At 65.7% G+C, this 55,661-nt stretch carries 56 protein-coding genes, 1 tRNA gene and 1 pseudogene (2 of these 58 only partly in view); 28 read left to right on the top strand and 30 right to left on the bottom strand.

The window, feature by feature from the left end:
* On the bottom strand, window positions 1-694 hold the 5' portion of the coding sequence (locus F8237_RS29845) for a GNAT family N-acetyltransferase (protein WP_151649717.1). It extends 149 nt beyond the left edge of the window; only the first 694 of its 843 coding nucleotides appear in the window; the start codon lies at window positions 692-694; the stop codon falls past the left edge of the window.
* 114 nt (window positions 695-808) lie between these two features.
* Here F8237_RS29845 and F8237_RS29850 point away from each other — a divergent pair, with 114 nt between their 5' ends.
* The 4 genes from F8237_RS29850 to F8237_RS29865 all read left to right on the top strand — a co-directional run bounded on the left by F8237_RS29850 (window position 809) and on the right by F8237_RS29865 (window position 3,667).
* Window positions 809-1,513: an SDR family oxidoreductase gene (locus F8237_RS29850; RefSeq protein ID WP_151649718.1), complete on the top strand. Its 705-nt coding sequence runs from the start codon at window positions 809-811 to the stop codon at window positions 1,511-1,513.
* Between the two features lie 271 nt (window positions 1,514-1,784).
* Window positions 1,785-2,603 carry an outer membrane protein gene (locus tag F8237_RS29855; RefSeq protein WP_151649719.1) on the top strand — a complete coding sequence of 273 codons (819 nt, stop codon included), beginning with the start codon at window positions 1,785-1,787 and terminating at the stop codon, window positions 2,601-2,603.
* 189 nt (window positions 2,604-2,792) lie between these two features.
* Entirely contained in the window at window positions 2,793-3,176 is a 384-nt protein-coding gene (locus F8237_RS29860; RefSeq protein WP_151649720.1) for an ArsR/SmtB family transcription factor, read from the top strand.
* Window positions 3,176-3,667, top strand: coding sequence for an SRPBCC family protein (locus F8237_RS29865; RefSeq protein WP_162006274.1), 492 nt, complete (start codon window positions 3,176-3,178; stop codon window positions 3,665-3,667). Before F8237_RS29860 ends, F8237_RS29865 begins: the two co-directional genes overlap by 1 nt.
* Window positions 3,668-3,737: 70 nt before the next feature.
* Here F8237_RS29865 and F8237_RS29870 read toward each other — a convergent pair whose 3' ends face one another.
* The 4 genes from F8237_RS29870 to F8237_RS29885 are packed head-to-tail and all read right to left on the bottom strand — an operon-like array spanning window position 3,738 to window position 8,093.
* A complete protein-coding gene (locus F8237_RS29870; RefSeq protein ID WP_151649722.1) occupies window positions 3,738-4,958 on the bottom strand; it encodes an ABC transporter substrate-binding protein in 1,221 nt (406 codons plus the stop codon).
* A gap of 22 nt (window positions 4,959-4,980) precedes the next feature.
* Window positions 4,981-5,967, bottom strand: a complete 987-nt coding sequence (locus tag F8237_RS29875) for a Bug family tripartite tricarboxylate transporter substrate binding protein (protein ID WP_151649723.1) — start codon at window positions 5,965-5,967, stop codon at window positions 4,981-4,983.
* A 39-nt stretch (window positions 5,968-6,006) separates the two neighbouring features.
* Window positions 6,007-7,203 carry a CaiB/BaiF CoA transferase family protein gene (locus tag F8237_RS29880; protein ID WP_151649724.1) on the bottom strand — a complete coding sequence of 399 codons (1,197 nt, stop codon included), beginning with the start codon at window positions 7,201-7,203 and terminating at the stop codon, window positions 6,007-6,009.
* Between the two features lie 17 nt (window positions 7,204-7,220).
* On the bottom strand, window positions 7,221-8,093 hold the full coding sequence (locus F8237_RS29885; RefSeq protein ID WP_151649725.1) for an IclR family transcriptional regulator: 873 nt from the start codon (window positions 8,091-8,093) through the stop codon (window positions 7,221-7,223).
* A gap of 209 nt (window positions 8,094-8,302) precedes the next feature.
* Between F8237_RS29885 and F8237_RS29890 the strand changes: the two genes are divergently transcribed.
* Entirely contained in the window at window positions 8,303-9,145 is an 843-nt protein-coding gene (locus F8237_RS29890; RefSeq protein WP_151649726.1) for a hypothetical protein, read from the top strand.
* A gap of 3 nt (window positions 9,146-9,148) precedes the next feature.
* Here the strand turns inward: F8237_RS29890 and F8237_RS29895 are convergent, their stop codons facing one another.
* From F8237_RS29895 to F8237_RS29910, 4 genes are all read right to left on the bottom strand, one after another.
* Window positions 9,149-10,360, bottom strand: a complete 1,212-nt coding sequence (locus F8237_RS29895) for an ABC transporter substrate-binding protein (protein WP_151649727.1) — start codon at window positions 10,358-10,360, stop codon at window positions 9,149-9,151.
* A 46-nt stretch (window positions 10,361-10,406) separates the two neighbouring features.
* Window positions 10,407-11,258: a fumarylacetoacetate hydrolase family protein gene (locus tag F8237_RS29900; protein WP_151649728.1), complete on the bottom strand. Its 852-nt coding sequence runs from the start codon at window positions 11,256-11,258 to the stop codon at window positions 10,407-10,409.
* Between the two features lie 19 nt (window positions 11,259-11,277).
* On the bottom strand, window positions 11,278-12,789 hold the full coding sequence (mhpA, locus tag F8237_RS29905; RefSeq protein WP_151649729.1) for a bifunctional 3-(3-hydroxy-phenyl)propionate/3-hydroxycinnamic acid hydroxylase MhpA: 1,512 nt from the start codon (window positions 12,787-12,789) through the stop codon (window positions 11,278-11,280).
* A 143-nt stretch (window positions 12,790-12,932) separates the two neighbouring features.
* Window positions 12,933-13,724, bottom strand: a complete 792-nt coding sequence (locus F8237_RS29910; RefSeq protein WP_151649730.1) for a DNA-binding transcriptional regulator — start codon at window positions 13,722-13,724, stop codon at window positions 12,933-12,935.
* 158 nt (window positions 13,725-13,882) lie between these two features.
* Between F8237_RS29910 and F8237_RS29915 the strand changes: the two genes are divergently transcribed.
* On the top strand, window positions 13,883-14,866 hold the full coding sequence (locus F8237_RS29915; protein ID WP_162006275.1) for a VOC family protein: 984 nt from the start codon (window positions 13,883-13,885) through the stop codon (window positions 14,864-14,866).
* A gap of 18 nt (window positions 14,867-14,884) precedes the next feature.
* On the opposite strand, the gene F8237_RS29920 is transcribed toward F8237_RS29915, so the two are convergent.
* Window positions 14,885-15,547, bottom strand: coding sequence for a response regulator (locus F8237_RS29920; protein WP_015685512.1), 663 nt, complete (start codon window positions 15,545-15,547; stop codon window positions 14,885-14,887).
* Window positions 15,544-16,929, bottom strand: coding sequence for a sensor histidine kinase (locus F8237_RS29925; protein WP_151649731.1), 1,386 nt, complete (start codon window positions 16,927-16,929; stop codon window positions 15,544-15,546). Before F8237_RS29925 ends, F8237_RS29920 begins: the two co-directional genes overlap by 4 nt.
* A gap of 192 nt (window positions 16,930-17,121) precedes the next feature.
* Here F8237_RS29925 and F8237_RS29930 point away from each other — a divergent pair, with 192 nt between their 5' ends.
* Window positions 17,122-17,988, top strand: coding sequence for a DUF3280 domain-containing protein (locus F8237_RS29930; RefSeq protein WP_151649732.1), 867 nt, complete (start codon window positions 17,122-17,124; stop codon window positions 17,986-17,988).
* A gap of 12 nt (window positions 17,989-18,000) precedes the next feature.
* Here F8237_RS29930 and F8237_RS29935 read toward each other — a convergent pair whose 3' ends face one another.
* The 3 genes from F8237_RS29935 to F8237_RS29945 are packed head-to-tail and all read right to left on the bottom strand — an operon-like array spanning window position 18,001 to window position 21,032.
* Entirely contained in the window at window positions 18,001-19,032 is a 1,032-nt protein-coding gene (locus F8237_RS29935; RefSeq protein WP_151649733.1) for an L-idonate 5-dehydrogenase, read from the bottom strand.
* Window positions 19,033-19,052: 20 nt separating this feature from the next.
* Window positions 19,053-19,820, bottom strand: a complete 768-nt coding sequence (locus F8237_RS29940) for an SDR family oxidoreductase (RefSeq protein ID WP_151649734.1) — start codon at window positions 19,818-19,820, stop codon at window positions 19,053-19,055.
* A 12-nt stretch (window positions 19,821-19,832) separates the two neighbouring features.
* The gene (locus tag F8237_RS29945) at window positions 19,833-21,032 is read right to left on the bottom strand and encodes a mandelate racemase/muconate lactonizing enzyme family protein (protein ID WP_162006276.1); all 1,200 of its coding nucleotides are present in this window, start codon (window positions 21,030-21,032) and stop codon (window positions 19,833-19,835) included.
* 177 nt (window positions 21,033-21,209) lie between these two features.
* On the opposite strand from F8237_RS29945, the gene F8237_RS29950 reads away from it, so the two are divergent.
* A complete protein-coding gene (locus F8237_RS29950) occupies window positions 21,210-21,977 on the top strand; it encodes a GntR family transcriptional regulator (RefSeq protein WP_151649736.1) in 768 nt (255 codons plus the stop codon).
* Between the two features lie 27 nt (window positions 21,978-22,004).
* Window positions 22,005-23,369 (top strand): MFS transporter, encoded by a 1,365-nt coding sequence (locus F8237_RS29955; protein ID WP_151649737.1) that lies wholly within the window; start codon window positions 22,005-22,007, stop codon window positions 23,367-23,369.
* A gap of 51 nt (window positions 23,370-23,420) precedes the next feature.
* Here the strand turns inward: F8237_RS29955 and F8237_RS29960 are convergent, their stop codons facing one another.
* The 6 genes and pseudogenes from F8237_RS29960 to F8237_RS29980 form a co-directional block, all read right to left on the bottom strand.
* On the bottom strand, window positions 23,421-23,657 hold the full coding sequence (locus tag F8237_RS29960; RefSeq protein ID WP_151649738.1) for a hypothetical protein: 237 nt from the start codon (window positions 23,655-23,657) through the stop codon (window positions 23,421-23,423).
* 95 nt (window positions 23,658-23,752) lie between these two features.
* Complete coding sequence (locus tag F8237_RS29965) at window positions 23,753-25,003, bottom strand: arsenic transporter (RefSeq protein WP_162006420.1); 1,251 nt, start codon at window positions 25,001-25,003, stop codon at window positions 23,753-23,755.
* Between the two features lie 156 nt (window positions 25,004-25,159).
* Window positions 25,160-25,423 (bottom strand): annotated as a pseudogene (locus tag F8237_RS36710) (response regulator); the annotation flags it as partial.
* Window positions 25,408-26,862: a sensor histidine kinase gene (locus tag F8237_RS29970; protein WP_151649740.1), complete on the bottom strand. Its 1,455-nt coding sequence runs from the start codon at window positions 26,860-26,862 to the stop codon at window positions 25,408-25,410. The pseudogene F8237_RS36710 and the gene F8237_RS29970, both read right to left, overlap by 16 nt.
* 33 nt (window positions 26,863-26,895) lie before the next feature.
* Window positions 26,896-27,336, bottom strand: coding sequence for an EamA family transporter (locus tag F8237_RS29975; protein ID WP_151649741.1), 441 nt, complete (start codon window positions 27,334-27,336; stop codon window positions 26,896-26,898).
* Window positions 27,337-27,542: 206 nt separating this feature from the next.
* Window positions 27,543-30,020, bottom strand: a complete 2,478-nt coding sequence (locus F8237_RS29980) for a PAS domain-containing hybrid sensor histidine kinase/response regulator (RefSeq protein ID WP_151649742.1) — start codon at window positions 30,018-30,020, stop codon at window positions 27,543-27,545.
* 222 nt (window positions 30,021-30,242) lie between these two features.
* On the opposite strand from F8237_RS29980, the gene F8237_RS29985 reads away from it, so the two are divergent.
* From F8237_RS29985 to F8237_RS30000, 4 genes are all read left to right on the top strand, one after another.
* Entirely contained in the window at window positions 30,243-31,373 is a 1,131-nt protein-coding gene (locus F8237_RS29985) for a zinc-binding metallopeptidase family protein (RefSeq protein WP_151649743.1), read from the top strand.
* A gap of 173 nt (window positions 31,374-31,546) precedes the next feature.
* On the top strand, window positions 31,547-33,562 hold the full coding sequence (locus F8237_RS29990; protein ID WP_151649744.1) for an acetyl-CoA carboxylase biotin carboxylase subunit: 2,016 nt from the start codon (window positions 31,547-31,549) through the stop codon (window positions 33,560-33,562).
* Window positions 33,563-33,649: 87 nt separating this feature from the next.
* A complete protein-coding gene (locus F8237_RS29995) occupies window positions 33,650-34,516 on the top strand; it encodes an isocitrate lyase/PEP mutase family protein (RefSeq protein WP_151649745.1) in 867 nt (288 codons plus the stop codon).
* Window positions 34,513-34,812: an acylphosphatase gene (locus F8237_RS30000; protein WP_151649746.1), complete on the top strand. Its 300-nt coding sequence runs from the start codon at window positions 34,513-34,515 to the stop codon at window positions 34,810-34,812. Before F8237_RS29995 ends, F8237_RS30000 begins: the two co-directional genes overlap by 4 nt.
* 142 nt (window positions 34,813-34,954) lie before the next feature.
* On the opposite strand, the gene F8237_RS30005 is transcribed toward F8237_RS30000, so the two are convergent.
* Entirely contained in the window at window positions 34,955-36,475 is a 1,521-nt protein-coding gene (locus tag F8237_RS30005; protein ID WP_151649747.1) for a PAS domain-containing sensor histidine kinase, read from the bottom strand.
* Window positions 36,476-36,625: 150 nt separating this feature from the next.
* Window positions 36,626-37,477, bottom strand: a complete 852-nt coding sequence (locus tag F8237_RS30010; protein WP_151649748.1) for a LysR family transcriptional regulator — start codon at window positions 37,475-37,477, stop codon at window positions 36,626-36,628.
* Between the two features lie 113 nt (window positions 37,478-37,590).
* On the opposite strand from F8237_RS30010, the gene F8237_RS30015 reads away from it, so the two are divergent.
* The gene (locus F8237_RS30015) at window positions 37,591-38,013 is read left to right on the top strand and encodes a tautomerase family protein (RefSeq protein WP_151649749.1); all 423 of its coding nucleotides are present in this window, start codon (window positions 37,591-37,593) and stop codon (window positions 38,011-38,013) included.
* Between the two features lie 44 nt (window positions 38,014-38,057).
* Here the strand turns inward: F8237_RS30015 and F8237_RS30020 are convergent, their stop codons facing one another.
* Both F8237_RS30020 and lipB read right to left on the bottom strand, forming a co-directional pair.
* Window positions 38,058-38,771 (bottom strand): DNA helicase, encoded by a 714-nt coding sequence (locus F8237_RS30020; protein ID WP_162006277.1) that lies wholly within the window; start codon window positions 38,769-38,771, stop codon window positions 38,058-38,060.
* Between the two features lie 199 nt (window positions 38,772-38,970).
* Window positions 38,971-39,732: a lipoyl(octanoyl) transferase LipB gene (gene lipB, locus F8237_RS30025; protein ID WP_151649750.1), complete on the bottom strand. Its 762-nt coding sequence runs from the start codon at window positions 39,730-39,732 to the stop codon at window positions 38,971-38,973.
* Between the two features lie 67 nt (window positions 39,733-39,799).
* On the opposite strand from lipB, the gene F8237_RS30030 reads away from it, so the two are divergent.
* Both F8237_RS30030 and F8237_RS30035 read left to right on the top strand, forming a co-directional pair.
* Window positions 39,800-40,042 carry a FliM/FliN family flagellar motor switch protein gene (locus F8237_RS30030; RefSeq protein WP_015685538.1) on the top strand — a complete coding sequence of 81 codons (243 nt, stop codon included), beginning with the start codon at window positions 39,800-39,802 and terminating at the stop codon, window positions 40,040-40,042.
* 212 nt (window positions 40,043-40,254) lie between these two features.
* Window positions 40,255-40,339, top strand: a tRNA-Leu gene (locus F8237_RS30035).
* 168 nt (window positions 40,340-40,507) lie between these two features.
* Here F8237_RS30035 and F8237_RS30040 read toward each other — a convergent pair.
* Window positions 40,508-41,446, bottom strand: coding sequence for a GlxA family transcriptional regulator (locus F8237_RS30040; RefSeq protein WP_151649751.1), 939 nt, complete (start codon window positions 41,444-41,446; stop codon window positions 40,508-40,510).
* 77 nt (window positions 41,447-41,523) lie between these two features.
* Here F8237_RS30040 and F8237_RS30045 point away from each other — a divergent pair, with 77 nt between their 5' ends.
* Both F8237_RS30045 and F8237_RS30050 read left to right on the top strand, forming a co-directional pair.
* A complete protein-coding gene (locus F8237_RS30045) occupies window positions 41,524-42,087 on the top strand; it encodes a DJ-1/PfpI family protein (protein WP_244626012.1) in 564 nt (187 codons plus the stop codon).
* Window positions 41,969-43,198, top strand: coding sequence for an ABC transporter substrate-binding protein (locus tag F8237_RS30050; protein ID WP_151649752.1), 1,230 nt, complete (start codon window positions 41,969-41,971; stop codon window positions 43,196-43,198). The genes F8237_RS30045 and F8237_RS30050 overlap by 119 nt, the downstream gene beginning before the upstream one ends.
* Before the next feature lie 32 nt (window positions 43,199-43,230).
* Here the strand turns inward: F8237_RS30050 and F8237_RS36150 are convergent, their stop codons facing one another.
* Window positions 43,231-43,488, bottom strand: a complete 258-nt coding sequence (locus F8237_RS36150; protein WP_244626013.1) for a hypothetical protein — start codon at window positions 43,486-43,488, stop codon at window positions 43,231-43,233.
* Window positions 43,489-43,776: 288 nt separating this feature from the next.
* On the opposite strand from F8237_RS36150, the gene F8237_RS30060 reads away from it, so the two are divergent.
* Window positions 43,777-44,151, top strand: coding sequence for a hypothetical protein (locus tag F8237_RS30060; protein WP_151649753.1), 375 nt, complete (start codon window positions 43,777-43,779; stop codon window positions 44,149-44,151).
* A 3-nt stretch (window positions 44,152-44,154) separates the two neighbouring features.
* On the opposite strand, the gene F8237_RS30065 is transcribed toward F8237_RS30060, so the two are convergent.
* The gene (locus F8237_RS30065) at window positions 44,155-45,456 is read right to left on the bottom strand and encodes a polysaccharide deacetylase family protein (RefSeq protein ID WP_151649754.1); all 1,302 of its coding nucleotides are present in this window, start codon (window positions 45,454-45,456) and stop codon (window positions 44,155-44,157) included.
* Between the two features lie 162 nt (window positions 45,457-45,618).
* The gene (locus tag F8237_RS30070) at window positions 45,619-46,425 is read right to left on the bottom strand and encodes a polysaccharide deacetylase family protein (protein ID WP_151649755.1); all 807 of its coding nucleotides are present in this window, start codon (window positions 46,423-46,425) and stop codon (window positions 45,619-45,621) included.
* Between the two features lie 83 nt (window positions 46,426-46,508).
* On the opposite strand from F8237_RS30070, the gene mgtE reads away from it, so the two are divergent.
* From mgtE to F8237_RS30090, 4 genes are all read left to right on the top strand, one after another.
* The gene (gene mgtE, locus F8237_RS30075; RefSeq protein ID WP_151649756.1) at window positions 46,509-47,930 is read left to right on the top strand and encodes a magnesium transporter; all 1,422 of its coding nucleotides are present in this window, start codon (window positions 46,509-46,511) and stop codon (window positions 47,928-47,930) included.
* A 224-nt stretch (window positions 47,931-48,154) separates the two neighbouring features.
* Window positions 48,155-48,457, top strand: a complete 303-nt coding sequence (locus tag F8237_RS30080) for a helix-turn-helix domain-containing protein (protein ID WP_151649757.1) — start codon at window positions 48,155-48,157, stop codon at window positions 48,455-48,457.
* A gap of 148 nt (window positions 48,458-48,605) precedes the next feature.
* A complete protein-coding gene (locus F8237_RS30085; protein ID WP_151649758.1) occupies window positions 48,606-49,424 on the top strand; it encodes an aldo/keto reductase in 819 nt (272 codons plus the stop codon).
* A gap of 49 nt (window positions 49,425-49,473) precedes the next feature.
* Entirely contained in the window at window positions 49,474-50,448 is a 975-nt protein-coding gene (locus tag F8237_RS30090; RefSeq protein ID WP_151649759.1) for a hypothetical protein, read from the top strand.
* A gap of 6 nt (window positions 50,449-50,454) precedes the next feature.
* Here F8237_RS30090 and F8237_RS30095 read toward each other — a convergent pair whose 3' ends face one another.
* Window positions 50,455-51,180 carry a DUF599 domain-containing protein gene (locus F8237_RS30095; RefSeq protein WP_151649760.1) on the bottom strand — a complete coding sequence of 242 codons (726 nt, stop codon included), beginning with the start codon at window positions 51,178-51,180 and terminating at the stop codon, window positions 50,455-50,457.
* A gap of 122 nt (window positions 51,181-51,302) precedes the next feature.
* On the opposite strand from F8237_RS30095, the gene F8237_RS30100 reads away from it, so the two are divergent.
* From F8237_RS30100 to F8237_RS30115, 4 genes are all read left to right on the top strand, one after another.
* Window positions 51,303-51,965 (top strand): glutathione S-transferase family protein, encoded by a 663-nt coding sequence (locus tag F8237_RS30100; RefSeq protein WP_151649761.1) that lies wholly within the window; start codon window positions 51,303-51,305, stop codon window positions 51,963-51,965.
* A gap of 286 nt (window positions 51,966-52,251) precedes the next feature.
* Complete coding sequence (locus tag F8237_RS30105; RefSeq protein ID WP_014494643.1) at window positions 52,252-52,443, top strand: hypothetical protein; 192 nt, start codon at window positions 52,252-52,254, stop codon at window positions 52,441-52,443.
* A gap of 155 nt (window positions 52,444-52,598) precedes the next feature.
* A complete protein-coding gene (locus tag F8237_RS30110) occupies window positions 52,599-53,579 on the top strand; it encodes a hypothetical protein (RefSeq protein WP_151649762.1) in 981 nt (326 codons plus the stop codon).
* 42 nt (window positions 53,580-53,621) lie between these two features.
* Window positions 53,622-54,062, top strand: a complete 441-nt coding sequence (locus F8237_RS30115) for a DUF1489 family protein (protein ID WP_151649763.1) — start codon at window positions 53,622-53,624, stop codon at window positions 54,060-54,062.
* A gap of 57 nt (window positions 54,063-54,119) precedes the next feature.
* Here the strand turns inward: F8237_RS30115 and panC are convergent, their stop codons facing one another.
* On the bottom strand, window positions 54,120-54,971 hold the full coding sequence (gene panC, locus F8237_RS30120; RefSeq protein ID WP_151649764.1) for a pantoate--beta-alanine ligase: 852 nt from the start codon (window positions 54,969-54,971) through the stop codon (window positions 54,120-54,122).
* A 284-nt stretch (window positions 54,972-55,255) separates the two neighbouring features.
* Here panC and F8237_RS30125 point away from each other — a divergent pair, with 284 nt between their 5' ends.
* Window positions 55,256-55,661: the 5' portion of a division plane positioning ATPase MipZ gene (locus F8237_RS30125; protein ID WP_151649765.1), read on the top strand. 518 nt of this gene lie beyond the right edge of the window; the window shows 406 of its 924 coding nt (coding positions 1-406); it begins with the start codon at window positions 55,256-55,258; the stop codon falls past the right edge of the window.

Genomic DNA, 55,661 nt, shown 5'->3' on the forward strand with positions numbered 1-55,661 from the left:
CGAGGAAGACTTCGCCGCCACCTGTGCTCGCGAGCAGGGCCTGCACGACGGCCTCTGCCGACGCGCGGTCGTCGGCGACGAGCGGGCCGATCTTGTGGCCGCTCCGGCATGGCCGGATCACGCCCCACGCGGCAAGCCTGCCATCGCGCATCAGCGCGCGGCCGACATGACCCGATGTCTTGATCCAGGCGCGCAGGAACGCACTGCGCCGGGCCGGGAAAACCGTGGAATCATCGGCTTTCACGAGCGCGAACGGGATCGTATCCAGCGCGACGAGGTCGGCGGGCGGCTTCGCCGAGGCGGTGACGATGCCGCCGTAGCGGATGTTGGCGTAAGCAAGCCGGAAGCCGGATTTTCTGTAATCGTCCTGCTGTGCCACGACGCCGTCGAGCCCGATCACCCGCGCGCCCGCATGCGCGATCGCTGCGTTCCAGATGCGCAGGCCATGGCCCGCGCCTCGCAAGCCTGAGCGCACGATGTAGAAGCCGAGGAAGGCGAAGCGATCGTCGTAGTTGACGCAGGAGACGGTCGCGACCGGCTCCCCGTCGATCTCGCCGACGAAGAAGGCTGCCGCATCCGGAATCGCGAAGCAGGCGGCGTCTGAGCGGCCCGGATTCCAGCCCTCGGCCGCGGCCCAGTCGACGGCGAGGGCGATCTCCTCGGGACGCAAATTGCGGATCTGCAAATCGCTCATGACGCATGTCCTCGGCGGTGGACCTGCCGGCAGGTCCGGCGGTAGAAGGCCTGATGATAGGCCGGGCCATAACAGACTGAAACCGGGCCCGCCTCAACACTGGGATGATCGGTCATGGCAGCAGAGAAGGTCGCACTCGTCACCGCCGGCGGCAGCGGCATGGGAGCAGGGGCCGCGCGGCGGCTCGCGGCCGATGGTTTTCGTGTCGCGATCCTGTCGTCCTCCGGCAAGGGCGAGGCGCTGGCGGCCGAGCTCGGCGGGCTTGGCATCACAGGCTCCAACAAGTCGAACGACGATCTGAAACGCCTCGTCGACGGCGCGATGGCGAAGTGGGGACGCATCGACGTGCTCGTCAACAGCGCCGGTCACGGTCCGCGCGCGGCGATCACCGAGATCACCGACGAGCAGTGGCACACCGGCCTCGACACCTATCTGCTCAACGTGATCCGTCCGACCCGGCTGGTGACGCCGCTGATGCAGGCGCAAAAGGGCGGCGCCATCATCAACATCTCGACCGCCTGGGCGTTCGAGCCGAGCGCGATGTTTCCGACCTCGGCGGTGTTCCGGGCGGGCCTTGCCGCCTTCACGAAGATCTTCACCGATACCCATGCCGCCGACAACATCCGCATGAACAACGTGCTGCCGGGTTGGATCGACAGCCTGCCGCAGCAGGACGCGCGCCGCGACAGCGTGCCGATGAAGCGCTACGGCAAGGTCGAGGAGATCGCGGCGACGATCGCGTTTTTGGCGTCAGATGGTGCGGCCTACATCACCGGCCAGAACATCCGCGTCGACGGCGGACTGACGCGCTCGGTCTGAGACGAGCGGGTTCGAATCGCGCTGGCGCGGCCTTGTCATGACGCGACACGGACGTTTGTTGCGCGTCGCTGCTGACGGGGGATGCGTGGCTCCCGGGTCACACCCGTCATCCGTTCGCACGACATGGAGCGCACACTACGTCACAGTCCCTATGAACTTCGCCGCAGCCCAAGACGGTGAGGGGTCTGCGGCCTATGCCCAACCTGCGCTGGATGGCTCCACCGCGCATACTCGAAACGCGAGGTCAATCGCGTGGGGCAAGGAGACTGGAATGAAGAAGTTTTTGCTGGCGGTCGCTTCAATGATGTTGGGCACCGCGTCCGTGCAGGCGGCCGACCTCGCGGCGCAGTACACCAAGGCGCCGATGATGGCGCCGGCCTATAACTGGACGGGGTTCTACGTCGGCGCCAATGTCGGCGGGCAGTGGGGCAGTGCGGGTCCGAACACCTCGACCATCTGGACGCCGGCCGGCTATTTCGACATCACCAGCGTTCCCGCCATCAACACGGTCGGCGCCCAGAGCGTCAACAGCTCCAGCGTGACCGGTGGTTTCACTGCGGGCTACAACTGGCAGGTCAACCACGCCGTTTTCGGCCTTGAAGGCGACATCAACTATTTCGGCTTCAAGGGCAGCGCGACCGGGACGGCCCTATATCCCTGCTGCGCGCCGGATACTTTCACCGTCAATTCATCCGTCTCGGCCGACTGGCTTGCGACCATTCGCGGCCGCATCGGTTTCCTTGCGGCTCCAGCCTGGCTGGTCTACGGCACGGGCGGTGCCGCGATCTCCGAAGTGAAGGGTAATTTCAACTTCACCGACACGTTCCTCGGCGGCGCCTCCGAATCCGGAACGATCCGCGATACGCGTCTGGGCTGGACCGCGGGCGTCGGCACCGAATATGGGTTCGGCGGCGGCTGGTCGCTCAAGGCCGAATATCTCTATGTCGATCTCGGTCGCGCCACGACCACCAGCACAAATCTCGCGACGTTCGGCGGAGGCGGGACGTCTCCGAGCAACGTCTACACCCACTCGGTCGACATCAAGTCGAACATCGTGCGCGTCGGCGTGAACTACAAGTTCGGCGGCTAGCGCGTCGCCGGATACGGATCGTTCTCCCGTTTTCGTGGAAAGCCCCGGCTCAGCCGGGGCTTTTTCATTTCCGAGGGCGACTTCAATGCGAAGCCGCGAGTGTCGGCTACGAAGGGCGCGTCCGAATTTAACATAGCCAGTTAGCTAACTATTATTGACGCCCGTGGTTCATCATGTATAGTTAGCTCTATGGCTAACCAATTGTCCCGCCTCGACCAGGTCTTCGCCGCCCTTGCCGATCCCACAAGGCGGGCGATCGTGATGCGGCTCTGCGCCGGCGAGGCGTCGGTCGGCGAGCTTGCCGATCCCTTCGACATGGCGCTGCCGAGCCTGATGAAACACATCCATGTGCTGGAGACGAGCGGGCTCGTTAAGTCGGAGAAGTCCGGCCGCGTGCGCACCTGCCGGCTCAGTCCCGACGCGCTCCTTGGTGCGGAAGACTGGTTCCAGCAACAGCGCGCGATCTGGGAGGCGCGGCTCGACCGGTTCGAGGCTTACGTGATGAAGCTCAAGAAGGAGAGGGAGCCGGCTGGAAAGCCGTCCCCAACACGCAAACGGAAAGGTGCCAAGTGATGACGAATTCTGCCAATCCCGCCCTGTCGCAATGGTCGCTCGACCGCGAGATCGTGATGTCGCGCGTGATCGACGCGCCGCGCGAACTGGTGTTCGAGGCGTGGTCCGACCCGAAGCATCTGCCGCAATGGTTCGGCCCGAAGGGTTTCGAGATCGAGACCTTCGAGATCGACGTTCGCGTCGGCGGCGTCTGGCGCTTCAACATGATCGGCCCCGACGGCACGGTCTATCCGAACCGGATGCGCTTTCGCCGCATCGAGCGGCCGTCCCTGATGGAGATGGACCATGGTGTCGACCAGGACGAGGATCCCGGCATGTTCCGCTTCACCCTCACGTTCGCCGAGCAAAGCAACGGCAAGACCGTGCTGATGATGCGGCAGCTGGCCTCGAGCACCGAGCAGCGCGACGGCATGATCGGCTTCGGCGCCGTCGAATACGGCTATCAGACGCTGGACAAGCTGGCGGCGTATGTCGGTGGGATGAAGAGGTAGCCCCGCCGTCTCGGTCGTCAAGCCCGGCCATGACGGATGAGACGGCAGGAGCACGCATCACTCGCAGCCTTCACTCCTTCGCCTCATCCGCGACGATACCGCCGAGCTTCTGCCAGCGTTGTCCGTCGAACTGCACCATCTGGAACTGCTTGTTGACGCGGTAGTCGGTCGGCGTCGTCGTCACCGAGATGCCCGGGAGCGTCAGGTCGAGCTCGATGTTCCTGAGATTGGCGGCCTGACGCATCACGTTCTCGCGGGTGAGGTCGTCGCCGCATTGCTTCAGCACCTGTACCAGGAGCTGTGCGGTGATGTAGCCGTAGACGTTCAGGTTCGAATCCTTGTCGCCATCCGGATAATATTTCGACATGAAGGCGAGATAGCGCTTCATGCCCGGATCGTCCTTCCACTCGGGATCGGCGGAATCCTTGACATAGCCGACGCTGACGACCCCTTTGGCGTTGTCGAGCCCGGCGGGCTTCAGCACCGCGCTGACCGAGGAGGCGTTGATGTCGATGATGTGCAGCGGCTTCCAGCCGATCTCGGCGACCTTCTTGATCGCCTGCGCCGCCTGTTTCGGCGTCGTCGCGCTGAACAGCACGTCCGCACCGGCGTCCTTCAGGCGCAGGATCTGGGAGTCGATCGTCGGCTCGGTGATCTCGTACGAGGTCTCGGCCACGACCATCTTCGCCTTGTCGCCGAGACCGGCCTTGAGGCCAGCGAGGTAATCCTTGCCGAGATCGTCGTTCTGGTAGAGCACGCCGATTTTCGCGTTCGGATGGTTCTTCAGGAGATATTGCGCGTAGATCCGGCCTTCGACGAGGTAGGAGGGGTTGAAGCCCATGGTCCAGGGAAAGTTCTTCGGATCGGTGAAGCGCGCCGCGCCCGTCGCCGCGAAGAGTTGCGGGACCTTCTTGGCGTTGAGATATTTCTGCACGGCGACGTTTGGCGCCGTGCCGATGATCTGAAAGGTCAGCAGCACCTCGTCGCTCTCGACCAGCCTGCGGGTCTGCTCCACGGTCTTCGGCGGCGAATAGGCGTCGTCATACTGGATCAGCTCGATCTTGCGGCCGTTCACGCCGCCCTCGTCGTTGATCATCTTCATGTAGGCAGCCTGGGTCTTGCCGATCACGGCATAGGCCGATGCCGGACCGCTGAGCGGCACGGTCTGGCCGACCTTGATCTGGGCGTCGGAGGCGCCAGGATCGTATTTCTTCTGGGCCTGGGCGGCCGGGATCGACAGCGCGAGAACCAGCGCGGAGGCCGCAGCGCATTTGAGAAGTGCTTTTTTCATATCCATTTCCTGCTCGTTACGGTCATTCGCCCTTGAGGCCGGCCTCGCGGATCAGCCCGGCCCATTTCTGCGTCTCGCTGTCGATGAACTGGCCGAATTCGGCGGCGCTGCCGGCGCGTACCTCGAGGCCCTGGGCGGTCAGCCTGTCCTTGATCGCGGGCACGGCGAGCGCGCGCAGAATCTCGTCCTGCAGCTTGTCGACGGTCGCGCGCGGCGTCGTCGATGGCACCATGAAGCCGTACCAGCCGGCGGCAGCCACATTGGGAAAGCCCTGCTCGCGCAGGGTTGGCGCCTGCGGGTAGAGCGCGCTGCGCTCGGGTGAGGCGACGCCAAGCACGATGAACTTGCCGCTCTGGATATAGGGCAGCGCGGTCGGCAGCGCCGTCAGCGTGGCGTCGACGCGCCCGGCGAGCAGCTCGGTGTAGGAGGCCGCGTCGCCGCGGAAGGGGATGTTGAGGCCCTTGACGCCGGCATCCCGGAACAGGAGCTCGCCGGCGAGATGCGGCTGCGAGCCGGCGCCGGGCGAGGCGAAGGTGAGGCCGTCCGTTTTCGATTTGCCGTAGGCGATCAGCTCCGGCAATGTCTTGAACGGCGCATCGGCGCTGATGATCAGGAACAGCGGCGCGATCACGGCCATCGCGACCGGCTGGAGATCCTTGCGGTCGTATGTCAGCTTGCCAAACAGAGCTTCCGCAGTGGCATAGGGCGCGGCGACGTAGAGGATCGTATAACCATCGCCAGGCGCATGCGCGACGAGATCGTTCGCAATGCGCGTGCCCGCGCCCGGCTTGTTTTCGACGATGAACTGCTGATGAAGGCTGCGGCCGAACTCTTCAGCCAGCAGGCGGAGCGAGATGTCATTGGAGCCGCCGGGCCCGTAGGGCGAGATCAGCCGCACCATGCGCGACGGCCAGGCGTCCTCGGCGCGCGCCGTCAGGCCCGGGCCGGCGGCAAGCCCGCCTGCGAGTGTGCCCAGCAGGGTTCGGCGTGTGACCTTGAATGATGCCACTGTTCTCTTCCTCCCTTTTGTTATTGTCTTGTTTCGACGTCAGATCACCTTTCGCTCGGTGAGCTGTTCGATCTCCCGGTCCGAGAGGCCCAGCCAATCCCGGAAGACCTCGCGATTGTCCTGGCCGATGTCGCCGGCGGCGTGACGTAGTCGCGCGGGGTCGACGGCGAAGCGCGGAACGACGTTGGTCATGGCGACGGTGCCGAAATCCTTGTCCGCGACGCGCGTGATGACCTTGCGCGTCACCACTTGCGGATCGCTCGCGATCTGGTCGATCGCATAGATCGGTGCGAGCGTGCCCTGCGCGGCATTGAATTTGGCGAGGACCTCGTCGAGGGGATGCGCCGCACACCAGGCGGCGAAGACGTCGTTGAGCTCGCCGGCGTGCGCGACGCGCTGGTCGTTGGTGGCGAAGCGCGGATCGTCGATGAGATCGGGCCGTCCGATCGCCCGGCAGTTCGCCGCATAGAGTGCGTTGGTCGATCCTGCGAGCGTCACCCAGTGATTGTCGCTGGTCCGAAACACGGCGGCCGGGGCCGAATAGCCGTTGGCGTTGCCGATGCGGCCGCGAACGGAGCCGAGCTGGTCGTGCTCGATGGCGAGGACGTCGAGCAGCCGGAAGACGGCTTCGGTCAGCGCGAGGTCGATCTCCTCGCCGGGCGCATCCGGGTCACGTGCCCGCTTCCACAGCGCCGCGAGCACGCCGACGGCGCCGAACAGGCCGCCGATCGAATCCCCGATCGGGTAACCGGGGTGGGTCGGTTCGCCGTCGCTCTCACCGGTGATGTAGGTGAGCCCGCCCATGGCCTCGAAAATGCGGGCGAAGCCGGGTCGGTCGCGGTAAGGCCCATCCTGCCCGAAGGCGGTGGCGCGCAGAATCACGAGGCGCGGCTGGATCGACCACAGCACCTCTTTGGAAAGGCCCCAGCGATCGAGCGTTCCCGGACGGAAATTCTCGACCAGCACGTCGAAACGCGGGAGCAGCTGCTTGAAGAGCGCAAGTCCGTCCGGTGTGCGCAGATCGAGGGTGGCAAACTTCTTGTTGCGGTTGGCGGCTTTCCACCACAGCGGCTTGCCGTCCTTGAACGGCGGAAACGATCGCACGCCGTCGCCATGTCCGGGCATCTCGATCTTGAGCACCTCGGCGCCGTAGTCGGCCAGCAATGTTGCGGCAAACGGCGCGGCGATGATCGTCGCGATGTCGAGAACCTTCAATCCGTCGAGCGGACCAGCCATGGCATTTCCTTGGATCCCTATGATTTTCTTTGTTGTTTACGCAGTGGCATCGCGGGTGCCGCTTGCTTGACGACGGCGCGGATGCTGTCGGCCAGCGCCACGATGCGCGGGCCGATCTCGCTCTCCAACTGGCCCGGCTGGAGCCGGAACGCGGGGATGCCGCAATTGATGGAGAACGACCGCTTCGTCTCGCTGGTGTGAAACAGCGGCGCGGCGACTGCGTGGATCGAGGCCATGTACTCGCCCCAGCAGGTGCAGAAGCCGCGGCTCGTGGATTGCACGATCCCCGCGCGGAATCTGTCGCGGAACGCCGACCATAGTTCGGCGTCGTCGGCCTCGATGCGCCTTTCGAGCAAGGCGGAATCGGCCGGCGGCAGGGTTGCGGCCGCGGCACGGCCCATCGCGGTCATCACCACGGGGATGGGCATGCCGATATCGGGGACGTGCGGGCCGACGTCGCCGGAGCGCGCGGTCTCGACATAAATCATCGATGTGCCGTCGAGCAGGCCGATCGAGACCGTGCCGCGCACGCTCTGCGCCAGTTCCTGCATCATCGGGCGCGCGACCTGTCGGAAGGGCATGTCGGCGAGCAGCGGATGGGCCATGCGTAGCGCATGGGCGCCGACGCGATATTTCGCGCGCTCGGATTCGTAAGTGAGGTAGCCGAGCTCGGCCAGCGTATGCGTCAGTCGCGCCACCGTCGGTCGCGGAATCCCCGTGAGCGTCGACAGCTCCATGTTGCCGAGCAGCGTCGTCCCGGCTTTGAAGGCTTCGAGCACCACGAGGCCTTTTGCGAGTGTCGATGCGAAGGCGGCGTCATCGGCGCTCGACGCCAGCACCGTGGCGGCGGAGGAGGAGGCATGGGGCGGTTTGGACGCGGTCTGAGCCATCCACGATTAATGGACCGGCAGGCACCGTCTGTCCAATAGATTCAGGAAATGCGCTTGTATCGTCCAATATGTGGACAAAGCCGCGTATCTCCGGCGCAGACAAAAGATGCGCGCAGAGCGCCCCGCACACAGAATTTTGTCGTGATTGCATGGCCTGTTGTGACAGGATTATTACGAAGACGTGTCACATCGATTACACGGAGCGATTCATGTTGCAGTGGCAGGCGCGATCCAATCCCCTCGCATGGTGGTGGGGGTCGCTGACGCTTGTCAGCAACGTCAACATCCTGGTCTGGTTCATGCTGTACCGGGAGTTCTACCAGCCGGTCGGCGGCAACTTCGCCGTGCCGTCGGGGATGGGCGTGATGCTGGTGCTCTGCGCAGGTTACGTCTTCGGCTGCGCCTTCCGTTCGTTCCTGCCGCGTGCTGACGTGCAGCGCATCTGCCTGTTCGACACCTGGCTCTCCAGCGTGTTCGTCGGTCGCACCGTGGCGACCGTCGCCGAAGTCTGTTTCGCCGCGCAATGGGCCATCATCCTGTATCAGCTCGGCAGCATGGCCGGTGCCGAGACCACGGTGAATATCGCGCTCGTGATCGTGCCCGTGATCATCATCGCGGAGTGCTTCTCCTGGTACGCGGTCGTGACCACCAACTATCTCTACAACGCGATCGAGAATTCGCTGTGGGCGGTGACCTTCTTCCTCGTCGGGATCGCGCTGTGCCGCCTGATGCCGGAATTCCAGGGGCCGGTGCGCTGGGCGCTGATCGCGGGGATCTTCGGCATCGCCTGCTTCCTCGCCTTCCTCGTCACCGTCGACGTGCCGATGTATCTGAGCCGCTGGCGGGCAGGGCATGCCGAGGGCGGTAGATTTTTGGGCTTCCTCGAAGGCCTGCATGACGTCTCGACGCGCTGGGTGGTGACCCACGACATCGCGCACTGGAAGGGCGAGTTGACCTGGATGTTCCTGTATTTCAGCGCCGCGGTGTGGTCGAGCCTTGCGCTTTGCGCGCTCTACGCCATGGAAGGCTATCTCACGCGTTACTTGGCCTAACCATCATTTGCCGATCAGGCTGCACTTGCTGCGGTCGAGCGGACGGAACGCCTGGTCGGGCGGGATGGTCGCGACCAGCTTGACGAAATCCCAGGGACCTCTGGACTCTTCCGGCGTCTTGACCTGCACCAGATAGAGATCGTGCACCATGCGCTGGTCCTCGCGGATGCGGCCGTTGGTGGTGTAGGCATCCGACACCGGCGTCGCCTTCATCTTCGCCATCACGGCCGCGCTGTCGTCCGAGTCGGTGTCCTTGACGGCCTGCAGATAGTGGCGCACGGCGGAATAGACGCCGGCCTGGATCTGCGACGGCATCGCCTTGCGTCGGGCATAGAATGCGTCGGAGAATTTCCGAGCCGCCGGCGAGACGTCCTCGAAGAACGAGGTGACGATGAGATCGCCGCGCGTGGCCTTCAGCCCGACCGCCTCGACATCGACATTCTGGAACGACATCGGCACGATCTTCATGCCCTGCGCGGCGAGACCGAATTCCTCAGCCTGCTTGATCGCGGTGGCGTTGTCACCGGCGACATTGATCGCGAGGATCTTGGCGCCCGAGGACTGCGCCTGGAGCAGGAACGAGCTGTAGTCGGGCGTACCGAGCTGCGCCTTGACGCCGCCCGCGACCTTGCCGCCGAGTTCAGTGATACGGGCGCGCGCGGTTGCCTCGATCGAATGGCCGAAGGCATAGTCGCCGGTGATGAAGAACCACGGTTCCTTGCTGGTCTGCATGATGCCGGAGACGACCGCGGTCGCGGTGGAATAGGCGTCCTGGGTCCATTGCACGCTGGTCGGCGCGCAGGCTTCGTCGGTGAGCTGGTTGGCGCCGGCACCGGAGACGAGGAAGACCTTGCCGTTGCCGCGCACCAGTTCCTGCACCGCGAGCGCCGCGCCGGAACTGCCGCCGTCCGCGATCGCCTGCACGCCGTCGCTGAACCATTTGCGGGCGAGCGATGCGGCGAGGTCCGGCTTGTTCTGGTGATCGGCCTGCAGGATCTCGATCGGCTTGCCGTTGATCTTGCCGCCGAACTCCTCCGCCGCCATCCGCGCCGCCTCGAACGAGCCCGGGCCCATGGCGGTCGCGAAAATGCCGTTCATGTCGGTGAGGACGCCGATGCGGATGGCATCGCCCTTGATCTCGGCGCGCGCGGCGGTGCTGGCGAGCGCCAGCGTGACCAGCAGGATGGCGGTCGATGCAGTGCGGAGTGTGGCCATGGCGTTTCCCGATTTTGTTGTCGTTGCGATTGATCGGCGTCGAAGGTCAGGCCGTCTCGGCGATGACCTTGTTGCGCAGGATTCCGATGCCGGAGATTTCGACCTCGACGGTGTCGCCGGGGCGCATCCACAGCGGCGGCGTGCGCTTGGCGCCGACCCCGCCCGGCGTCCCTGTCACGATGACGTCGCCGGGGACGAGCGGGCAGATCGTCGAGATGTAGGCGATCAGCTCGGGGATGGCGGTGATCAGGAGGTCCGTGGTGGTGTCCTGCACCACGGTGCCGTTGAGCCGCGTCTGCAAGGTGAGCTTTGACGGATCGGGGATCTCGTCCGCCGTTACCAGCCATGGACCGAAGCTGCCGCTCTCCGCAAAAGTCTTGCCGGAGAGGAACTGGCTGGTGTGGCGCTGCCAGTCGCGGATGCTGCCTTCATTGTAGCAGGAATAGCCGGCGATATGCTCAAGCGCACGGCCTGCCGGGATGTGGCGGCCTTCCTTGCCGATGACGAGCGCCAGCTCGCCTTCATAATCGAAATCGTCGCTCACTTTCGGCTTCACGATCGGCTGGAGGTGGCCGACCTGGCTGCAGGGAAAGCGGACGAACAGCGCCGGCTTCTCGGTGACGGTGCGTCCGGTTTCGGCGACGTGGTCGCGATAGTTGAGGCCAACGCAGATGATCTTGCCGGGATCGGGGATGACAGGTGCGAAGGCGATCTTGTCGAGTGCGTGATCCGGGGCCGTGGACGCGACTAGCCTGGCCGCCTCGGCAACGCGGCCAGATTCGAGCAACTGCCGCAGTGTGGTGCAGGGCGCCATGCGCGTGCCGAGATCGACTACGCCGTCGTCCTTGACGGCTCCGAAGGAGGCGCGTCCGCCGGCGATGAAAGAGAGCAGCTTCATGAGATGTCCTGGTGTTCGGTCAGGCCGCGGACGGCGCTTGGTTTGAAGAAATCTGGGTTGGAGGCGAGATGGCGGCGATGAGCCGGTCGAGATCGGTGTCATCGTGCGCGGTGCCGCGGACATAACGGTCGGGGCGAACCAGCGCGGCGATGATGCCGTGCGCGCGCAGCCAGGGTCCGACGCCGTCGGCGTCGTCGGCGGCCAGGATCTTGATTCCTGCCCGCGGAACAGCGTGACGCGCGGCGCTGTCGATGAGCAGCACGTGGTCGTAGCCGATCGCGTCGTCGCCGCGGCGGCCGTCCTTCATGTCGAATTGCGGCGCGAGATGGCCGGCCAATCGCAGATCGCCGAGCGCGAGCCCGGGGCCGAGCAGGGGCTTTTTTACCTCGAGCTTGACCGGCGCATTCTCGCGGGCTTGCCCGGCGGCAAGGCCGGCCTCGATCGCCTTGGTGTTGATGACGCCGCCCAGACGGATGGCGAGTTCGATGAACTCGCGCACATGCGGCTGGCGCTCGCTTTGATAGGTATCGAGCAGGTCAGGCGAGGCGCCGTCGCGGATGATCGCGGCCAGCTTCCAGGCAAGGTTGGCGGCATCGCGGATGCCGGCGCACATGCCCTGGCCGAGGAAAGGCGGGGTCTGGTGCGCGGAATCGCCCGCCAGCAACAGCCGTTCATCTCGCCACTGCTGCGCGATGACGGAATGAAACGTGTAGACCGCGGCGCGCTCGATCTCGGCATCGTCGGGGGTGATCCAGCGCGACAGCAGCTCCCAGACCCGGGCCGGCTGCGCCACCTCCTGGGAGTCCTCATTGGGGAGGACCGTGATCTCCCAGCGCCGCCGCGTGCCGGTGCCGCGGACATAGGTCGCCGGCCGCCCGGGATCGCAATGCTGGAGACTGTAGTCGCCGAGATCGTCGCGCGCGCGCTTGAGCAGCACGTCGATCACCAGCCAGCGCTCGTGAAAGCCGAGATCGTCCATGCCGGAGCCGATGAAGCGGCGGACCAGCGAGCGGGCGCCGTCGCAGCCGATGACATAGGCCGCGCTGACCTCGCTGAGCTTGCCGCTCGAGAGGTCCTCGTAGCGGACGCGCACGCCGGTCTCGTCCTGGTCCAGCGCGAACACGTCGCAGCGATTGCGCAAGGTAACATGCGACCAGCGCGAAAGGCCGGCGATCAGGACGTCCTCCAGGTCGGGCTGGTGAAAGCGATAGCTGAGATTCCATCCCATCGGCGTCAGCGTCTGCGGCCGTGACCAGTCCAGCAGCATCCGGCCGTCCGCGTCGAGGAACAGCATGCCGGGGCTGAGGATGACATGCGGCAGGACGGCGTCGGCCAGGCCAATGGTCTGGAACACGCGCATGCATTCGTCGTCGAAATGCACCGCGCGCGGCAAATGATACGTCCGCGCCTCGCGCTCCAGCACCAGGGTCCGCACGCCGCAGAGGCCGAGCAGGTTGGCCAGCGTGGCGCCGACCGGGCCTCGGCCGACGATGACGACATCAAACTCTTCGGGGACGGATTTATCTTGCATGGGGCTATCTCTTCCCCAAGCCGCGCCGCAGCATCAACGCCGCCGCGCCAAGTGTCCGCCCAGCGGACGCTCCCGCCGTCATGGCCGGGTCAAGCCCGGGCATGACGAAGTGGAGGTGTCAGCGCAAAAGGCCAATCACGCCGCTACACCTCGACCGGAATGGCGGCGGCCGTCTCCTGGAGCTGGCTGGCAAACTGCGCCACAGCTTCTTCGATCCTCAGCGCCGAGCGGATCCAGATGATGGAGATGCAGCCGTAGACAGCCCCGTTCCGAACGATGGGAACGGCGATCGACGCCGTCTTCGGATTGTATTCGCCCTCGCTGCGGATCGCGTAGCCCTGCGCCTGCACCTCCACGATCATACGGTCGAGGCGGGCTTCGTCGAGGAAGGGGCGGTCGTCGGCCTCGTCGATCCGGCGCAGATGACCGACGATCAGGTCGCGCTCGCGCGCCGGGCAGGCGGCGAGATAGGCGCGGCCCGCGGACGTCCGCAGCATCGGCAGGCGCTTGCCGATCATGCCGCGGTCGATCGACAGAGGGCTGCGCGAATGGGTGGTCTCCTGCACCACCATCGCGGCGTTCTCGTAAGTCGACAGATCGACCGGCCAGACCAGGATCTTGCTGAGTTCGGCGAGAAAAGGCGCGGCCGCCTGGCAGATCACCACGCCGGGGTCATAACCGTCGCCGAGACTGAGCGCGCGGCGCGTGACGCGAAAGCGATCGTCGCTGGCGCTGCGCGCGACATAACCGAGTTCCTCCAGCGTTTCGAGCAGGCGGTAGACGGTCGGGCGGGGCAGGTCGAGCGCGCGGGCGACGTCGCCGGCGCGGATGCCGCCGGAGCGGTTGACCTCCTGCAGCACGTCCAGCCCGCGCTTGAAGGCGCGGACGCCCTCCGACTGCCGCGGCCGATCGGCACGCGTCCGCTCCTTGGACACTTCGCATTTCCTCCCTTGTGCCGCGTCGCCTCGCGACTATCGTCGTTGCAAACGCGAAGCGATTGCGGAGGCCACCGTAGGAGCGTGCGCGGTTGGTATCAAGTTCGCCGCACTGCAGCGGATGCGATGCCTTAATGCGATTCCTTGGGAGGAGTTCGATGGAAATCACCGCGCTCGGCTATGTCGGGATCAACTCGACCCAGCTCGATCAGTGGGGCCGGATGGCGACCGGACTGCTCGGCATGCAGCAGGTCGATCGTGGCGGCAAGATGCGCGCGTTCCGCATGGACGATCGCAAGCAGCGGTTGATCGTCGACGGCAGCAGCGATGCCGGGCTCGCGGTGATGGGATGGGAAGTGCCCTCGACCGCCGAGCTCGACCGTCTCGCCGGCCGCCTGGAAAGCCACGGCGTGAAGGTGACGCGCGGCTCGCGTGCGCTCGCCGACGAGCGCCATGTCGCCGAACTGATCGGGTTCGCGGACCCCGCCGGCAACCGGCTCGAGGCCTTCTGCAAGCCGGAGCTCGCGAGCGAACCCTTCAAGCCGGGACGGCCGATCTCGGGTTTTCGCACCGGCGCGCTCGGCATGGGCCATGTCGTGCTCAACGTCGAGGACGTCGAGCCGCTGCTGCCGTTCTACCGCGATGTGCTCGGCTTCCACGTCTCCGACTTCGGCCTGAAGCCCTATGGGCTTTATTTCTTCCACGTCAACGGCCGGCACCACAGCTTTGCGATGGTCGGCTCGGGACGAAAGGCGCTGCACCATTTCATGGTCGAGCTCGGCAGCCTCGACGATGTCGGGCAGGGCTACGACCTCGCGCAGATGGACGACGGCCGCATTGCCTATACGCTGGGCCGGCACACCAACGATCACATGACGTCGTTCTACGTGAACACGCCGTCGGGTTTTTTCATCGAGTATGGCTGGGGTGCGCGCGTGATCGATCCCGAGACCTGGCAGCCGCACGAGACTTTTGACGGGCCGTCGCTGTGGGGCCACGAGCGGCTTCACATGCCCGAAGAGCAGCGCAAACGCCTGCGCGACATGCGGCTGGATGCGGCCGCGCGCGGTGTCCGCGTCGCCGATCCGCGCGTGCCGCCGCTCAACTGCGCCTGGCTCGACGCGGTCGTTGCGCGCGAATGATCTGCGGCTGCGAAGCGATCAGGCCTCGCCGAGATCGACCTGCGTCAACAGTCCCTGACGCAGCGCCAGCCGGACCAGCTCGATGTCGGAGCCGACGCCGAGCTTGTCCTTGATCAGCGAATGCAAATTCGCCACCGTCTTCGGGCTGACGTGGAGGGTCTCGGCGATCTCGTCGGTCGTCTTCTCGGCCAGCAGCAGCCGCAGCACCTCGAACTCGCGCGGCGTGAGCACGTCGGCGGCCGAGCTCTCGCCCGCAAGGCGGCTGAGCGCAAGCTCGTGGTCGATGTCGGGGCTGATGGCGATCCTGCCGGCGAGCACGTCCATCACCGCGCGCACCAGCGTCTCCGGCGGGCTCATCTTGGTGACATAACCCCTTGCGCCGGCGCGGATCGCCTGCACGGCGAATCCGGCATTCTGGTGCATGGTGAAGACCAGGATCCTTGCCGCCTTGTCCCATTGCCGGATGCGCCTGACGGCCTCGATGCCGCCGATCCCGGGCATGCTCAGATCCATGATGACGAGGTCGGGCGCCTCGGACTTGAACAGGCGATAGGCTTCGGCGCCGTCGGCGGCTTCGGCGATGACGCGAAGGCCCGGCTGCTTCTGAAGCACCGAGCGATAACCCTCGCGGACGACGGAGTGGTCGTCGACCAGCAGGATCGTCGCGTCGGCCGCGCTCATGCCGCGCGCTCCAGCACCGGCTGATCGTTGGCCGAGATCGGAATGACGACGCGCAGTGCGGAGCCGCCGCCCGGGCCGGTCTCAAAGCTCAACCGGCCGCGCAAGGCCGCGACGCGCTCGCGCATGCCGAGCAGGCCCATTCCGGATTTGGCGACGGGGTCGTTTGAACGTCCGTCATCGTCGATCGCGAGCGCGATCTCGCCGGCCCGCATCGTCACTTCGAGGCTGACCCGCGTGGCGCCGGCATGCTTGGCGGCGTTGGTGAGGGCTTCCTGCACGATGCGGTACAGGTTGTCGCTGATCGCGGCCGGCAGGGTCTCGAACGCGCCGTCGAACCGGATCGAAAAACGCGTCTCGCCGCGGCTGCGCCCGTTCCAGCCTGCAACGAGGCCTTCGAGGCTGGCGACAAGTCCGAGTTCCTCGACGTCGGGCGGGCGCAGCCGGAACAGCGTGCCACGCAGCGTCTCCATCATCCCGGTTGCGGTCCGCGCGATGCCGTCGCATTCAGAGAGCAGGGAAGGGCACTCCTGCGCCGCTGTGGTCCGGGCGGATGAGGCCAGCGCACGGATCGCTGCCAGCGACTGGCCAAACTCGTCGTGCAGCTCGCGCGCGAGATGGCGGCGCTCCTCGTCCTGCAGTGCGATCAGCTTCCGCGTCAGCTCGGCGCGCTCGGCAAGCGCTGTGTCGAGGCTTTCGGCGAGATGGTTGAAGACGTCGCGGACGGCGGACAACTCGGCGAGATCGAACGGCGGCAGCCGCGCGCTGAGATCGTTGGCGGCGATCCGTTCGAGGCCGTGGCGGATCATGCGGGTCGGGCGCAGCGCGCGGGCGAGCACGGCATAGACCAGTGCGCACAACAGCGGCAACGCGATCGCCAGCGCGATCATCAAGCGGCCGGCCTCGTGCCAGGCCTCCGCCGTCTGCACGGCCGGATCGACCGAGACCACGACGTCGCCGAGCTTCGCGCCGCGCACGACCACGGGCCTCGCCGCCTCGCGGCCGGGGTCGAACATGCCGCGATAGAAGGCCGCGAAAGCCTGCGGCGGCAGGTCCGCAGGATTGGGCGCGCCACTGCAGAACCGCTGCAGCATGTCGCCGCTGGTGCCGCGAAATGCCAGGCACAGCCCGGGCGTCATCACGTAGGCTGAAACCGGGTCGAGGTTCGGGAAGTCCGAGCGCGGGCTCGCCACCCACTGGATCTTGCCCTGTTGCAGCTCCAGCGTCTTGGCCACGATGGCGGCGATGCCGTCGATCCGCGCATGCGCCGCGCGGTCAGCCGTGACAAGGAAATAGGCTGATATCACGGCGAAGCAGGCGGCCGATATGGCGGCCACGCGTAGCGTCAGACGGACCTTGAGATCGAATCTCGGGCGGTTCCACATCGGCGGGCACCTGCTGCGAACGGGTTTGTCGCCTCCGCATTAGACGGCAGAACGGAAGCGGCGGAAAGCGCTACGCCATGCCGCGGTGCAGCGTCGTGAAATTTTCCCGGCGCTCGCCGGGACGGGCACGGCTGCATGACGCAAAGCCATGGTCCAGATATGCGGGGCCGCTCCGTCATGCGAGGCCCGTTCATGCAGCTCTCCCGGTCGATCCTCCCTGCGCTTCTCCTCTTCGTCCTCCCGGCGGCGTATTCCCCGGCGGGGGCCGAGGCCGCCATCGGCGTTGCCATCGACGACTTCAGCTATACCGATACGTCGGCCGAGCCGGCCAACCAGACCGCCGCCCACGAGCGGCGGCTGTCCGCGTTCATGGCCGCGCTCAGGCGGGATATCGGCGCGGACGGCCGCTACCGGCCCGTGGCGTCGGCTCAGGACGGTGCGGCGTTCAAGGTCATCGGCGGCATCCAGAAGACGAGCACCCTGGTGCAATGGGCCAAGGTCGCCGTGATCGACGTCGGCGCCAGGAAGCTGGTGATGGACAAGCTCTATACCTTCCGCGGCGACAATGATGAATCCTGGGAGCGCGCCGAGATGTTCGTGTCGCGCGAAATCATGGCTGCGCTCGCCACACCCGCACCGGTGGCGCTGGCGGTGTTCGAATTCGAGCTCGAGGACACCACCGCCGCTTCGGTGGGCGCTTCAGCTGCGTCGGATGCGTCATACCTGGCCGAAGTCACCACCAGCGTGCGCGAAGCGCTCGGCCAGTCGGGCCGCTATCGCATCGTCGAGGTCGGCGGCGAGGCGACCAAGGCGCGCGTCTTGCGCGACTGCGGTGGCTGTGAGACGGCGATCGCGCAGAAGCTCGGCGCGGACCAGTCGCTGATCGGCGTGGTGCGGCGGGTCAGCCGCACCGAATACACGCTCGGCTTCCAGGTGCGAGATGCCAGGACCGGCGCGGTGCTGGCGCGCGGCGACAGCGGCCTGCGCCTTGGCGCGGACTATTCGTGGAAGCGCGGCGCCGTGCGGCTGGTCAGCGAACGGCTGGTCGAGAGCAAGTAGCGCCGACTTGGCTCAGAACGTCAGCTGCACCTTCATCGACTGCGAGCGGTCGCTGGCAAGCTCGAACGCCGCGACCGCGTTCTCGAACGGCATCGTCGCCGTGATCAGCGGCTTCACGTCGATCAGGCCTTCGCCCATCAGCCGCACCGCGAGCTCGAACTCGGGATCGAAGCGGAAGGTGCCGCGCAGCTGCAATTCCTTGGCGACGATGGAATTGATCGGCAGCGTCATCTCGCCGCCGAGGCCGAGCTGCACCAGCGTCGCGCCGGGCCGCAGCACGTCGAGCGCGGTGCGGAGCGCGGCCTGGTTGCCGGAGGCTTCGAACAGCGTGTCGAACACGCCCTTGCCGGCGCGCCATGGATCGAGCGCGGCGGCGTCGGTCGCGACATTGATCGCGTGCGTGGCGCCGAGCTTCCTGGCGACGGCGAGCGGCGCATCGGCGACATCGGTCACCACGATCTCGGCGGCACCGCCGAAGCGCGACACCAGAATCATCAGCGCACCGATCGGGCCGCAGCCGGTGATCAGCACGCGCTTGCCGAGCAGGGGGCCGGCCTGCTTGCCGGCATGCAGGCACACCGCGAGCGGCTCGGCGACCGCGGCTTCGGCCAGCGAGAGCTTGTCGGAGATCGGCACGGCCTGCGTCGCATCAACGGTGACGTATTCGCGAAAGCCGCCTTGCACATGGGGAAACCGCATCGCGCTGCCGAGGAAGCGCATGTCGAGGCACTGGTTGCGCATGCCCTCCTGGCAATGCAGGCATTGGCCGCACGGCTTGCTCGGATTGACCGCAACGCGCGTGCCCGCACTGACGCTGGTGACGCCGTCACCGACGGCCGCGACGACGCCGGCGATCTCGTGCCCCAGCGCCATCGGCTGCTGGATGCGGACGACGCCGAAGCCGCCATGGTGGTAGTAGTGCAGGTCGGAGCCGCAGATGCCGCCATTGGCGATTCTAACGCGGACCTCGCCCGGGCCGGGTGCCGGATCGGGGTAGCTGTCGATCCGCAAATCCTTCGGGGCGTGGATGACGACGGCGCGCATGGTTCGCTCCTTGTTCGCGATTACATCGCGGCGATCATGCCGCCGTCGACATAGATGATCTGGCCGTTGACATAGGTCGAGGCGTCCGACGCGAGGAAGATCGCCGCGCCGACCAGCTCGTCCGGCTTGCCCCAGCGCTTGCTGGGGATGCGGCCCATCAGCCAGGTGTTGAACTCGGTGTTGTTGACCAGCGCCTCGTTCATGTCGGTGAGCATGTAGCCGGGGCCGATCGCATTGGCCGTGATGCCGTGCTGGGCCCATTCCACCGCCATCGAGCGGGTCAGGTTCTTGATGCCGCCCTTGGCGGCGGTGTAGGGCGCGATGGTGGGGCGCGCGAGCTCGCTGCCGAGCGAGCCGATATTGATGATCTTGCCGTGCTTGCGCGGGATCATGCGCTTGGCCGCCTCGCGGCCGATCACGAAGGCGCTGGTGAGATTGGTTTCGATCACCTTGCGCCATTCGTCGGTGGTGAATTCGACCAGCGGCTTGCGATGCTGGATGCCGGCATTGTTGACGAGAATGTCGACGGCAATGCCCTTCTTGTCGAAGTCGTCGAACGCGGCGACGATCGCGGGCTCGTCCGTGACGTTGAACGCGGCGCCTTCGGCCTGATGGCCGGCGGCACGAAACTCGGCAACGGCCTGCTCGACACGCTTGGGATCGACGCCGTTGATGATGATCTTCGCTCCGGCCTTGGCCATACCCTCGGCAATGGCGCGGCCGAGGCCGCGGGAGGAGCCGGTGACGAGTGCGGTGCGGCCGGAGAGGTCGAACAAAGCGGTGCTCATCTCAAATAATCCTCAGACGTTGGAACGGCGCACGGTGAGATCGCTGCGATCGAACACCGCGGGCAGGAGGTCGACGCCGAGGCCGGGTCCTTCCATCGGATAGACAAAACCGTCCTTGATCGTCGGCATCGTGGTCACGAGTTCATTGTACCAGCCCTTGTAGAAGGCGCGCACCGATTCCTGGATCAGCGTGTTGGGCTGGCTGAACGACATGTGGATGGCGGCGATGAAGCCGATCGGGCCGATGCAATCGTGCGGCGCGAACGGCCGGTGATAGGTCTCGGCCATCGCTGCGATCTTGCGGCCTTCGGTGAGGCCGCCGGTCCAGCACAGATCGGCCATCACAACATGCATGGCGTCGCGGTCGAGCATGTCCTTGTAGGGGAAGCGCGAGCCCAGCGTCTCGCTGGCGCAGACCCAGACGTCGGTCGAGCGCGCATATTCGGCCAGCGCCTGCGGCGAGTTCATGCGGATCGGATCTTCGTACCAGGTCGGCTTGTAGGGCTCGATCGCGCGCGCGATCTGCTTGGCGGTCGGCAGGTTCCAGAGCGAATGGAGCTCGACCATGATCTCCATCCTGTCGCCGACGGCCTTGCGGATCTTTTCGAACGGCTCGAGCGCCTGCTTCATCTGCGCGGCGGTGATGTAGAGTCCCTTGTTCTCCTGGGCCGCCGGATCGAACGGCCAGATCTTCATCGCGGAGATGCCGCTTTCCAGCAGGCTTTCGGCCAGTGCATCGGCGTGGTTCATGAAGCCGTCGAGGTCTTCATACGGCCCCTTGGAGGCGCCGAGATTCCAGTTGGCGACCGGGCTGATATTGGTCGAGCGGACATATTGCGTGCCGGCGCAGGTGTTGTAGATGCGCTGCTTGTCGCGGCAGAGGCCGCCGAGCATCTGGTGCACCGGTTGATTGCAGACCTTGCCGAACAGGTCCCACAGCGCGATGTCGATCGCGGAGGCCGCGCGATATTCGACGCCGGTCGATGACTGCGCCATCGGCAGGTTCAGCATGTCGCGATGGATGGCTTCGATATGCAGGGGATTGCGGCCGAGCAGGCGGCCGGCAAAGGTGTCGTGGATCTGCGCTTCGACCGCGCCTGCGCCGTAGAAGGTTTCGCCGAGACCGATCATGCCTGTGTCGGTGTGAACGCGAACCCAAATGACGTTGGAGAATTCCTCGGTACGCAGCGTCTCGATCGACGTGATCTTCACGGCAATGTTCCTCCCGTCACAGGCGCCTCGCGCCCGTCGTCTCGTTTTGCACTGCAACATGTTGCAGATGGCGCGGAAGTCTTACCTCTGCTTGTAATATATCACAACATGTTTTAAGGCTGCGACAAATAGGGCGCCATCCAGCAACGAGAGCGCGGGCTGACGGGAGAGAACGACATGGCAAAGCGCAAGCGCGCGCTCGAGGTGGTGAGAAACGACGACGACGGCGAGGGCAAGCCCTCGCGGCGCAACCGGCTCAATTTCTTCGAGCTGGCCTATCAGAAGATCGAAGAGCTGCTGGTCCACTGCGAGCTCAAGCCCGGACAATTCATGACGATGCTGGAGTTGCAGCACATCACCGGCTTCGGGCGCACGCCGGTGCATCACGCCGTCAATCGTCTCTCCGCCGACACGCTCATCATCATCCGTCCGCGTCACGGCCTGCACATCGCGCCGATCGATCTCGCCCGCGAACGCATGCTGCTGGCGTTGCGCCGCGACATGGAGCGCTTCGTCGTCCGGCTTGCGGCCGATCGCGCCAGCCTCTCGCATCGCAATCAGGCGCTGCACATCGAGCGTGTCTTGCGCGAGCGCCGCGGCAGCCTGACCCTCGACGAGTTCAACAGCATCGATCGCCGCATCGACGCACTGGTGCTGGAAGCAGCCGGCGAACCCTTCCTGGTGCACACGCTGCGGCCGCTGCACACGCTGTACCGCCGCATCGGCTACATCCACCACCGCTTCATGCCGGGACAGGCCGAGCTGTCAGGCACGATCGATCGCCACCTCGCCATCCTCAGTGCGGTCGCCGGCCGCCATGTCGAGGACGCCGTGAAGGCGAGCGATGCGCTGATCGAGTACATGGACCAGATGTTCACGGGCATGGAGGCAGGGATCGATCCGCGCCTGCTCGATTGCAGCATCGAACCGCTGCTCGACGCGTAGCAAGTTTGGAAGAAAGGACCCAAGAAAATGTCGACGATGGCCATGCCACAACCGACCGCGAGCGAAGCCGCGGTCCGCTACCTCATCACCAACTACAGTCCAAAGGGCAACAAGGTCGGCTGGCTGATGATGGCCTCGATCCTGGTCGAGGCCTGGGACCTCTATTCGATCGCCTTCGTGCTGATCTTCATCAAGGAGCAGTACAATCCCGATCCCTTGATGTTGGGCCTTGCCGCCGCCGGTACGCAGGGCGGCGCCCTGATCGGCGCGCTGCTCGGCGGCTGGCTGTCCGACAAGATCGGCCGCCGCGTGATGTTCCTGGTGACGATGGTGATGTTCATCGTGCTGGCGCTGGCGCAGGCCTTCGTGCCGAACGTGACCTGGCTGATCGTGATCCGCTTCCTGCTCGGCATCCCGCTCGGCTCGGACATCTCGACCGGCTACACCTACATCATGGAATCCATGGCCAAGGGTGAGCGCGAGGTCATGGGCAACCGCTGGCAGTTCATGTTCGCGGTCGGTGAAGTCCTCACCATCGGCGTCATCGTGATCTTCCTCCTGATCGACATGAACCACGAGATGCTGTGGCGCGTGACGCTCGGCCTCGGCGCGGTGCCGGCGCTGATCATCCTGATCATGCGTCACGACGTGCCGGAGACGGCGGTGTGGCTGGTGCAGAAGGGACGCTACCGCGAGGCCAAGAAGGTCGCGCGCGAAATGTTCAACGACGATCTCGCCATGCTGCCGGATCAGGACGTGGTGATGCCGAAGGTCTCTACCAGCGCCTTCATCGCCGATCTCAGGAAGGATCCGATCCGCTGGCGCGCCACGATTTACGGCTGGATCGCCTGCTTCGTGCAAGCCAGCGAGTTCTCGACCTTCGCATTCTATCTGCCGGTGCTCTTTGTCATGGTCGGCGTGTCGAGCATTCTGGGCATCAATCTGGTGACGATGGCGCTATTCTCCTTCGCCGCGCTGTCGGGCTGGGTCGGTCCGCTGCTGACGCCCAAGATCGGCCACCGTGGCATCTCGATCGCGGGCTTCTCGATCGTGCTGGTCTCGCTGCTGGTCGCGGCGTTCGCGCTCTACACCGACAACAAGATCCTGCTGCCTTTCGCGGCGGCCGCGATGTTGTGGGGCCATTACTGGGACGCGTCGAACTGCATGACGATCCCGACCATGGTCGCCAAGCCGAAGTACCGCGGCACCGCCAGCGGCTTCGCCTACATGTTCGTGAAGCTGCCGTCGTTCCTGGCGATCTTCCTGTTCCCGACGGTGTTCGCCGCCATCGGGCAGGCCAATGCCACGCTGATGGTCGCGATCTTCCCGCTGATCGGATTGCTCGCCGCAATCTTCATCCTGCCGGAAGTCTACGGCTACGAGAACGACTGACGATGCAAGATACCCGGTCGCGGCCGCCACGGCCGCGATCGGTTCTTTCCGCTACGGGCTCAGGAAGACGGGATCGATCCCGGTGCCATGGCTGAGCAGGCCGATGGCCTGAAGCTGGGCGCTGTGCAGATCGACTTGCACGATCGCGAACAGGGCCAGCAGCACGACGACCGAGACGATCAGCAGGGGATGGGACGTCTCCGCGCGGCCTTGCTCAGGTGCGGTGAGGCTCTGAATCGAGCGGCGCAGGGAGAAGCTCTGCGGCAATGCCTTTGACTGGATCTGCATGATGGACCTCCTTGCCGCGCCGTATTAGTGCGCGACAAGTTGAAGTATAGGCCCGCCGCAGCCGGCGACATTGATGCGCCGCAAATTGCGCGCGGTTACCGGATTGCGGCGGCCAGTGCGCCGATCAAGGCGGGCGGCGTCACCAGCATGCCGAGCTTGAGGAACGGCCAGGCGCCGACCTCGATCTTCTCTCGCCGCAGCGCGACCAGCCACAGGATGGTAGCGAGCGAGCCTGTCACCGACAGATTGGGTCCGAGATCGACGCCGATCAGGATGGCGCTGACGACAGGCGCGGGCAGATGATCGCTGGCGGCGACGGAGCCAGCGACGAGGCCGACGGGCAGATTGTTGGCGATGTTGTCGGCGATCGCGGTGGCGAGGCCGACGCTCCAGGCCGCCTTCGTCACGGATTGCGCGACCGCCTGGTGCAGCAGCGCGCTGAGCTGCCCGATCACGCCGGTCTTCACCAGCGTCTCCACCATGACGAAGAGGCCGCCGACCAGCGGCAGCACGCTCCAGGACACGCCCCGCAGCACGGGCAGCGGCGATTGCCGGCTGATGAGCAGCACGATCGCTGCCGTCGCCACGCCGCAAATGAAGGTCGGCAGGCCGAGCTGCTTGTCGAGCGCGGAGGCCGTGACCAGCACGACGCCGATGGCGACGATGCCGAGCGCGGTCAACTTGCCGCCGCGCCCGAGTTTGGGATGCGGCACGCTGCGCGCGATGGTCTCTTCCTTGAGCGCGCGGTGCTGGGTGAGGCGCAGCACGATGTAGGTCAGCAGGATCGAGGCCGCCGACGGCAGTGCGAACAGGCGTAGCCATTCGGTCAGCTGCGGCATGCGGGCGCCGAACACGACGAGATTGGCCGGATTGGAGATCGGCAGCACGAAGCTCGCGGCGTTGGCGATGAAGGCGCAGACGAACAGATAAGGCAGCGGCTTGGCGCCGGCGGCGCGCGTCGCGGCGTAGACGGCGGGCGTCAGCACGATCGCGGTGGCATCGTTCGAGAGCAGCACCGTCACCACCGTGCCGACGATGTAGATCAGCAGGAACAGCCGCTGCGGTGAGCCGGCCGCATATTCGACCGCGAGCGCGGCCAGATAATCGAACAGGCCTTCGAGCCGCGCCAGTTCGGCGATCAGCATCATGCCGATCAGGAAGAGATAGACGTCGACGCCTTTCTCGATGCCGACAAGCGCTTCCTGCCACGGCAGGAATCCGAGCAGCACGAGCGCCGCGGCGCCGAGCACGGCCCAGATCGCCTCCGGGAAGCGAAAAGGGCGGATGATGACGCCTGCGGTCGCGGCGACGATGATGCTCCAGGCCCAGATGGCGTCAGACGGCACGATCAGTCCTCGGGATACGGATTCATTCGGCAGCGATAGCGGATGCGGACGCCGCTGTCTTCCCCCGCGGGCGCGGACCGCCATCCGCGATTTGCCGCGTTTCGGGCAATTCGGCTTGCTGAGGTGATCGAAGGCGCCGAGGCGCATCGCCTCGATCGTGTTGGCGGCGCTGGCGAAGGCCGTCAACACCACGACAGGCGGTGCGTCGGTTCGCGTTCTTATCCGGCGAAGCACCTCGATTCCATCCATGCCGCCCGGCATGCGCAGATCGAGCAACACGACGTCGACCTCGCCGTCGAGCGCGGCCAGACCCTCGCGGCCAGACGCAGCGAGGCGAGGCGAATGGCCGAGATCGGCGAGCGCTTCGGCGAGACCCTCGCGCAGCGCCGCGTCGTCGTCGACGATCAGGACTGTCGCCATGGCACTTCGATCTCGAAAATCGCGCCGCCGACGTCCCGGAGCAGGCGAACATTGCCATGATGATGTCGTGCGATTTCGCGAACGATGGCAAGTCCGAGGCCAGTGCCGTCGGCGCGTCCGGTGACGAACGGCTCGAACAGGCGCTCCCGTACCTCGTCGGCAATGCCTGGGCCGGTGTCTGCCACCCGCAGCAGCAGGCTGCCGTCCCGCCGGCCTGCGTCCACGGCGATCGTCCCGCCGGCCGGGGTGTTCTGGATGGCGTTGATGATCAAATTGTCGAGCGCACGCTGCATCTGGGACGGATCCAGTTGCGGCAACGGCGAGGATGCGGGCCCGGTCCCCGCGGTGAGCGCGATGCCCCTGGAAGAAGCGAGGTCGCGATGGCTCTCGACCGTTCGCGCAAGGAACGTCTCAAGATCGACCTCCGCCATCCTGGGCTCGCGGGCCTGCGTCATCTCCAGGAGGTCGCGCAACAGGGTGTCGAGCCGGTCGACCTGCTGGAGAATGGCGTTCAGCGCCGCTTCGCTGCGTGAGCCGTCGGCAACGGCCAGCGCGTTCTCCGCCTTCAGCCGCATGGCGGCGATGGGGTTGCGGATTTCGTGGGCGAGACCAGCCGACATGCGACCGAGCGCTGCGAGCCGCTCTGCAGCAGCAGCGCGACGCCGCTCGAGCGACAGGCGCTCACCGGTGCTGTTGAGCGCATCGACCAGGCGGTCCAACTCGGGCGCTCCGGTCTGCGCCAGCCGCGGCAGATCGATCGCGCTTTCCCGGCTGTCGTCGAGGGCAGTTTCGATCTGGTTGATCTTGCGCGACCAGACATAAAGCACGCGTGCGAGCCATGCCGCCGAACCGAAGATGGTCAGCGCAAGCACAGCAAGACCCGCGAGAAGCTGATTGTACGCGGGTCCTTCCGCCGCGAAGGCCCGCGTCATGGTCCATCCGGTGACCCCCGCCAGCGGACCGCGCAAGGGGCAGGCGTGAACGATCAGCACCTGGGACCGGCCGGGCTGCCGGATCGAGGCAGCGCGCCCCGATCGCAGTGCCTCGGCATTGACATCGCGGATGGTGTTGAGCTCGGCCGAGGGAAGGTCGGTCTTCGGTCCGGTGCCTTCATAGGTCGGAAAAGCGTAGGCGAGGGAGCCCTCGTCGGCCTGCCAGACGCCGCCTTCGACGCCGGGAGCGTCTGCCAGCGCAGTCCGGGTGACGGTTGTCAGTTGCTGCTTCAACTGATCGTCGATCGGTTCGCCGGTCCAACCCACCACGAAGAACTGATAGCGGTCGGCGAGGTCGCGGCAGGCGCGCGCCACCAGTTCTTCGGACCGGGCGAGCCGGGCGTTGGCCGTCTGCTGGAAGGATTCAAACAGCAGATAGCCGGTGGCGACGCCGGATGCGACCAGCATGATCCAGAGGGCGAGCAATCGAGAGCGAAGCGAACGCATGCAGTTCAAACGCGCAACTTCTTGATCGGCGCCTCAGAACTTCACCGCGAGCAGCACCGCCCCGGCGCCGATCATGGCGATCCCGACCCAGCCCTGCGTGGTCGGACGCTCGCCGAGAAAGGCGAAAGCGAACACGGCGACCAGCACGACGCTGAGCTTGTCGATCGGCGCCACCAGCGTGGCGGGACCGAGCTTCAGCGCGCGAAAATAGCACAGCCAGGATGCGCCGGTCGCAAGCCCCGACAGCACCAGGAACAGCCAGGTCCTTGACGAGACCGCCGAGGGCACCGCGAACTGGCCGGTGAAGAATAGCAGCACCGCGAAGGCGATCAGCACCACGATGGTGCGGATGAAGGTGGCCAGATCCGGATTGATGTTCTCGACGCCCACCTTGGCGAAGATCGCGGTGAGCGCCGCAAAGCAGGCCGAGAGCAGCGCCCAGCTCTGCCAGGCGGAGAAGAGGGCGGGTTTCATGGCTGTGTTGCCTTCATCTGGTCGTTCGCACTCCGCTGTCGTCCCGGACAAGCGAAGCGCAGATCCGGGACCCATACCGCGGAATCCATCTTCGGGCACATACGTCGTCGTTCTTCGCCAAACACGATCCTGTGGTTATGGATCCCGGATCGGCGCGCCGCTTCGCGGCGCTTGTCCGGGACGACAGCGGAGTGCGTGACTCACACTCACCTTGCCACCGACAGTTTCTCGCTGATCGCCTTGCGCAGGATGCGTGACAGCGACTCCACCGAATACGGCTTCTGGATCAGCTCGAAGCCGCGATGGGCGTTTTCGGCAAGCACGTTGCTGTAGCCGGAGGTGAGCACCACGGGGAGACCCGGATAGCGCTCGCGGATGATGCCGGCGAGCTCGACGCCGTTCATGCCGGGCATGATGACGTCGGAGAAGACGAGGTCGACGGCGAATTCGTCTTCGCTGAGGATGGCGAGCGCGGCATTGGCGTTGGCGACGCGGCGGACGACATAGCCGAGATCTTCCAGCAGTTCGGTCGAAAACTGGCCGACATCGTCATTGTCCTCGACCACCAGCACGCGATAACCGCGCCCTGTCGTTGCGGCCTCGCTGGTCAGCGCCGCGGCTTCCTTCTCCGCGGCAGGGCTGTGCGCTTGCGGCAGGTAGATGGTGAAGGTCGCGCCCTTGCCTTGCGTGCTCGTGACCGCGATGTCGCCCTCGGACTGCTTGGCGAAACCGAACGCCTGGCTGAGGCCAAGGCCGGTGCCCTTGCCGACTTCCTTGGTGGTGAAGAACGGCTCGAAGATGGCGTCGATGTTTTCCGGCGCGATGCCGCTACCGGTATCGGTGACGGAGATCGCGACATAGTCGCCGCCGCGCGCCGACTGCGCGCGAAGGCCCGGGATGCCCTCGACCTTGCGCACGGCGATGGTCAGGCAGCCTTCGCCGTCCATGGCGTCGCGGGCGTTGATGGCGAGGTTGATCAGCGCGGTCTCGAATTGCGCGATGTCCGCGACGGTGAAGCAATCGGCATCGTCGATCTCGACGACGATTTCGATGCGGCCACCGACCAGCGGGCGGACCAGCTGCGCCACGCCCTCGACCTGGGTGCCGACGTTGAAGATCTGCGGCTTCAGGGGCTGCCGGCGCGCGAAAGCCAGCAGCTGCGCGGTCAGCTTGGAGGCGCGCTCGACGGTGTCGGAGATGGCGTCGACATAGCGGCGGCGGCGCTCCTCCGGCAGCTCGCGCCGACGCAGGAAGTCGGTCGCCGAACGGATGATGGTGAGGAGGTTGTTGAAATCGTGGGCGACGCCGCCGGTGAGCTGGCCGATCGCCTCCATCTTCTGAGACTGGCGCAGCGCTTCCTCGCCGCGGCGGCGTTCGGTGATGTCGACCAGTTCCGGGACCGCGCCGGTGATGTTGCCGTGGCGATCGAGCACCGGGCGCATGCCGAACTCGAAATCGCGCTCGCCGACTGGAAGCCGCAGTCGTATCTCCATCCGCACCGCTTCGCCTTTCAGCACGGTGTCGAAGGCCTCGCGCACGGTCGCGCTCATGCCCTCGGTGGTCCTGAACCAGGGCGTGTCCCAGAACGGCTTGCCGATCACATCGGCGGAGCTCGCCTTGATGCCGTCGAGCGCGGTCTTGTTGGCATAGAGCAGTTCGCCCTTGAGATTGACCAGGCCCTGGTACTGGTTGCTGGTTCCCAGGATCGCGTGCAGCCGCGCCTCGTTGGATTCGAGCTCGGCGGTGCGCTCGGCGATGCGTTCCTCCAGCGTCTCGTTGAGCTGGCGCAGCTCGATCTCGGCCTGCTTGGCGGCGGTGATGTCGTGGGCGACGCCGATGAAGCCGATATGCTTGCCGGTCGGGTCCCAGCGCGGCTGCGATTCCGAGCGCAGCCAGCGCCACTCGCCGTGGGCGTCCTTGTAGCGCGCCTCCAGCACGAACGGTTTCAGCGAGGCTTCGCCCTGGACGGACTGCTGCAGCACATGCGGCAGGTCGTCGGGATGCAACACCTTGCGCCAGTCGAAGGCGATGGCTTCGTCGTAGGGCAGGCCGACGAAGTCGACATAGGCCTGGTTGGCGAAGGAGCGCGTGCGGTCGAGCTTGGTGACCCAGATCGGCACCGGCGCGCTGTCGGCGATCAGCCGGAAACGTTCCTCGCTCTCGCGCAGCGTCTCGCGCACCAGCATCTGGTCGGTGATATCGATATGGGCGCCCACGAGTCGGATGGCGCGCCGGTCGCTGCCGCGCTCGATCTTGGCGACGACGCGGATCCAGCGGGTCTCGCCATCGCTCGGGCGGATGATGCGGTATTCGGCCGTGTAGTCCTCGCTGGTCCCCGCCAGCGCCTCGAGGAAATGCTTGACCGTCGCGTCGCGGTCGTCAGGGTGGATGCGGTTGACCCAGTCCTCGTGCGTCTCGTCGGTGGCTTCCGGAGGCAGCCCATGGAGCATCAAATATTCGGGCGAGCGGCGGTTCTTGAAGCCCTCGCGGAAATCGACCTCGAGACCGCCGACCCTGCCGATGCGCTGGATGCGCGCCAGCTCGGCCTCGCGCTCCTGGAGCGCGCGGTAGGCGTTGTCGCGCTCACGCGCGATTTCCTCGAGGTGCTGGCGCAGCCTTTCGGCGGCGATGGTGTCGGGCGAAGAATCGTTCAAGGCGTCGGCCGTTGTGATGCGGGAGCGCACGTGCCGGAGCGATATTCACACAGACGAAGCGTGATAGCCATTGCTCAAAGGGGAATGAATTGTCGGAAAGGCCCGCGGCCAGCCTGAACGCGGTAAAGTACGGTCAGCCAACGCCGGGTCTGGATATTTGTTCCAAAGATTGGAACGACGCGTCCGCGGACGCGTCTTTGCGAGGCGCCACAACTCTCATTGATAAAACTCTGTGTCCGAAGAGGCTAAATCTTGAAGCTCTTTGTCTGCCAGTCCTGCGGCAATGTCCTCTATTTCGAGAACCGCGCCTGCGAACGCTGCGGCCACCGGGTCGCCTTCCTGCCGGAGCGGGAGACGATGTCGGCGCTCGAGCCCGACGGGGCGGGCTGGGGTACGCTTGCCGACAAGGGCAGGGGGCGGATGCTGTGCCGGAACGCGGAGTACGATTCCTGCAACTGGCTGACCGACGCGGACGACAGCACCGGCTATTGCCGCGCCTGCCGCCATAACGGCATCGTGCCTGACCTCTCCGACCCCGCGCAGCTCGCCGGCTGGCGCGAGCTGGAGGTGGCGAAGCACCGTCTGTTCTATTCCCTGATCCGCTGGAAGCTGCCGCTCCGGACCCGGCAGGAAGATGCCGAGCACGGCCTCATCTTCAACTTCCTCGCTGACGATCCGAGCAGCGGACAGAAGATCCTGACCGGCCATGACAATGGCCTGATCACGATCGCGCTCACCGAGACGGACGGTATCGAGCGCGAGCGGCGCAGGCTGGAGATGGGGGAGCCCTACCGGACGCTGCTCGGGCATTTCCGCCACGAGGTCGGACACTATTTCTGGGATGTGCTGGTGCGTGACGGCGGCAAGCTGGACCAATGCCGCGCCGTGTTCGGCGACGATTCGGTCGATTACGGCCAGGCCTTGCAGCGCCATTATGCCGAAGGCGCGCCGGCGGACTGGCAGCAGAACTACGTCTCGGCCTACGCCACGACCCACCCCTGGGAAGATTTCGCCGAAACCTGGGCGCACTACCTCCACATCGTCGATACCCTGGAGATGGCCTCGGAGTTCGGCATGGAGGTGCGCCCCAAGGTCGACCGCGACGGGGAGTTGACGACGCGCATTCGTTTCAACCCCTATGAGGCCCGGGACGTCGAGGCGATCGTCAACGCATGGCTGCCCTTCACCTTCGCCATGAACAGCGTCAACCGCGCCATGGGTATGCGCGACCTTTACCCCTTTATCCTGTCGCCGGCCGTGGTCGCCAAACTGGGCTTCATCCATAGCCTGGTCCGGGACGTGGCCAAGGGCACGTCCAGGGAAACGTCCAAGGAAACGTCCAAGGCCACGTCAACGGACCTGCCCAAGCCCGGGAAGGCGTAAGCCGCCCAAGGGCTTGCCGGGCAGGCTTCGGTCTTGCGCTGGTACGCCAGAGGAGCCGGATTTAGACCGTTGCCTCCGGCCTATTTTGATGTACCACGGAGGGCACACGGCCCGTCCGAACGGCCCCAGCGGCCAGGGAAGGGTCCCGCCCAAGGTCGAGATTCAAGAAAAGCATGTTCAAGAAGATCCTGATCGCCAATCGCGGCGAAATCGCCTGCCGGGTCATCAAGACCGCGCGCCGCATGGGAATTCAGACGGTTGCGGTCTATTCCGAGGCCGACCGCGATGCGCTCCATGTCGAGATGGCCGATGAGGCCGTGCTGATCGGTCCGCCCGCCGCGGCCGAGAGCTATCTGGTGATCGAGAAGATCGTCGAGGCCTGCCGCAAGACGGGCGCCGAGGCGGTGCATCCCGGCTACGGCTTCCTGTCCGAGCGCGAGGCATTTCCGCGCGCCCTTGAAGCGGCCGGCATCGTCTTCATCGGCCCGAACCCGGGTGCGATCGCCGCGATGGGCGACAAGATCGAATCCAAGAAGGCCGCCGCCAAGGCCAAGGTCTCGACCGTGCCGGGCTATCTCGGCGTCATCGAGGACGACAAGCACGCGGTCAAGATCGCCGACGAGATCGGCTATCCCGTGATGATCAAGGCCTCCGCCGGCGGTGGCGGCAAGGGCATGCGCATCGCGCATTCGACAGCCGAGGTCGCCGAGGGGTTCAATCTCGCCAAGGCGGAAGCGAAAGCCTCGTTCGGCGACGACCGCGTCTTCGTCGAAAAGTTCATCGTCGATCCCCGCCACATCGAGATCCAGGTGCTGGGCGACAAGCACGGCAACGTCATCTATCTCGGCGAGCGCGAATGCTCGATCCAGCGCCGCAACCAGAAGGTCATCGAGGAGGCGCCGTCGCCGCTGCTCGACGAAACGACCCGCCGCAAGATGGGCGAGCAGGCCGTCGCGCTGGCCAAGGCCGTGAATTACGATTCCGCCGGCACGGTCGAGTTCGTCGCGGGCCAGGACAAGAGCTTCTACTTCCTCGAGATGAACACGCGCCTCCAGGTCGAACATCCCGTCACCGAGCTCGTCACCGGCGTCGACCTCGTCGAGCAGATGATCCGCGTGGCCGCCGGCGAGAAGCTCGCGCTCACGCAGAAGGACGTCCAGCTGACCGGTTGGGCGGTGGAATCCCGCCTCTACGCCGAGGATCCCTTCCGCAACTTCCTGCCCTCGATCGGGCGCCTGGTGAAATACCGCCCGCCGGCGGAAGTCAGCAAGGACGGCATCACCGTCCGCAACGACACCGGCGTGCAGGAAGGCGGCGAGATCTCGATCCATTACGATCCGATGATCGCCAAGCTCGTCACCCATGCGCCGTCGCGCGCCGCGGCTATCGAAGCGCAGGCGACCGCGCTGGACTCGTTTTATGTCGACGGCATCAGGCACAACATCCCGTTCCTGTCCGCGCTGATGCACCATCCGCGCTGGCGCGAGGGCAATCTGTCGACCGGCTTCATCGCCGAGGAATTCCCCAAGGGCTTTGCCGTGCGCGTGCCGGAAGGCGAGGTCGCGCGGCGCATCGCGGCGGTCGGCGCTGCCATCGATCACGTGCTCGGCGAGCGCAAGCGGCAGATCTCCGGCCAAATGGGCGGCCGTGTCGTGCAGCGCGAGCGGCGCCGCGCGGTCTGGCTCGACCGCCAGGAGATCTTGCTCGAGGTCGCCCGCGAGGGCGACGCGATCGCGATCCGTTTCATTGACGCCGAAGGCAAGGCCGGCAACGCGCATCTGTTGCAGTCGGCCTGGAAGCCCGGCGATCCGGTCTGGCAGGGCACCATCGACGACCACGTCGTCGCGGTGCAGGCACGTCCGATCGCCAACGGCATCCGCCTCGCCCATCAGGGCGTCGAGGTCCCGGTCTATGTCTGGACCGAAGCGGAAGCCGCGTCCGCCCGGCTGATGCCGGTGACGACGGCCTCCGACACCGGCAAGAAGCTGCTGTGCCCGATGCCCGGGCTCATCGTCTCGATCGCGGTGACCGAGGGGCAGGAGGTCAAGGCCGGCGAGACGCTCGCAGTGGTCGAAGCGATGAAGATGCAGAACGTGCTCCGCGCCGAGCAGGACGGCACCGTGAAGAAGATCCACGCCAGCGCGGGCGCGACGCTCGCGGTGGACGCGCTGATCTTGGAATTTGCGTAAGCGCGTGGATGGGGAGGCGGCCTGCCTCCCCCAGCGCCGCAATGACGGAGTATGTTGCGGCCGCTGTGACCCAACCGAGACAACGCCATGGCCTTCCGTTCCCGCCGCGAGAAGCTGCGCTCAATCCTGTCAGGCGGGACTTGCGTCCATCCCGGCTCGGTCTATGACGCGATCTCGATCCGCATCGCCGAGGATCTCGGTTTTCCCCTCGGCATGTTCGGCGGCTCGGTGGCCTCGCTCGCGGTGCTCGGCGATCCCGACATCACGCTGATCACGCTTACGGAGCTGGCCGAGCAGATGCGGCGGATGTCGCGTGCCGCAAGCCTGCCTGTGCTGGTCGATGCCGATCACGGCTACGGCAATGCGCTCAATGTGCGCCGGACCGTGCAGGAGCTGGAGACCGCGGGTGCTGCCGGCCTCACCATCGAGGACACGCTGCTGCCGGCCGGCTTTGGCGAAGCGAAGGCGCAACTGATCTCTCTGGAGGAGGGCGTCGGCAAGATGAAAGCCGCGCTCGACGGTCGTGGTGATCCCTCGCTGGTCATCATGGGTCGCACTGGAGCTGCCTCCATCACTTCGATCGAGGATACGATCCGCCGCGCCAGGGCCTATGAGGCGACCGGTGTCGATGCGCTGTTCTTCACCGGCATCAAATCACGCGCCGAGCTCGAGGCGATCGCGGCGGCGACGCGCCTGCCGATCGTGCTGGGCGGCGCGCCGGAGGACATGAACGCGCTCGACTATCTTTCCAGTCAACGCGTGCGCATCGCGCTCCAGGGCCATGCCCCCATCGCGGCGGCCATGCAGGCCGTCTACGAGACGCAGAAGGCACTACGTGAAGGCACGCCGCCGAAGGCGCTCAAGGGATTGCCCTCGGCGGAACTGACCAACCGCGTCATGCGCGAGGTCGACGTCAAGGCACGCAGCGCCGCTGTGCTCGGGCTGAAAAAATGAGCCATGCGATTCTCCAGGTCATGATCCGCGGCCGCGTCCAGGGCGTCGGCTACAGGGCCTGGGTCGAGTATCAGGCCACGACGTGCGGGCTGGAAGGCTGGGTCCGCAACCGCCGCGACGGCGGCGTGGAAGCGCTGTTCGCGGGTCCGCCGAACCACGTCGCCGACATGGTCGCCTTGTGCCGCCACGGACCGCCGTCCTCGCGCGTGGACAGCGTCACCAGCGAGACGGCGAGCGTGGACGAGCTGAACCTGCGCCGGGCAGGGGAAGCGTTCTCGGTGTTGCCGACGGTGTAGGATCTTACGGTGGTGATGGTCTGTAAGAGTTCGTCATGCCCGGGCTTGTCCCGGGCATCCACGTTCTTCGTGCGACGCGGCTAGCCGTGGATGGCCGGGACAAGCCCGGCCATGACGCCGTGGAGGTTGGTGCGTCCAACAATCACCGCGGCAACTTCGCGATGGCCTCGCTCAGCTCGTGGATCTCATAGGGCTTGCGCAGGATCGGGAAGTCGCCGCGCACGTCGGCGGCGGCCTCGCTGTAGCCGGTGGCGAGCAGGATCGGCAGGCCGGGGTGGATCTGGCGCAAATGATGGGCGAGGCCGAGACCGTCCATCTTGCCGGGCATGACGATGTCGGAGAACACGAAGTCGACGCCGTTGTGCTCGAGCTCGCGCAATGCCGACTCGGCGTCGGGGACGCGGCGGACACGGTAGCCGAGCTGCTCGAGCAGCCCGATGCTGACGACCGCGACGTCCGGATTGTCTTCCACCAGCAGCACCGTGCCGCTGCCGCGGAACGGTGTGGCCTCCGCTATCGCCCTCGTCGGCGTATCCGTCCCGCGCGGCAACAGGACGGTGAAGGTCGTGCCCTTGCCGAGCTCGCTTGCGACCTTCACGGTGCCACCGGCCTGATGCGCGAAGCCGTGCACCTGCGAAAGGCCGAGGCCGGTGCCCTTGCCGATCGGCTTGGTCGTGAAGAACGGTTCGAAGATCTTGTCGACGACGTCGGAGGGAATGCCGAGCCCGGTGTCGGCGATGTCGATCGCGACGAACTCGCCGGTCAGCCGTGTCTCGTGCAGCACGACGTTGCGCGCGCTGACCGTCACGGCGCCGCCGTCCGGCATCGCGTCGCGGGCATTGATGGCGAGATTAAGCAGCGCCGTCTCGAGCTCGGAGGCGTCGGTCCTGATCGGCCAGACATCCTCGTCGATGTCGAAAGCGAGCCGGATGGAGCTGCCGACGCCGGCGTCGAGAACCTCGCGGATCGCCGAGATACGGTCCGCAAGGTCGATGGCCTGTGGATTGACGCTCTGCCGCCGAGCGAATGTGAGAAGCTGGCTGGTCAGCGCGGCACCGCGCTTGGTCGCGGTCTCGATCGCCGAAATTGCGCGCTGAAGCTTGGCGTCGTCAGTTGCCCCCTTTTTCAGGATGTGAAGACTGCCGCTGATGATCATCAGGAGGTTATTGAAGTCGTGGGCGACCCCGCCGGTGAGTTGGCCCAGCGCATCGAACTTCTGCGACTCCGCGAGTTGCGTCTGCATCGCCTCGAGCTTGAGTTGCGTGTTTCGGCGCTCGGTGATGTCGCGGGTGATCTTGGCAAAGCCGACGATGGTGTCGTCCTCGTAGATCGGGTCGATCACGACGCTGGCCCAGAAGAAGGTGCCGTCCTTGCGGACGCGCCAGCCTTCCTCCTCGTAGCGGCCCTGGTCCCGGGCGATCCCAAGAGCGCGGGCGGGCCTGCCGTTGGCGCGGTCGGTCTCGGTGTAGAAGCGGGAGAAATGCTGTCCGACGATCTCCTCGGACGAATAGCCCTTGATGCGCTCGCCGCCGATATTCCAGCTCGTGACGATTCCGGAGGGATCGAGCATGTAGAGCGCGTAATCGACCACGCCTTCAACCAACAGTCGGAAACTCCGTTCGCTTTCGAACAAGTCTCTCTGTTGACTAAGCTTTTTAACCATTCCGGGACCCCGCCTCGATCGGGGCAAACGCAGCAAGGTCCGTTTGGTTCCCGTCGGCTGAAGGATTTTTGGGCAATTCCGTGCAGCGGTATACAGCGGGTAGAGGGATCTGGCAGCTTAACCGCCGGTCCTGATCCCAAGCGCGGGGCCTCACGCCGCTATACTCTTGAAGGTGGCCGCAATGGTTCGCAGCGCTGCGAGTTTTGCGGGATCGCTGACCTTCGAGTGCAGCATCACTTTCGAGCTGCCGAGGTTGGGCAGCTTGTGGGCGGGCCCGATGTCGATCAGACCCGCCGGTGCGATCCGCCGCGCCAGCGGCGCGATCGCGAGTCCGGCAAAAGCCGCCGCCGCCACCGCCGTGACGCCGCCGCCGACAAAACGCTCGCGCCAGGCGATACCGGCCTTGTCGAGCGCGCGCACGGCGATGGCGCGCACGCCGCACGGCGGGGCGAGTGTCGCGAGCGGCAGCGCTTCGCCCTTCGGCAGGGCGAGGCGTCGTGACGCGAACCAGCCGAATTCGTCCTCCGTCAGCTTCTCGCCGCCGCGTCGGCTGCCTTCCTGGCGGACGATCACCGCATCGAGCCGGCCTGCGTCATAGGCGTCCTGCATCTCGCGCGAGAAGCCGATGGTGACGGCGAGGGTGAGGTTCGCCGACATCGCATGCAGCCGTTCGAGCAGCGGCACCAGCTCGGGGCCCGCGGCATGGTCGGAGATGCCGAGCGAGAGCGATTGCGCGGCCGCTGCTTCGTCCGACAGCGCGCGGTCATGCGCCTCGATCAGCGCTCTGGCGCGATCGAGGAAGGCGGCGCCGTCGGCGGTGAGCCGGACCGCGCGCGGCGAACGCTCGACGAGGCGCCTGCCGAGCAAGGTCTCCAGCCGCTGCAGCTTGAGACTGACCGCCGCCTGCGTGGTGCCGAGCGCTTCCGCGGCGCGGGTAAAGCTCTGGAGGTCGGCGACCAGCAGGAAGGCCTTGATGGTGGCGATGTCGAGTGTGGTTGCCATAACCGTTCATTATCACTGGTATCAATATAGATAAGATACCAAAATGACGGCGGAAGGTCTAGCTTCTCTCCAACGCCGCGCGAACACCGCGCCGCATCTTGAGGAGAACGACCATGCCGCTGATCACCGTGTCCTATGCCTCGTCCCGTCAGTCGCCATCGTTGAAGGCCGACATCGCGAGCGCCGTGTCCGAGCTCACCGCAAAAATCCTGCACAAGGATCCCAGGGTGACGGCCATCATCGTGAAGCCTGTGGATGCGAGCGACTGGTTCGCCGGCGGCCAGTCGCTCGCCGAGCAGAAGCTCGCCAGCTACTGGATCGACATCCACGTCACCGAAGGCACCAATACCAAGGACGAGAAGGCGGCCTATCTCGCCGCGATGTTCAAGCGGATGGCCGACATCATCGGCCCGCTGCATCCCGAAACCTACCTCCATGTCGACGAGGTCAAGGGCGATGCCTATGGCTTTGGCGGCCTGACCCAGGAGCGCCGCTACATCGCCGGTAAGCTCGAGGTTGCGCTGCAGGCGGCGTGAAGCCGGAAGGCCGCGGGCAAGCCATCTCGCCCGCGGCCCGATCGTCAGCTCGCCACCCGGAACTGAACTTCGGCGTTGTTCAGGAAGCACGTCTTGTCGAACAGCTTCAGATCAAGCGGGTTGGGCAGCCTGACATCGTCGAGGTCGGGGCAGGGCTTGATCGAGGGATCATAGGACCGGTCGATTTGCGAGATGAAGACCACGATCAACCCCTTGTCGCGTGCGAACGATTTCAACGCGCGCACCTGAACGGTCAGGTCCGGATTTTCCCGTCTCTGGTCGAGCAGTTGCAGATAGTCGATCACCACGACCGTGCCGCGGGGAGCTGCGGCCATCTGCTTGACGACGTGATCGGCGCTGATCGCGTCGGAGCAATCGACCTCGAACAGCTTATCGTACTCCGCCGGGTTGGCGCCGATCGCCCGGAAGCGATCCAGCACGTCTTTCTCGGTGTATTCGAGCGAGAAGAACGCGGCGCGATGGCCGGACTTCATGGCCTCCACCGCAAGCTCGAGGCTCATCAGCGTCTTGCCGTGGCCGGGGCGCGCCCCGACCAGCACCAGATCACCCGGCCGAAATTGCGGAAACAGCCGGCTGGCCGGCGTCACTGCGGCGGCTTTCGCGGCGAGCATGCTCCATGCGGAAAACCCTTCCGCATTGGCGATGCGGTCGAGCGCATCGTGGAGCGGGATGCTTTCTTCGCGCGACAGGCGCTTGGCCTTGCGCTTGAGATGATAGATCGGTGCAGACAGTCTCATCGTCAGAACCTCCCATTGCGAGCAGAAAGCGCAATCCCTCCTTATGCCTTGGCGCTCGAACAGTCGGTCCGATGATCGCATCGCCCGGCATGATCTGTACTTTCCCGGCGGAGGGGGGAGGCGTGGGCGACACCTGAAACAAGCATAGCCGATTCCGCGGCGAGCGGAGAACGCGCGGTCAGGCTCGAACAGAAAAAAGCTACACTGCGGCTTCCGGCAGCAGTGCACGCGTCGGCCCGAACAGCTCCTCGAACGCCTGCCGGAGCGCGATATCGACATCGGCCATGGCCACGAGCTGGCCGAGGTCGACCAGCGACGTCACGCCGTAGCGGGGATCGGCGACGCCGCAGGGCACGATGCCTGCGAAATGGGAAAGCTCCGGCTCGACATTGATGGCGATGCCGTGGAACGAGACCCAGCGCTTCAGCCGCACGCCGATCGCCGCGATCTTGTCCTCGTGCTCTGCGCCCTTGTCGGGTCGCTTCACCCAGACGCCGACCCGGTCCTCGCGCCGCTCGGCGCGGACGTTGAAGGCCGCGAGCGTGCGCAGGATCAATTCCTCCAGGCTCGCGACATAGGCCCGCACGTCCGGCCGGCGCCGCTTGAGGTCCAGCATGATGTAAGCCACCCGCTGGCCGGGCCCGTGATAGGTGAGCTGGCCGCCGCGTCCCGTCGCAAAGGTCGGGAAGCGGGGATCGAGCAAGTCGGACGCCTTGCCCGAGGTGCCGGAGGTGTAGAGCGGGGGGTGTTCGAGCAGCCAGACCAGTTCCGGCGCCTCGCCCGCCGCGATCTCCGCGACTCGGGCCTCCATCGCGGCCACGGCGTCCGGATAAGGCACCGGCGAGTCCGAGATCCGCCATTCGACGGGGGCGCCGTCCGTGGCGGAAAACGACGTCAAATCCAAGTCTTCGCGAGGGTCTTGGCGCTGGTCTTGGCGGGGGTTTGGAGGCGAATTAACCATTGGCTAACCATAACGTGGTGATGATCGCAGGTGCAAATGCCAGTCTCCAGTTGCGGTGGTCATGACAGTGCCGACACTCGATAAAGTCACCGTGGATCTCATGGTCGTCCTCGGGACGACCACCATGCCGATCCATCAAGTATTACGTCTTTCCCGCGGCGCCATCATCGAGCTGGACGCAACCGAGGCCGACGAGGTGAAGGTTTTGGCCAACAATCTCCCCGTCGCCTCCGGCGTCGTGCTGGTCGATCGCAACCGCATCGCGGTCGAGGTCAAGCAGATGCTGCCGCGCACGACCGGCACGCGGTAGCGGCCGGGGCACGCGGTAGCGGCCGGGGCACGCGGTAGCTGCAGGATGGGCAGGGCTCGGCACCCGATCGGGCCGATCCGGGCAGGAGGGCTGAACTTTCCTGCCAAGCTTGTGGAATTCGGGGCCTTTGCAGGCTTGTACCCCTCTGATGGATTTGTTAGATCGGCGCCGTTGATCCGGCAGGCCTCAAGCCTTAAGCCGGCATCCCCAAAGCGCTCGTGGCGGAATTGGTAGACGCGCTGCCTTGAGGTGGCAGTGAGTAAAATCGTGGGGGTTCGAGTCCCTCCGAGCGCACCAAAAGCCAATATTGGCATTGATATCCCTCAGTTTTCCAACTTTTGCCCGGGACCGGCGTTGCCTTGTCTCCGATCTGGCGGTGTGCGCTGCACGAGGTCGGCGAGCCCAGGCCCGATCGAGGCCGCCATCTCCCCCGGCTCACGGATGTTTCTCTCGATTCGTCCTCTGTCACGCACTCCGCGCCGACCGCCGCAGCGACTGCGGCGGATGACCGAAGGCGCGGATGAAGGCCCGGCGCATCCGCTCGGGATCCCGAAAGCCGGTGGATTGCGCGACGCGCTCGATCGCCTCGCCCGACGACTGTACCCGCTCGCGCGCGACCTCGACCCGTAATCGCTCCAGCGCCTTGGACGGCGTGGAGCCGGTTTCGGCGATGAAGGAACGGACGAAATGCCGCGAGCTCAACCCCGCCCGCTCGGCAAGTGCGTCGACCGTGAGCTGCACATCCAGATTCTCGCGCATCCAGGACAACAGGCCACCGAAGCGGCCGTTCGGCGTCTTGAGCTCGAGCAAGGTCGAGAACTGCGATTGCCCGCCGCCGCGGCGATGATAGAGGACCAATTGCCGGGCGGTTGCCTGTGAGATCTCCTCGCCGTGGTCCTCGGCGATCATGGCGAGCGCAAGATCGATTCCGGCGGTGATGCCGGCCGACGTCCACACCCGATCATCCCGTATGAAGATCTGGTCCGGCTCGAGCCTGACATTGGGGTAGCGTCCGGTGAAGTCGCGCGCGCAGCACCAGTGCGTGGTCGCGCAGCGGCCGTCCAGCAGGCCCGCCTCGGCGAGCAGATAGGCCCCGTTGCAAACGCTGGCGATACGCACGCCACGCCTGGCGAGTCTGCGGATGAACGCGATCGTCGTCTTGCAGCGCGCCGCGGCCTCGACGCCTTCTCCGCCCGCCACGAAGAGCGTCGTGACGGCGCTGGCCGCGCGCAGGTTGCGCGCCAGCATCTCGGTGCCCGACGAGCTGCGCACCGCGCCTGCCTTGGCGGCGATCGTGATGATTTGCGGCGCGTCCGGTGCGTGACGTCTGGCGATCTCGAACACCGAGATCGGGCCGGCCGCGTCCAGCAACTGGAATTCGGGAAAGATCAGGAAGCCGATCATGGACGCGTCCAAAAATGAGGGAATTACGCCTTTTCCGCAGCCTAGGCCAACATGGCACGCTGCAACCGTCAAGCGCGATGCTGATCTGGAAACGCATCGAACCCGTGCCGAGCGATTCCGTGATTACGCTGACGCCGACGATCACCTTCGCCGATTGCCCGCAGCTCGACGTGATCTGCGTTCCGGGCGGCTACGGGACCGATGAGCTGATGCTCGACGAGGACGTCCTGGCGTTTCTGCGCAGGCAGGAGAAGGTCGCCCAATACGTCACCTCGGTCTGCACCGGCTCGCTCGTGCTCGGTGCAGCCGGTCTGTTGCAGGGCTATCGCGCGGCCACGCACTGGACGGCCACCGGCGCATTGCCGTTCTTCGGGGCGTCGGTGTCGCACGAGAGGGTCTGCATCGACCGCAATCGGGTCACCGGCGGCGGCATCACCGCCGGCATCGACTTCGCGCTCACCCTGGTCTCGATGTTGAGAGGCCGTGCAGCAGCGGAGATGATTCAGCTCCGCATGGAATACAATCCCGCCCCACCGTTCGCGGCCGGCTCGCCGGACACGGCGGGCTCCGGTCGCGCTCGCCGAGCGGAGCGCGGCTGCCGACTTCTCCGGCGGGGTCATCAAGATCGGCATCGTCAATGATCAGTCCGGTCCATTGTCGGACAATTCCGGCCCAGGCTCCGTCGTCGCCGCAAGGTTGGCCGTTGAGGATTTTCAGAGGGAAATCCCCGACATCAAGGTGGAGATCGTCTTCGCTGACCATCAGAACAAGCCGGATATCGGGGCCCAACTTGTCCGCAGGTGGTTCGACGTTGACGGCGTCGACATGGTCGCCGACGTCGGCAATTCGGCGGTGGCGCTCGCCATCCAGTCGATCGCGCGGGACAAGAACAAGATCGTCATCTACTCGGCGGTCGGCACCACCGAGATCGGCGGCAAGCAATGTTCACGCACCGGCCTGATGTGGTTGCACGACAATTACAACCTCGTCTCCGGATCGGTTCGCAGGCTGGTGTCACAAGGCTACGACAGCTGGTTCTTCATCGCGGCCGACTACGCGTTTGGACGCAACATGGTGGAGGTGTCCCAGCGTGTTCTTGCGGAAGGAAAGGCAAAGTCGCTTGGTGCCGTCTTTCATCCGCTCGGAAACGCCGATTACGGCTCGTTCCTGCTGCAAGCCCAGGCCTCGAAGGCCAAGGTCGTCGCCTTTGCCAATGCCGGTGAACAGCTGGTGACCGTGATGAAGCAATGGCACGAGTTCGGAATGAACGTGGGGTCGCAGAAGCCGGTCGCCGAGCTGATGTTCCTGACCGACGTGCACGCCATGGGCGTCGAAACGGCGAAGGGGCTGACGACCGTCACGGCCTGGTATTGGGGCCTCAACGAGGAGACTCGCGCGTTCGGCCAGAGGTTCTACAAGCTCCACAAGGCGATGCCGACCGCGCCGCAGGCCGCCGTCTACTCCGCCGTGCTGCAGTATCTAAAGGCGACCGCTGCGGCTGGGACGGACGAGACCAACGCGGTGCTCGAGAAAATGCGCGCCATGCCGGTGGACGATTTCTACGCGCGGGGCGCACGGCTGCGCGCCGACAACAAGCTGGTGCACGATTTCTATCTGGTCGAGGTCAAGAAGCCCGAGGACCTCAAGACCCCCTGGGATTACTACAATGTCGTCGAGATGATTTCCGCCGATGACGCCTTTCTCCCTCTGAGCCAGAGCGAATGCCCGTTGCTCAAGACGTCGGCAAACTAGCCCCGGGGATCCGGTGACCCAGGCGGGCCCGCTCAGCCATATTCCTCGCCGATCCCGTATTCCCGGTAGATCTCCAGCGGATCCGACTCCGGAAACAGGCGGCATTTGGCCTGGGCGAGGTGCAGGCTCACCGCTGCCGGCTCCTTGCCGCTCGCCAGCATCTTGCGGATGTCGTCCATATGCGCGCACGGCTGGTGCTTCGGGTCGAGCTGCTCCAGCGCGACCAGCGCGGTCGCGAGGGCTTCGGTCAAGACCCAGTCGTCGTGGCCCGTGATTCCCTTTTTCGGCATCGGCAGACCCCACATCCGGCGGCTGGACCAGTGTACCTTAGCTCCCGCCAAATCTCCATTGCGCAGCGGCGGTGGAATACGGTCGCGACCAGGATCATGGCCGGCGGGCTTGCATTATGGCGGTGCGTGGCTAAAAGGCGCCAATTGCGCGGGCGATCGTATCTTTGTTGAAACAAAGTTGGCGTAGACGGGCCTCGCGCAACCTGCAAGCCGGCTGTCCCGGCCTGCAATCCCCGATCCTGAATTCCAAAAAGCCAGACGGTCATACCGTTCAAGGCTGGAGCCAGCATGGTCTTTCTAAGCTTCGTCTACCGCTTCGTGACCAACTTCGCATTCATGGCGATGGTCTATTTCAGCCTCAACTTCATGGAGAAGTATCAGAACCGGGCGATCATCGCGATCCTGGTGCTGGTCTATGCCGGCATGCGCGCGGCCTCGACGTTGCGCGCGTTCTACTTCTTCCAGAAGATCGAGAAGCTGGAGGCCGAGACGAAGCGTCTGCAGGGGCCGATCAACGACGGCTCGGGCGGAACCAACGCGCGCAAGCAGGTGGTGGCCGACGTCGCCCGGCTGCGGCGGGACGGCGAGCTGAAGTCCTATATGGACCTGTTCTTCCTGGCGCTGATCGTACTGCTCTGCGTCGCCAACATCATGCGGCAGTAAAGCTTACGGCGCGCGCTTCTTCAGGCTCGCCACGCGGGTCGGGTGCGCCGCGGCGCTCTTGGGGGCGGCACTCTTCGGTGACGCGCTCTTGGAAGCCGTGCTCCCGGCCTGCGCGGCATGCTTTGGCGCGCCGTGGGCAGCGTGAGCGCTCCGGGAGCCGTGTAGCTTGCCGGCCTTGCCCTTGGCCGCACGCGGCGTCTCGGCCGCCATCGCCATCCGCGTTGCGGCGCGCCGCGACAAGGTCGTCGACAGCAACACTTCGATCGAGCCTTCCGGGATCGCAAACAGGTCGCGGCCCGGCACGGGCAGGGTGGCCGCGACATTCGCCTGCGCAATCGTCTTGCGCGGCAGCAGCGGCTGGTGCTCGGCCTGTGCGTTGAGATCGGCGAGGCTGGGCGCCGGAAGCGTCGGGGTCTGGGTGAACACGAAATTCGGTATGGCCGGCCAGCGCGCGATCGGCACGGTCTCGGTCGGCGGATGCAGCAGCCATTCCACCGGTGTGGTCGGCGTCGCCGGCAGCTCGGCGGTCGCCGGCACCACATGCACGATGCGATAGCCGCGCGCCTTGAGGTCGCGGATGATCTTCGGCAGCGCCGCCACCGTGCGGGCCTGGATGTCGTGCAGCAGCAGGATGCCTTTGCCCTTGGCCTCCAGCCGCTGGATCGCAAGCTGGTACACGCGGTCGGACGACACATGCCGCCAGTCGTCGGCCGGGAAGTCGGCGCTCCAGACCTGGATGCCGCGCGAGATCAGGTGGTTCTCGACGCCATCGGCGCGCATCAGGCCGGGAATGCGGAAGAACGGCGCGAGCTGCTTCGACGGATCGGTCATCGCGGCCGACGTCCACTCGATGCCGCCGTTGATCTCGGCTTCGGCCTTCTCGATCGGCATCCGGTCGAACGTCAGCGGATGGTTCATGCTGTGGGTGCCGACGGTGTGGCCCGCCGCCACCAGCTTGCGCACGCCTTCCGGGTTCGCCTTGGCCTGGCCGCCGATGATGAAGAAGGTCGCCTTGATGCACTCGTCGTCGAGCATCTTGAGGATCTGGTTGGAATATTTCGGCAGCGGACCGTCGTCGAAGGTCAGCACGACCTCGTGGTCCTTCAGCGGCAGCGTCTCGCGGTACTGCATCGTGCCGATGCGCGGATGCTCGCGCGGATCGACGACGAGCGTACGGGACGTCCCGAGCGCGTCCGGATGGCCGGGGCATTCCCCCGCAAGCGCCGCCGGTGCGCCGACGGTCAGCAATCCGAGACAGAGGACGATCCACGATCGCGTCCGAACAACAACGCTACTTCCGATCATGTACCCCGTCTGCCCTCGTACGCGATTGCCGCCATTAGGTGGTCGGAGACGCCTAAGAAAGGTTCAGGCGCAATATCCCGTCCATGTTTGCATGGCGTAGCATGAACAGATCGTTAATAGGGCCCAAATCACCCCATTTTGCGCCGGCGTGACATTCCGGCATCAACGTGCGTCGGCGTTCTTCTGCGATGCGCCGGCCGGGACCACGTGAACCACGCGAAAGCCGTTGTCCCTGAGGTATCGCAGGAAGGCGGGCATGATCGCCGCCGTGCGCGCCTTGGGGTCGTGGAAGAGGATGATGCCCTTGCCGGCGGCGGCGAGGCGCTCGGTGACGAGCTTCAGTTCCTGCTCCGGCGTCATCTCGTTCCAGTCGCTGGCCCAGAGGTCGGCGCCGAACACGACGATGCCGCGCGATTGCAGCAGGTCGAGCTCGGCCTGCGTCGACTCGAAATAGGGGAAGCGGAAGAACGGCGTCGAGGGCGTCGTCGTCGAGACGCCCTTCAGCGCCATCTCGTCGGCCGCGATGCCGCGGTCGATCTCGCTCTTCGCCTTGTCGAACGGGATCCGCGCCATGAACGGATGCGAGAATGTGTGGTGGCCGATGGTGTGGCCCTCGCGCGCGATGCGCTTGACCATGTCGGGGTGCTCGGAGGCGTGCAGGCCGATCAGGAAGAAGGTCGCGCGCACGCATTCCTGCGCCAGCGCCGCCAGCACCTTCGACGTCGTCGGCGGATGCGGGCCGTCGTCGAAGGTCAGCACGACCTCGTGATCGGCGAGCGCCAGCGTCTGTGGAAAGCTCTTCAAGCCCACGCGCGGCGTGGTCTTCGCATCGACGCTCAGGACCCGCGAGGTTCCCAATGCGTCCTTGCGCGGACAGTCCGCGGCCCCCGCCGACGCGATGCCGGCGACGGCCGAAAGGACCGCGCCCGCCGCGATCGAGGTCCAGCTCAGTCGAAGCATCTTTGTCATTGCGCTGGCTGTTGCCTTGTGGGTATTGCCTGAACCATCAGCTCAGACCACCCGTTCCAACCTGTCAAACGGCGAGGCGCGCCATGGATGAACATATGGACGGTGCCTCATCCGCCGAGGCCTCGGTACTCGACCACGTGCCGATGCGCAATGAAGACGGCGAAATTCGTCACGAATTCGTCGAGGAAATTGCCCGTGCGATCGAGGCCGGCGACAGCGCCTCGCTGCGCGCCTGCGTCGCCGAACTGCACGAGGCCGATCTCGGCGATCTGATCGGCGCTCTTGCGCCCGACGACCGTGTCCGCCTGGTCGAGCTCACGGGCACCGACTTCGACTTCTCGGCACTGAACGAAGTCGACGAGGCCGTCCGCGAGGAGATCCTCGACGAGCTGCCGCCGGAGACGGTGGCCGAGGGCGTCCGCGAGCTCGAATCCGACGACGCCGTCGAACTGCTGGAAACCCTCGACGAGGACGAGCAGGAGGAGATCCTCGAAAAGTTGCCTCTGCAGGAGCGCGTCGCGCTCGAGCGCAGCCTGCTTTATCCGGAGAATTCGGCCGGCCGCCGGATGCAGACGGAGTTCATCGCGGTGCCCCAGGATTTCACCGTGGGGCAGGCGATCGACTACATGCGCGACACGCCGGATCTGCCCGATCGCTTCTACGAGATCTATGTCGTCGACAAGGATCGGCATTGGCAGGGCGCGGTCTCGCTCGACGTCCTGCTCCGCGCCCGCCGTCCGGTGCCGCTCGCCGAGCTCACCGACGAGGACCGCCGCCGCGTCTCCGTCCTGGAGGACCAGGAGGAGGTGGCGCGCATGTTCGGCAAGTACAATCTCGTCGCAGCGCCGGTGCTCGACACCCAGGATCGGCTCGTCGGCGTCATCACCGTCGACGACGTCGTCGACGTGATCGAGGAAGAGGCGGACGAGGACCTCAAGGCGCTCGGCGGCGTCAACAGCGACGAAGAGCTTTCCGACACCGTTTTCACCATCGCCCGCGCGCGGTTCAACTGGCTGCTGGTCAATCTCGCCACCGCGTTCCTGGCATCCTCCGTGCTCGGCCTGTTCGAGGGCCAGCTCGAGAAGATGGTCGCACTCGCCGTGCTGGCGCCGATCGTGGCGAGCCAGGGCGGCAATGCCGCGACCCAGACCATGACGGTCGCGGTGCGGGCGCTGGCGACCCGCGAGCTCGGCTCCTCCAACGCCTGGCGCGTGGTGATGCGCGAAGGCATGGTCGGCCTCGTCAACGGACTGGCCTTCGCCGTGATCACCGGCATCGCGGCGGTGGCCTGGTTCAAGATCGCGGGCCTCGGCATCGTCATCGGGCTTGCGATCATCGTCAACCTCGTCGCCGGCGCGCTCGGCGGCATCTTGATTCCGATGGCGCTCGAACGCGTCAGGGCCGACCCGGCGGTGGCCTCCGGCACCTTCGTCACCACGGTGACCGACGTGGTCGGCTTCTTCTCCTTCCTCGGCATCGCCACGTTGTGGTTCGGGTTGAGGTAAGGGGCGGGAGCGGAACGCTCTCCTCGTGTCCCGGGCGCGCTGCAACGCTCTTGGCGTTGCTGCGCAGGACCGGGACCCAGAAAGCGGCACGGTACTGCGGCGACGTGGGCCCCGGCTCTGCAGCGCACCGCTGAAGAAGCGCTGCGCCGCGTCCGGGGCACGGCCGCCATCATCTTTAATCCGAACTTAAGCGACCTGCCGCATCATCGTCCGCGCTTGGGGGAATGAGCATGCGTGTGCGGCTGAAGGCTGACGGACGGGTTGTCGAGCTGCGGGATGGGCAGGAGTTTCCAATCCAGCCTGCGGCCACCGCAGCGCCGGCCGATGCCAGCCCGCTCGCGGTGCGCGATCTGCGCCGCCGTGCCTGCCTCACCCAGATGGAGTTCGCGGCAAAACTCGGCGTTCCGGTCGAGACCATCCGCAACTGGGAGCAGGGCAAGCGCGCTCCGCGGGGACCCGCCCGCGCGCTGCTCGCGGTGATCGCGCATGCGCCGGAGACCGTGTTCCAGGCGCTCGCCAAAGCCTGACGCCAAGGCTCTTGACGCACACCCCCCGTTAGCATTGCGCGCTGAATATCCGGGCTGACCGCTGCGGCGTCCGTTGGCAGTGTCACGGGCCGGGTCCATAATGACGCCTGGATGATGCTTGGGACGACCACAACAGAGAGGATTCCTCATGCTGTTCGTCGAGGCCAATGGCGCAAAAATACCGGCGATCGGGCTCGGGACCTGGGAGCTGACCGGTCGCCCCTGCGGACGCGTGGTCGAGCAGGCGTTGCGGCTTGGCTATCGCCACATCGACACCGCGCAGGTCTACGAGAATGAGCGTGAGGTCGGCGACGGCCTGCGCGCCTCCGGCGTGCGCCGCGACGACATCTTCCTCACGACCAAAGTCTGGACCAGCCATTTCACGCCGCACGATCTCGAGCGCTCGGTCAAGGAGAGCCTCGTCCGGCTGCGGCTTCCGTCGGTCGACCTGCTGCTGCTGCACTGGCCCAATTCGCACGTGCCGCTGGCGGAGACGCTTGGCGCGCTGGCGCATGCCAAGCGCATGGGCCTGACGCACCACATCGGCGTCTCCAACTTCACGGTGGCGCTCATCGAAGAGGCGGTGGCGCTGTGCCCGGAGCCGCTGGTCTGCAACCAGGTCGAATACCATCCCTATCTCGACCAGGCGAAGGTGAAGGCGGCCTGCGACCAGCACGGTCTCGCGCTGGTCGCCTACAGCCCGATCGCCCGGGGTCGCATCAAGTCCGACCAGACGCTTGGCGAGATCGGCCGTGCCCACCACAAGACACCGGCACAGATCTGCCTGCGCTGGCTGGTGCAACAGAATGTCGCCGCGATCCCGCGCACCTCGCGCGTCGAACGCCTGTCGGAAAACATCGAGATCTTCGATTTCGAGCTCTCGGACGACGAGATGACCCGGATCGCCGCGCTGGCCAGTCCGAAGGGCCGTCTCACCGATTATGGTTTCGCGCCAAAATGGGATTGAGGGGCGGCCGGGGTATGGTAGGACCGCGGCGGCAACCCAAGATCGGGCGATGGAACTGCGGAAGATCATACGAACGGACATTGCAGCGTCAGCGATCGCGCATTTGACGCTCGTCGGGCTGATCATCGTGATCAGCGAGGTGCATCCGTTTCACGCCGCGCCGCCCGAGACCGTGTCGGTCGACATCGTCACGCCGGAGCAGGTCAAGCAGGAGGAGGCCAAGGCGGAAGAAAAGGCCGAGGAGAAGGTGAAGGAAAAGCCGCCGGAGCCGCCCCTCGACCTGAAGCTGCCGAAGCTGGATTTCACCGACAAGGACAAGGCGGCCACGGCGCCAAAGCCTTCGGCCAAGCAGCAGGCCGCGGCGTCGTCTTCGAAGCAGCAGGCATCGCCTGAACCGTCGCAGCAGAAACAGCCGCAGCCGTCACCGCAGCAGCGTGAAGCCACCGCGCAGCCGCAGCCTCAACAACCGCAGCCTTCGCCGCCACAGCCGCAGCCATCGCAATTGCCGCCGCAACAGCCGATGCCGCAGGCGATGCAGCAGCCGTCGCCCGCCGCAATGTCGCAGCCACAGGCCGCGCCGCCGCCGGCCTATCAGGCGCCGGAGCCTGACGTCACCGTCAAGTATGGCGTCATGCTGGGTCTGCCGCCGGAACTGCCGCCCGAGCCGAAAGACGCTCCCAAGGACGACGGCGGCGACGGAAAGGAGTCGATCGCCGCCAAGCTGCCGCCTGAAATCATCGCCGAGCTTCGTCGCCGCCTGAGAAGCTGTGCCAAGCTCCCGGCGGGCGTCTCGCCGACCGACAACGTCAATATCAAGCTGCGTGCGGTGTTCGCCACCGACGGCACGCTGGCGCGCCCGCCGATCCTGATCCAGGCCCCGCCGTCCGCGAAGGGCGTCGCCATCGTGAAGTCCGCGATCAGGGCGCTCGAATCCTGCCAGCCCTACAAGATGCTGCCCGCCAACCTGTATCAGGAATGGAAAGTGATGGACCTGCCGTTCAGCCCGCGGGATTTCGGCGGGTAGCTGGCGTCATTGAGCAGCACCGCGCTTCCGCATCGCTTCGCCATCCGCTGTCACTACCGGCGCCATCGCCTGCCACGCGCTTGAGGCGAACTGCCGTCGCCAGGTCACGACCACCACCGCAGCCGTGGTCACGAACAGTACCCAGGGGCTGACGAACCAGCCGAGATAGCCGAGCGCGAAAAAGAACGCGCGCTGGCCGCGGTTGAAGTGGCGGCCGGCGGATTCGAACACGCGCGTGGTGCGGATGACGTGGGCTTCGGCCTCCGGCGTGTCACGCTGGGCAGCCGGCGGCATGCCGCCGAACAGGATCGCGACATAGTTGAACAGGCGATAGGCCCAGGCGAACTTGAAGAAGGCGTAGACGCAGATCAGCACGAGGCCGACGCATTTCAGCTCCCACATCGCCGGCGAGGTGCTGAGGTCGATCGGCAGCTTGCTCAGGATGGTGATGGCGTCGTTGGTGGCGTGCAGCAGCGCCAGCGCGCCGCCGAGCGCGAACAGGCTGGTGGAGGCGAAGAAGGCGGTGCCGTTCTGGAGCGAGGCCATGATCTGCATGTCGACCATGCGGGTGTCGCGGTCGAGCAGACGGCGGACCCAGACCTCGCGATAGCGGTTCATCCGCGCCGACAGGCTGTCGCGGCCATAGGCCGAATGCTCCAGCGTCAGGGCATAGACCAGCCATTCGACGATGAAGAAGCCGACCGCGGTGATGTCGACCCAATGCCTGCTCATGTCGCTCTCCTCGCAACCATCGCAACGATTGCCACGCATGGCTGGTCGCGGCAACGATTGATTGGCGGCAGGCGTTGGCGCTAAAAGCAGCCGCACAAACGGACTCGGGAAGGACCGGTGACATGGCAACGCTCAAGCTTGCGATCGGCAACAAGAACTACTCGTCCTGGTCGTTGCGGCCCTGGCTCGCGCTGCGCGCGAACGACATTCCGTTCGAGGAGACCGTCCTTCCGCTCTACACCGACAACCCCGCGGACAAGCAGCGGATCCTCTCCTTCAGCCGCGCCGGCAAGGTGCCGGTGCTGGTCGATGGCGACATTACGGTGTGGGATTCGCTGAGCATCATCGAATACGTCGCCGAGCGTTATCCGGACAAGACGTTGTGGCCCGACGATGTCGCGGCGCGCGCGCATGCCCGTTCGGTGTGCGCCGAAATGCATTCCGGCTTCATGGCCCTGCGCAAAGAGTGCGGCATGAACCTGCATCGCCCGGTGCGGCCCGTGACGCTGTCGGCCGATGCGCTCGCCAACGTCGCGCGCGTGCAGGAGATCTGGCGCGAGTGCCGGGCGCGCTATGGCGCCGGGGGACCGTTCCTGTTCGGCGCTTTCGGCGCGGCGGACGCGATGTACGCGCCGGTCGTGCACCGTTTCCGTACTTACGCGATCGACGTCGGGCCGGAGGCCAGGGCCTATATGGAGACGATGATGGCGCTGCCGGCGTTCCAGGAGTGGACCCGAGACGGGCTCGCCGAGACGCTGCTCATCGACAGGTTCGAGACCGTCTAGGCCAAAATGCCAGCCGACCGGGAACCGCCCGGTGTCGGGACGCAGGTGAGTCTAGGTTGCTGGTGCTCCAATACCGTCCGGAAGGGTTGGGTTCCAGCGGTATCATCGGCTGCCGGTTCGCTGACTATCGTCCTGAAATCACTGCGGGATCGGGACGTTTGCCATGCCTGTATACTGCTGGCCAAAACGGCTGGCCGCATGCTATAGGACAGGCCGGGTTTTCAGCCGGTCCGTCGCAGTGGGACCCTGGGCACGGCCGGCGCTGTTTGAGTGATGGAGATGGGCGTTGAAGCATAAATTTCCCGTGGGAACGCGCGTATTGTTCACCGCCAGCAATGTCGCGCGCCCGGCTGCGAGTGGCTCTTACGAGATCATTCGCCTGCTGCCGACGGACGGCGACGACTGCCAGTACCGCATCAAGAGCTCGACGGAAGCCTTCGAGCGCGTCGCCAAGGAAAGCCAGCTCGCGCAGTCTTGAGGGGGCACGCTGCCGCGCATTGACGTTGCGAACGAATTGACTTGCTCGCCGTCAAAAGGCCCGCTTCGCCTCGACAGAGTCATTCGGGGGCAGCTACTGACTCGCGGTGCTCGCTTTGACCATTCGCTCTTTGCTCGCGTGAGGGGACATCGCGCATGAACTGGGCATGGGCCACGTCGCTCGACCAAATCTGGCGCTCGCCGGCCTTTCCGATGTGGATGACGCTGGCGGCTGCCGGCTTCTTCGGATTGGTTCTGCTGATCACGCTGTTGCGCGCCGACAAGTCGGTCGCCAACGGCGCTCTGACCGTCATCGCGCTGCTCGCCATCGCCATCGCGGTGCCTGCCACCATGCGCGTCTACGGACCGGTGGGGCAGGCCGCTCCGGCCGAAGCGCGTGCTGTGCAGGCGACGGTGACGGCGAGCCTGCCGGCGCTGTCCTGCCTCGACGATCTCGCCGGAGATGCCGTGGCCGTCGGCTGCGAGAAGGCGCTGTTGGGTGCGCCCGACACTGCGGCTGCGGCCGTCGCCTACACCGCTTCCCGCATCGACCGGCTGACCGCGCTCGGTGATGCCGCCACCGCCGAGAAGAGCCTGACTCTGGAGATGAAGGTGCTGCGCAAGTCGCTGGAGCACGATCGCTACGGCCTCGTCGCGCAGGTGCTGGTCGCGCGCGATGGCTGCACGCAGTTCGATTGCCCGGCCTTCCGCTCGCTGACCGATCAGCAGCAGGTCGCCGCCAACATGGATTCCCATCTCTACGACGCGCTGGTCGCGCGCTATGCGCCGACCTGGAACGCGCCCGCGCCGGCGATGCCGGCGACAGGGCCGCTCGCCGGGCTGCCGCCGACGATGCCGACGGGCAAGCCGACCAATGCGGAGTTCCCAAGCGCGTCGTCGACGCCGCCGGTCAGCATCATGACCCCGGAGCCGCCCACGGCGACGACGCGCCAGGCGGCGCCCGCCGCAAACGCAGCGCCGGCTCAGCGCGCACCCGCCGCGACCTCGGCCCAGGCGGCTGCACCCGCGGCCGCCGCCGCGAAGAAGCAGCCGGCTGCGAAGCGTCCGCCTGCGGCCGCACCGGTTCCGCTCGCGCCGCCGCCGGCCTCGGCTCCCGCGGCTGCGGATAACGAGTAGATCGGCTTTGAAAACAAGCGGCCGGCCCGCTAATGCTGGGGCATGCCACTACATCTGATCAAGCTTGCCGTCGGCTGCGACTCCGTCAAGGAATTGAAGGGGTGGATCGCCGAACGGATGCAGACCGCCAAGAAGAAGGGTCTGCCGCAACATCACATCCACATCACCCGCATGGTGCCCAAGCGCGACGCCGAGATCCTCGCGGGCGGGTCGCTCTACTGGGTGATCAAGGGCGAGGTCGCCGCGCGCGAAAAGATCATCGGCATCGAGCCGTTCCGCGACAAGGACGGCATCGGCCGCTGCCGGATCGTGATGCAGCCGAAGGTGATCTCCGTGTCGCCGCGGCCGATGCGGCCGTTCCAGGGCTGGCGCTATCTCGCCGACGATTCCGTGCCGCCCGATCTCGGCAAGTCCGCCGCGGGCTCGATCGCGGCGATGCCGGAGCCGATGCGGCGCGAACTGCGCGATCTCGGATTGCTCTGAGCATGATCCGGAAAAGTGTGAAGCGGTTTTCCGAAAAGATCATGCTCAAGACATAACTCACACCGCGATATTGTCGATCAGGCGCGTCGTGCCGAGCTTGGCCGCAACCAGGATGCGCAGGGGGCCGTCCTTGCGTGAGGTGACGGGGGCCAGCGTCTCGGCGTGGCGGGCCTCGAAATAGTCGAGCGCAAAGCCGGCCGCCTCGATCGTCCTGGCACCGCGCGCCATCGCGGGCGCGATCGCTTCGCCGGCCCGGATGCGGCCCGCGCTGTCCTTCATGGTGCGGTAGAGCACGGTCGCGGTCTGTCGCTCCTGCGGCGAGAGGTAGACGTTGCGCGAGGACATCGCGAGGCCATCGCGCTCGCGCACCGTGCGGGAGCCGATCACCTTGACGCCGAGGTTGAGATCCCGCGCCATCTGCGTCACCACCCGCAATTGCTGAAAATCCTTCTCGCCAAAGATCGCGAAGTCCGGCCGGCACTGCGTGAACAGCTTGCCGACGACGGTCGCGACGCCGCCGAAGAAATGCGGGCGGAAGCGGTCCTCGAGGCTGGCCAGCGCCGGCCCCTCGGGCACGATGCGGGTCGCAAAGCCCTCCGGATACATGGCCTCGACCCCGGGGTGCCAGACGACATCGACATCCTCGGCCGCGAGCTTGGCGATATCGGACTTCCAGGTGCGCGGATAGGCGCCGAAATCCTCGGTCGGAGCGAACTGGGTCGGGTTGACGAAGATCGACACCACGACGCGACTGGCGCGCCGCCTGGCGAGGCGCACCAGCGACACATGACCGTCATGGAGCGCCCCCATGGTCGGTATCAGCGCGATCGTGGCCTTTCGCTTGCGAAGATTGTCGACGGCGCGTCGCAGGGTGGGGATCGTGCGGGCGATCAAGGGGCTTGATGACATCAGGACTCGACTTGGTTGGGAATCGGAGCGGGCGCATCCCGGCGCCCCGGCGGCTAACCTTAACAAGCGTCGGTCGTGGACGCCATGCATCCGGATGCGGCACAGCATTCCCTGTGAAGCCGCGCCGGATGTCGCGACATTGTGGGCTGGATCTCAGACGAAAGACCGCGGCGCGATTCATGATGGGACACGACGCACTGCGAATTGCTTGTCCTGTCACGCATTTCACTTGACCGCCGACGCGGTCATCTCGAAGATATTCCATAGGGGTGTTGAGGATCGCCATGCTTGTGCAGGCTAGCCAAGGCCAATCCGGCTCGGCGCATGTGGTCGTGCTCGGCAACGAGAAAGGCGGCTCCGGCAAGTCGACGACCGCCCTGCACATCGCGGTCGCGCTTCTGAAAGCCGGCCAGCGCGTCGCCACCATCGATCTCGACTGCCGTCAGCAGAGTTTCACGCACTACATCAACAATCGTTCCGCCTGGGCGCGCCGCACGGGCCTCGGCCTCGAGCTGCCCACGCATCGCTGCATCAAGCTCGGCGAGACCATGCAGGTCGCCGAGAACGAGAATTCCGAGTTCCTCCAGTTCATGGAAGCGGTCTCGGCTGTCGAAGCCAGCTTCGACTTCATCGTCATCGATACGCCGGGCACCGACAGCTATCTGATGCGCCTGGCGCACTCGATGGCCG

Origin of the sequence: Bradyrhizobium betae, assembly GCF_008932115.1 — a bacterium.
Classification (GTDB): domain Bacteria; phylum Pseudomonadota; class Alphaproteobacteria; order Rhizobiales; family Xanthobacteraceae; genus Bradyrhizobium; species Bradyrhizobium betae.

Coding starts and splice junctions, on each gene's coding strand:
- F8237_RS29850 (WP_151649718.1), top strand. CDS start 809: ATGGCAGCAGAGAAGGTCGCACTCGTCACCGCCGGCGGCAGCGGCATG.
- F8237_RS29855 (WP_151649719.1), top strand. CDS start 1,785: ATGAAGAAGTTTTTGCTGGCGGTCGCTTCAATGATGTTGGGCACCGCG.
- F8237_RS29860 (WP_151649720.1), top strand. CDS start 2,793: ATGGCTAACCAATTGTCCCGCCTCGACCAGGTCTTCGCCGCCCTTGCC.
- F8237_RS29865 (WP_162006274.1), top strand. CDS start 3,176: ATGACGAATTCTGCCAATCCCGCCCTGTCGCAATGGTCGCTCGACCGC.
- F8237_RS29870 (WP_151649722.1), bottom strand. CDS start 4,958: ATGAAAAAAGCACTTCTCAAATGCGCTGCGGCCTCCGCGCTGGTTCTC.
- F8237_RS29880 (WP_151649724.1), bottom strand. CDS start 7,203: ATGGCTGGTCCGCTCGACGGATTGAAGGTTCTCGACATCGCGACGATC.
- F8237_RS29885 (WP_151649725.1), bottom strand. CDS start 8,093: ATGGCTCAGACCGCGTCCAAACCGCCCCATGCCTCCTCCTCCGCCGCC.
- F8237_RS29890 (WP_151649726.1), top strand. CDS start 8,303: ATGTTGCAGTGGCAGGCGCGATCCAATCCCCTCGCATGGTGGTGGGGG.
- F8237_RS29895 (WP_151649727.1), bottom strand. CDS start 10,360: ATGGCCACACTCCGCACTGCATCGACCGCCATCCTGCTGGTCACGCTG.
- F8237_RS29900 (WP_151649728.1), bottom strand. CDS start 11,258: ATGAAGCTGCTCTCTTTCATCGCCGGCGGACGCGCCTCCTTCGGAGCC.
- mhpA (WP_151649729.1), bottom strand. CDS start 12,789: ATGCAAGATAAATCCGTCCCCGAAGAGTTTGATGTCGTCATCGTCGGC.
- F8237_RS29915 (WP_162006275.1), top strand. CDS start 13,883: ATGGAAATCACCGCGCTCGGCTATGTCGGGATCAACTCGACCCAGCTC.
- F8237_RS29920 (WP_015685512.1), bottom strand. CDS start 15,547: ATGAGCGCGGCCGACGCGACGATCCTGCTGGTCGACGACCACTCCGTC.
- F8237_RS29925 (WP_151649731.1), bottom strand. CDS start 16,929: ATGTGGAACCGCCCGAGATTCGATCTCAAGGTCCGTCTGACGCTACGC.
- F8237_RS29930 (WP_151649732.1), top strand. CDS start 17,122: ATGCAGCTCTCCCGGTCGATCCTCCCTGCGCTTCTCCTCTTCGTCCTC.
- F8237_RS29935 (WP_151649733.1), bottom strand. CDS start 19,032: ATGCGCGCCGTCGTCATCCACGCCCCGAAGGATTTGCGGATCGACAGC.
- F8237_RS29940 (WP_151649734.1), bottom strand. CDS start 19,820: ATGAGCACCGCTTTGTTCGACCTCTCCGGCCGCACCGCACTCGTCACC.
- F8237_RS29950 (WP_151649736.1), top strand. CDS start 21,210: ATGGCAAAGCGCAAGCGCGCGCTCGAGGTGGTGAGAAACGACGACGAC.
- F8237_RS29955 (WP_151649737.1), top strand. CDS start 22,005: ATGTCGACGATGGCCATGCCACAACCGACCGCGAGCGAAGCCGCGGTC.
- F8237_RS29960 (WP_151649738.1), bottom strand. CDS start 23,657: ATGCAGATCCAGTCAAAGGCATTGCCGCAGAGCTTCTCCCTGCGCCGC.
- F8237_RS29970 (WP_151649740.1), bottom strand. CDS start 26,862: ATGCGTTCGCTTCGCTCTCGATTGCTCGCCCTCTGGATCATGCTGGTC.
- F8237_RS29975 (WP_151649741.1), bottom strand. CDS start 27,336: ATGAAACCCGCCCTCTTCTCCGCCTGGCAGAGCTGGGCGCTGCTCTCG.
- F8237_RS29990 (WP_151649744.1), top strand. CDS start 31,547: ATGTTCAAGAAGATCCTGATCGCCAATCGCGGCGAAATCGCCTGCCGG.
- F8237_RS29995 (WP_151649745.1), top strand. CDS start 33,650: ATGGCCTTCCGTTCCCGCCGCGAGAAGCTGCGCTCAATCCTGTCAGGC.
- F8237_RS30000 (WP_151649746.1), top strand. CDS start 34,513: ATGAGCCATGCGATTCTCCAGGTCATGATCCGCGGCCGCGTCCAGGGC.
- F8237_RS30005 (WP_151649747.1), bottom strand. CDS start 36,475: ATGGTTAAAAAGCTTAGTCAACAGAGAGACTTGTTCGAAAGCGAACGG.
- F8237_RS30010 (WP_151649748.1), bottom strand. CDS start 37,477: ATGGCAACCACACTCGACATCGCCACCATCAAGGCCTTCCTGCTGGTC.
- F8237_RS30015 (WP_151649749.1), top strand. CDS start 37,591: ATGCCGCTGATCACCGTGTCCTATGCCTCGTCCCGTCAGTCGCCATCG.
- F8237_RS30020 (WP_162006277.1), bottom strand. CDS start 38,771: ATGAGACTGTCTGCACCGATCTATCATCTCAAGCGCAAGGCCAAGCGC.
- lipB (WP_151649750.1), bottom strand. CDS start 39,732: ATGGTTAATTCGCCTCCAAACCCCCGCCAAGACCAGCGCCAAGACCCT.
- F8237_RS30040 (WP_151649751.1), bottom strand. CDS start 41,446: ATGATCGGCTTCCTGATCTTTCCCGAATTCCAGTTGCTGGACGCGGCC.
- F8237_RS30045 (WP_244626012.1), top strand. CDS start 41,524: ATGCTGATCTGGAAACGCATCGAACCCGTGCCGAGCGATTCCGTGATT.
- F8237_RS36150 (WP_244626013.1), bottom strand. CDS start 43,488: ATGCCGAAAAAGGGAATCACGGGCCACGACGACTGGGTCTTGACCGAA.
- F8237_RS30060 (WP_151649753.1), top strand. CDS start 43,777: ATGGTCTTTCTAAGCTTCGTCTACCGCTTCGTGACCAACTTCGCATTC.
- F8237_RS30065 (WP_151649754.1), bottom strand. CDS start 45,456: ATGATCGGAAGTAGCGTTGTTGTTCGGACGCGATCGTGGATCGTCCTC.
- F8237_RS30070 (WP_151649755.1), bottom strand. CDS start 46,425: ATGACAAAGATGCTTCGACTGAGCTGGACCTCGATCGCGGCGGGCGCG.
- mgtE (WP_151649756.1), top strand. CDS start 46,509: ATGGATGAACATATGGACGGTGCCTCATCCGCCGAGGCCTCGGTACTC.
- F8237_RS30080 (WP_151649757.1), top strand. CDS start 48,155: ATGAGCATGCGTGTGCGGCTGAAGGCTGACGGACGGGTTGTCGAGCTG.
- F8237_RS30085 (WP_151649758.1), top strand. CDS start 48,606: ATGCTGTTCGTCGAGGCCAATGGCGCAAAAATACCGGCGATCGGGCTC.
- F8237_RS30090 (WP_151649759.1), top strand. CDS start 49,474: ATGGAACTGCGGAAGATCATACGAACGGACATTGCAGCGTCAGCGATC.
- F8237_RS30095 (WP_151649760.1), bottom strand. CDS start 51,180: ATGAGCAGGCATTGGGTCGACATCACCGCGGTCGGCTTCTTCATCGTC.
- F8237_RS30100 (WP_151649761.1), top strand. CDS start 51,303: ATGGCAACGCTCAAGCTTGCGATCGGCAACAAGAACTACTCGTCCTGG.
- F8237_RS30110 (WP_151649762.1), top strand. CDS start 52,599: ATGAACTGGGCATGGGCCACGTCGCTCGACCAAATCTGGCGCTCGCCG.
- F8237_RS30115 (WP_151649763.1), top strand. CDS start 53,622: ATGCCACTACATCTGATCAAGCTTGCCGTCGGCTGCGACTCCGTCAAG.
- panC (WP_151649764.1), bottom strand. CDS start 54,971: ATGTCATCAAGCCCCTTGATCGCCCGCACGATCCCCACCCTGCGACGC.